55 protein-coding genes and 1 pseudogene (1 of these 56 running past the window's edge) are annotated in these 56,340 nt (G+C 60.6%); 22 read left to right on the top strand and 34 right to left on the bottom strand.

What is annotated here, in order from left to right; translation table 11 throughout:
• Positions 1 to 493, bottom strand: partial view of an RNA ligase family protein gene (locus HYG82_RS31610; RefSeq protein ID WP_179261036.1) — the 5' portion only. 389 nt of this gene lie to the left of the window's left edge; the window shows 493 of its 882 coding nt (coding positions 1-493); it begins with the start codon at positions 491 to 493; its stop codon lies off the left edge, out of view.
• A gap of 682 nt (positions 494 to 1,175) precedes the next feature.
• Here HYG82_RS31610 and HYG82_RS31605 point away from each other — a divergent pair.
• The 3 genes from HYG82_RS31605 to HYG82_RS31595 all read left to right on the top strand — a co-directional run bounded on the left by HYG82_RS31605 (position 1,176) and on the right by HYG82_RS31595 (position 3,141).
• On the top strand, positions 1,176 to 1,571 hold the full coding sequence (locus tag HYG82_RS31605) for a DUF2178 domain-containing protein (protein WP_179261035.1): 396 nt from the start codon (positions 1,176 to 1,178) through the stop codon (positions 1,569 to 1,571).
• 16 nt (positions 1,572 to 1,587) lie between these two features.
• On the top strand, positions 1,588 to 1,794 hold the full coding sequence (locus HYG82_RS31600) for a helix-turn-helix transcriptional regulator (RefSeq protein ID WP_179261034.1): 207 nt from the start codon (positions 1,588 to 1,590) through the stop codon (positions 1,792 to 1,794).
• Between the two features lie 231 nt (positions 1,795 to 2,025).
• Positions 2,026 to 3,141, top strand: a complete 1,116-nt coding sequence (locus tag HYG82_RS31595; RefSeq protein ID WP_179261033.1) for an MBL fold metallo-hydrolase — start codon at positions 2,026 to 2,028, stop codon at positions 3,139 to 3,141.
• A gap of 146 nt (positions 3,142 to 3,287) precedes the next feature.
• Here the strand turns inward: HYG82_RS31595 and HYG82_RS31590 are convergent, their stop codons facing one another.
• From HYG82_RS31590 to HYG82_RS31540, 11 genes are all read right to left on the bottom strand, one after another.
• On the bottom strand, positions 3,288 to 3,989 hold the full coding sequence (locus tag HYG82_RS31590; protein WP_179261032.1) for a DUF2270 domain-containing protein: 702 nt from the start codon (positions 3,987 to 3,989) through the stop codon (positions 3,288 to 3,290).
• 278 nt (positions 3,990 to 4,267) lie between these two features.
• Positions 4,268 to 4,777, bottom strand: a complete 510-nt coding sequence (locus tag HYG82_RS31585; RefSeq protein ID WP_179261031.1) for a metal-dependent hydrolase — start codon at positions 4,775 to 4,777, stop codon at positions 4,268 to 4,270.
• Complete coding sequence (locus HYG82_RS31580; protein ID WP_179261030.1) at positions 4,777 to 5,412, bottom strand: OB-like fold-containing membrane protein; 636 nt, start codon at positions 5,410 to 5,412, stop codon at positions 4,777 to 4,779. The genes HYG82_RS31585 and HYG82_RS31580 overlap by 1 nt, the downstream gene beginning before the upstream one ends.
• A 264-nt stretch (positions 5,413 to 5,676) precedes the next feature.
• A complete protein-coding gene (locus tag HYG82_RS31575; RefSeq protein WP_179261029.1) occupies positions 5,677 to 7,869 on the bottom strand; it encodes a PKD domain-containing protein in 2,193 nt (730 codons plus the stop codon).
• A 328-nt stretch (positions 7,870 to 8,197) separates the two neighbouring features.
• Entirely contained in the window at positions 8,198 to 10,111 is a 1,914-nt protein-coding gene (locus HYG82_RS31570; protein ID WP_179261028.1) for a PKD domain-containing protein, read from the bottom strand.
• A 296-nt stretch (positions 10,112 to 10,407) separates the two neighbouring features.
• Positions 10,408 to 11,307, bottom strand: coding sequence for a phosphogluconate dehydrogenase (NAD(+)-dependent, decarboxylating) (gene gnd, locus HYG82_RS31565; protein WP_179261027.1), 900 nt, complete (start codon positions 11,305 to 11,307; stop codon positions 10,408 to 10,410).
• A gap of 39 nt (positions 11,308 to 11,346) precedes the next feature.
• Complete coding sequence (locus HYG82_RS31560) at positions 11,347 to 13,359, bottom strand: ATP-binding protein (protein ID WP_179261026.1); 2,013 nt, start codon at positions 13,357 to 13,359, stop codon at positions 11,347 to 11,349.
• A gap of 90 nt (positions 13,360 to 13,449) precedes the next feature.
• Entirely contained in the window at positions 13,450 to 13,884 is a 435-nt protein-coding gene (locus HYG82_RS31555; RefSeq protein ID WP_179261025.1) for a hypothetical protein, read from the bottom strand.
• Between the two features lie 95 nt (positions 13,885 to 13,979).
• Positions 13,980 to 14,444: a copper resistance protein CopD gene (locus HYG82_RS31550; protein WP_179261024.1), complete on the bottom strand. Its 465-nt coding sequence runs from the start codon at positions 14,442 to 14,444 to the stop codon at positions 13,980 to 13,982.
• 138 nt (positions 14,445 to 14,582) lie between these two features.
• Complete coding sequence (locus HYG82_RS31545; RefSeq protein WP_179261023.1) at positions 14,583 to 15,137, bottom strand: metal-dependent hydrolase; 555 nt, start codon at positions 15,135 to 15,137, stop codon at positions 14,583 to 14,585.
• Positions 15,138 to 15,206: 69 nt separating this feature from the next.
• Positions 15,207 to 15,689 carry a deoxyuridine 5'-triphosphate nucleotidohydrolase gene (locus HYG82_RS31540; protein WP_179261022.1) on the bottom strand — a complete coding sequence of 161 codons (483 nt, stop codon included), beginning with the start codon at positions 15,687 to 15,689 and terminating at the stop codon, positions 15,207 to 15,209.
• 254 nt (positions 15,690 to 15,943) lie between these two features.
• Between HYG82_RS31540 and HYG82_RS31535 the strand changes: the two genes are divergently transcribed.
• Positions 15,944 to 17,911, top strand: a complete 1,968-nt coding sequence (locus HYG82_RS31535; RefSeq protein ID WP_179261021.1) for an aconitate hydratase — start codon at positions 15,944 to 15,946, stop codon at positions 17,909 to 17,911.
• 184 nt (positions 17,912 to 18,095) lie between these two features.
• On the opposite strand, the gene HYG82_RS31530 is transcribed toward HYG82_RS31535, so the two are convergent.
• A complete protein-coding gene (locus HYG82_RS31530; protein WP_179261020.1) occupies positions 18,096 to 19,853 on the bottom strand; it encodes a histidine kinase N-terminal 7TM domain-containing protein in 1,758 nt (585 codons plus the stop codon).
• 215 nt (positions 19,854 to 20,068) lie between these two features.
• Here HYG82_RS31530 and HYG82_RS31525 point away from each other — a divergent pair, with 215 nt between their 5' ends.
• On the top strand, positions 20,069 to 21,037 hold the full coding sequence (locus HYG82_RS31525) for an LLM class oxidoreductase (protein WP_179261019.1): 969 nt from the start codon (positions 20,069 to 20,071) through the stop codon (positions 21,035 to 21,037).
• Positions 21,038 to 21,098: 61 nt separating this feature from the next.
• Here the strand turns inward: HYG82_RS31525 and HYG82_RS31520 are convergent, their stop codons facing one another.
• Positions 21,099 to 21,533 carry a hypothetical protein gene (locus HYG82_RS31520; protein ID WP_179261018.1) on the bottom strand — a complete coding sequence of 145 codons (435 nt, stop codon included), beginning with the start codon at positions 21,531 to 21,533 and terminating at the stop codon, positions 21,099 to 21,101.
• Positions 21,534 to 21,781: 248 nt separating this feature from the next.
• Here HYG82_RS31520 and HYG82_RS31515 point away from each other — a divergent pair.
• A pseudogene (locus tag HYG82_RS31515) lies at positions 21,782 to 22,210 on the top strand (MBL fold metallo-hydrolase); the annotation flags it as partial.
• Positions 22,211 to 22,268: 58 nt separating this feature from the next.
• On the opposite strand, the gene HYG82_RS31510 reads toward HYG82_RS31515, so the two are convergent.
• The 4 genes from HYG82_RS31510 to HYG82_RS31495 form a co-directional block, all read right to left on the bottom strand.
• Complete coding sequence (locus HYG82_RS31510; protein ID WP_179261017.1) at positions 22,269 to 23,192, bottom strand: hypothetical protein; 924 nt, start codon at positions 23,190 to 23,192, stop codon at positions 22,269 to 22,271.
• Positions 23,193 to 23,452: 260 nt separating this feature from the next.
• Positions 23,453 to 25,816: a PAS domain S-box protein gene (locus HYG82_RS31505; RefSeq protein ID WP_179261016.1), complete on the bottom strand. Its 2,364-nt coding sequence runs from the start codon at positions 25,814 to 25,816 to the stop codon at positions 23,453 to 23,455.
• 139 nt (positions 25,817 to 25,955) lie between these two features.
• Positions 25,956 to 27,425 carry a DUF6517 family protein gene (locus tag HYG82_RS31500; protein ID WP_179261015.1) on the bottom strand — a complete coding sequence of 490 codons (1,470 nt, stop codon included), beginning with the start codon at positions 27,423 to 27,425 and terminating at the stop codon, positions 25,956 to 25,958.
• Positions 27,426 to 27,598: 173 nt separating this feature from the next.
• Positions 27,599 to 28,486, bottom strand: a complete 888-nt coding sequence (locus tag HYG82_RS31495) for a hypothetical protein (RefSeq protein ID WP_179261014.1) — start codon at positions 28,484 to 28,486, stop codon at positions 27,599 to 27,601.
• Between the two features lie 840 nt (positions 28,487 to 29,326).
• Here HYG82_RS31495 and HYG82_RS31490 point away from each other — a divergent pair.
• The 3 genes from HYG82_RS31490 (at position 29,327) to HYG82_RS31485 (ending at position 32,497) form a co-directional block, all read left to right on the top strand.
• Positions 29,327 to 30,559 carry an MBL fold metallo-hydrolase gene (locus HYG82_RS31490; RefSeq protein WP_179261013.1) on the top strand — a complete coding sequence of 411 codons (1,233 nt, stop codon included), beginning with the start codon at positions 29,327 to 29,329 and terminating at the stop codon, positions 30,557 to 30,559.
• 254 nt (positions 30,560 to 30,813) lie between these two features.
• Positions 30,814 to 30,945 carry a hypothetical protein gene (locus HYG82_RS44305; RefSeq protein ID WP_284144993.1) on the top strand — a complete coding sequence of 44 codons (132 nt, stop codon included), beginning with the start codon at positions 30,814 to 30,816 and terminating at the stop codon, positions 30,943 to 30,945.
• 307 nt (positions 30,946 to 31,252) lie between these two features.
• A complete protein-coding gene (locus tag HYG82_RS31485; protein ID WP_179261012.1) occupies positions 31,253 to 32,497 on the top strand; it encodes a hypothetical protein in 1,245 nt (414 codons plus the stop codon).
• A gap of 98 nt (positions 32,498 to 32,595) precedes the next feature.
• Here HYG82_RS31485 and HYG82_RS31480 read toward each other — a convergent pair whose 3' ends face one another.
• Both HYG82_RS31480 and HYG82_RS31475 read right to left on the bottom strand, forming a co-directional pair.
• On the bottom strand, positions 32,596 to 32,940 hold the full coding sequence (locus tag HYG82_RS31480; protein ID WP_179261011.1) for a hypothetical protein: 345 nt from the start codon (positions 32,938 to 32,940) through the stop codon (positions 32,596 to 32,598).
• Between the two features lie 51 nt (positions 32,941 to 32,991).
• A complete protein-coding gene (locus HYG82_RS31475) occupies positions 32,992 to 33,270 on the bottom strand; it encodes a WNWW family protein (RefSeq protein WP_179261010.1) in 279 nt (92 codons plus the stop codon).
• A gap of 156 nt (positions 33,271 to 33,426) precedes the next feature.
• On the opposite strand from HYG82_RS31475, the gene HYG82_RS31470 reads away from it, so the two are divergent.
• Positions 33,427 to 33,828, top strand: a complete 402-nt coding sequence (locus tag HYG82_RS31470) for a 30S ribosomal protein S6e (RefSeq protein ID WP_179261009.1) — start codon at positions 33,427 to 33,429, stop codon at positions 33,826 to 33,828.
• 33 nt (positions 33,829 to 33,861) lie between these two features.
• Positions 33,862 to 34,296 carry a DUF7112 family protein gene (locus HYG82_RS31465; protein WP_179261008.1) on the top strand — a complete coding sequence of 145 codons (435 nt, stop codon included), beginning with the start codon at positions 33,862 to 33,864 and terminating at the stop codon, positions 34,294 to 34,296.
• Between the two features lie 199 nt (positions 34,297 to 34,495).
• Here HYG82_RS31465 and HYG82_RS31460 read toward each other — a convergent pair whose 3' ends face one another.
• The 8 genes from HYG82_RS31460 to HYG82_RS31425 all read right to left on the bottom strand — a co-directional run bounded on the left by HYG82_RS31460 (position 34,496) and on the right by HYG82_RS31425 (position 42,147).
• Entirely contained in the window at positions 34,496 to 34,996 is a 501-nt protein-coding gene (locus HYG82_RS31460) for a PadR family transcriptional regulator (RefSeq protein ID WP_179261007.1), read from the bottom strand.
• Positions 34,997 to 35,336: 340 nt separating this feature from the next.
• A complete protein-coding gene (locus tag HYG82_RS31455; protein ID WP_179261006.1) occupies positions 35,337 to 35,798 on the bottom strand; it encodes a FlaD/FlaE family flagellar protein in 462 nt (153 codons plus the stop codon).
• A 158-nt stretch (positions 35,799 to 35,956) separates the two neighbouring features.
• Entirely contained in the window at positions 35,957 to 37,684 is a 1,728-nt protein-coding gene (gene flaJ, locus HYG82_RS31450) for an archaellar assembly protein FlaJ (RefSeq protein ID WP_179261005.1), read from the bottom strand.
• Positions 37,685 to 37,689: 5 nt separating this feature from the next.
• The gene (locus tag HYG82_RS31445; protein WP_179261004.1) at positions 37,690 to 39,369 is read right to left on the bottom strand and encodes a type II/IV secretion system ATPase subunit; all 1,680 of its coding nucleotides are present in this window, start codon (positions 39,367 to 39,369) and stop codon (positions 37,690 to 37,692) included.
• A complete protein-coding gene (arlH, locus tag HYG82_RS31440; protein WP_179261003.1) occupies positions 39,370 to 40,098 on the bottom strand; it encodes an archaellum protein ArlH in 729 nt (242 codons plus the stop codon).
• Complete coding sequence (gene arlG, locus HYG82_RS31435) at positions 40,095 to 40,559, bottom strand: archaellum stator protein ArlG (protein WP_179261002.1); 465 nt, start codon at positions 40,557 to 40,559, stop codon at positions 40,095 to 40,097. The genes arlH and arlG overlap by 4 nt, the downstream gene beginning before the upstream one ends.
• A 3-nt stretch (positions 40,560 to 40,562) precedes the next feature.
• A complete protein-coding gene (arlF, locus tag HYG82_RS31430) occupies positions 40,563 to 40,994 on the bottom strand; it encodes an archaellum stator protein ArlF (protein ID WP_179261001.1) in 432 nt (143 codons plus the stop codon).
• A 34-nt stretch (positions 40,995 to 41,028) separates the two neighbouring features.
• Positions 41,029 to 42,147 carry a FlaD/FlaE family flagellar protein gene (locus HYG82_RS31425; protein WP_179261000.1) on the bottom strand — a complete coding sequence of 373 codons (1,119 nt, stop codon included), beginning with the start codon at positions 42,145 to 42,147 and terminating at the stop codon, positions 41,029 to 41,031.
• Positions 42,148 to 42,582: 435 nt separating this feature from the next.
• Between HYG82_RS31425 and HYG82_RS31420 the strand changes: the two genes are divergently transcribed.
• The 7 genes from HYG82_RS31420 (at position 42,583) to HYG82_RS31390 (ending at position 47,866) form a co-directional block, all read left to right on the top strand.
• Positions 42,583 to 43,311, top strand: coding sequence for an archaellin/type IV pilin N-terminal domain-containing protein (locus tag HYG82_RS31420; protein WP_179260999.1), 729 nt, complete (start codon positions 42,583 to 42,585; stop codon positions 43,309 to 43,311).
• A 2-nt stretch (positions 43,312 to 43,313) separates the two neighbouring features.
• Positions 43,314 to 44,027, top strand: a complete 714-nt coding sequence (locus HYG82_RS31415; RefSeq protein WP_179260998.1) for an archaellin/type IV pilin N-terminal domain-containing protein — start codon at positions 43,314 to 43,316, stop codon at positions 44,025 to 44,027.
• A 2-nt stretch (positions 44,028 to 44,029) separates the two neighbouring features.
• Entirely contained in the window at positions 44,030 to 44,746 is a 717-nt protein-coding gene (locus tag HYG82_RS31410; protein WP_179260997.1) for an archaellin/type IV pilin N-terminal domain-containing protein, read from the top strand.
• A gap of 2 nt (positions 44,747 to 44,748) precedes the next feature.
• On the top strand, positions 44,749 to 45,501 hold the full coding sequence (locus tag HYG82_RS31405) for an archaellin/type IV pilin N-terminal domain-containing protein (RefSeq protein WP_179260996.1): 753 nt from the start codon (positions 44,749 to 44,751) through the stop codon (positions 45,499 to 45,501).
• Positions 45,502 to 45,528: 27 nt separating this feature from the next.
• Entirely contained in the window at positions 45,529 to 45,981 is a 453-nt protein-coding gene (locus HYG82_RS31400; protein WP_179260995.1) for a DUF7500 family protein, read from the top strand.
• Between the two features lie 622 nt (positions 45,982 to 46,603).
• Complete coding sequence (locus tag HYG82_RS31395) at positions 46,604 to 47,041, top strand: DUF5807 family protein (protein WP_179260994.1); 438 nt, start codon at positions 46,604 to 46,606, stop codon at positions 47,039 to 47,041.
• A gap of 129 nt (positions 47,042 to 47,170) precedes the next feature.
• Positions 47,171 to 47,866, top strand: a complete 696-nt coding sequence (locus HYG82_RS31390) for a hypothetical protein (protein WP_179260993.1) — start codon at positions 47,171 to 47,173, stop codon at positions 47,864 to 47,866.
• Between the two features lie 58 nt (positions 47,867 to 47,924).
• Here the strand turns inward: HYG82_RS31390 and HYG82_RS31385 are convergent, their stop codons facing one another.
• From HYG82_RS31385 to HYG82_RS31375, 3 genes are all read right to left on the bottom strand, one after another.
• Positions 47,925 to 48,395, bottom strand: a complete 471-nt coding sequence (locus tag HYG82_RS31385; protein WP_179260992.1) for a carotenoid biosynthesis protein — start codon at positions 48,393 to 48,395, stop codon at positions 47,925 to 47,927.
• 103 nt (positions 48,396 to 48,498) lie between these two features.
• Positions 48,499 to 49,782 carry a DHH family phosphoesterase gene (locus HYG82_RS31380; RefSeq protein ID WP_179264460.1) on the bottom strand — a complete coding sequence of 428 codons (1,284 nt, stop codon included), beginning with the start codon at positions 49,780 to 49,782 and terminating at the stop codon, positions 48,499 to 48,501.
• Positions 49,783 to 49,908: 126 nt separating this feature from the next.
• The gene (locus HYG82_RS31375) at positions 49,909 to 50,373 is read right to left on the bottom strand and encodes a universal stress protein (RefSeq protein WP_179260991.1); all 465 of its coding nucleotides are present in this window, start codon (positions 50,371 to 50,373) and stop codon (positions 49,909 to 49,911) included.
• A gap of 170 nt (positions 50,374 to 50,543) precedes the next feature.
• On the opposite strand from HYG82_RS31375, the gene HYG82_RS31370 reads away from it, so the two are divergent.
• Positions 50,544 to 51,002, top strand: a complete 459-nt coding sequence (locus HYG82_RS31370) for a universal stress protein (RefSeq protein WP_179260990.1) — start codon at positions 50,544 to 50,546, stop codon at positions 51,000 to 51,002.
• Between the two features lie 328 nt (positions 51,003 to 51,330).
• On the opposite strand, the gene HYG82_RS31365 is transcribed toward HYG82_RS31370, so the two are convergent.
• Both HYG82_RS31365 and HYG82_RS31360 read right to left on the bottom strand, forming a co-directional pair.
• Positions 51,331 to 51,921: a GNAT family N-acetyltransferase gene (locus tag HYG82_RS31365; protein WP_179260989.1), complete on the bottom strand. Its 591-nt coding sequence runs from the start codon at positions 51,919 to 51,921 to the stop codon at positions 51,331 to 51,333.
• A 2-nt stretch (positions 51,922 to 51,923) separates the two neighbouring features.
• On the bottom strand, positions 51,924 to 52,295 hold the full coding sequence (locus HYG82_RS31360; RefSeq protein ID WP_179260988.1) for a universal stress protein: 372 nt from the start codon (positions 52,293 to 52,295) through the stop codon (positions 51,924 to 51,926).
• A gap of 150 nt (positions 52,296 to 52,445) precedes the next feature.
• On the opposite strand from HYG82_RS31360, the gene HYG82_RS31355 reads away from it, so the two are divergent.
• The 3 genes from HYG82_RS31355 to HYG82_RS31345 all read left to right on the top strand — a co-directional run bounded on the left by HYG82_RS31355 (position 52,446) and on the right by HYG82_RS31345 (position 54,809).
• Positions 52,446 to 53,927 carry an ATP-binding protein gene (locus HYG82_RS31355; protein ID WP_179260987.1) on the top strand — a complete coding sequence of 494 codons (1,482 nt, stop codon included), beginning with the start codon at positions 52,446 to 52,448 and terminating at the stop codon, positions 53,925 to 53,927.
• A gap of 328 nt (positions 53,928 to 54,255) precedes the next feature.
• A complete protein-coding gene (locus HYG82_RS31350) occupies positions 54,256 to 54,582 on the top strand; it encodes a HalOD1 output domain-containing protein (RefSeq protein ID WP_179260986.1) in 327 nt (108 codons plus the stop codon).
• Between the two features lie 56 nt (positions 54,583 to 54,638).
• Positions 54,639 to 54,809 carry a UPF0058 family protein gene (locus HYG82_RS31345; protein ID WP_235217879.1) on the top strand — a complete coding sequence of 57 codons (171 nt, stop codon included), beginning with the start codon at positions 54,639 to 54,641 and terminating at the stop codon, positions 54,807 to 54,809.
• A 441-nt stretch (positions 54,810 to 55,250) separates the two neighbouring features.
• Here the strand turns inward: HYG82_RS31345 and HYG82_RS31340 are convergent, their stop codons facing one another.
• On the bottom strand, positions 55,251 to 56,162 hold the full coding sequence (locus HYG82_RS31340; RefSeq protein ID WP_179260984.1) for an HFX_2341 family transcriptional regulator: 912 nt from the start codon (positions 56,160 to 56,162) through the stop codon (positions 55,251 to 55,253).
• Between the last annotated feature and the right edge of the window lie 178 nt (positions 56,163 to 56,340).

Genomic DNA, 56,340 nt, shown 5'->3' with positions numbered 1-56,340 from the left:
TCGACCGGGGGACGGTATACGAGTCGACATCGAAATCCCGCGGACGGCGCTCTCGTTCGAAGACGTTCACTGGCTGGAGTCCCAGGCGCTCGAAGATTGCCTCAACTGCGTCGGGGGGCCGAAATTCGGCCGTATCGACCGACCAGACGTCAAATCCAAGGAACGAGGGTGTCCGCTCCCACTCGTACTCGATTGTGTGGTGATGCATCGCCTCGCCGAAAAAGACGACGTCCTCTACGTCGGTGACGGCGCGTCGAAGCGACTCACGATCGAGATTTTCTCGGACGTGGCGGACGGCGTGCTGGTACGCGTCTGGGACGGCATCGGGATCGTCGTACGTGCGACTGCGATCTCCGAACGTGATGAGACCGGACTGCTGGAGCCGGAACCGGAAATTCTCGCCGTCGACTTTCTCGAGGAGCCACAGGTGCCCCTCGTCGAAGAGTTGGTCGGGAGCGTTCGTAACGTGTGGAATCGATGGAAAATCTTTCATTCGTGGGAGTGTATCGTGTCGGGCGACGGCGGATCTCTCTTCGGGGCTCGAACAGCGTGTCGTATCGGGTACTTGTGCCTCGCCCTTGTAGTTGCTTCCCACTCGTCGTTCACTTCGGAGTGATCGATGCCCCCATACGGGCCGTGAGGGCGTCCGGCAGCCGCAATCCGATCGTCTTCGAGACCAGCGACTGCACGGTCCGTTCTGGGGTCGTTCGTCGTTTCCACGAGAATACGGCGGAGAAGCACTATCTCTCCTATCGATCGGTCTGAAAGCGTTGATTTTCCACTGATTCGCCATCGATCCCGAACACGGCCTTCTGCCGGCCGCTACTCTCGATCCCACTCGACATCTCATCGATGTCCTGTACGAGGTGTCGACCGAGCGCAAGCAACACTGCGATTACGACGGACGACAGAGGAGACGGTGCGTACGAAAGCAACTGGGCGAGCACGCCGGGGAACAATGGCGATGTCGACGGTGCTGCTCATCCGACCATGACTCGAATTTGAGGTGCACAGCAACCAGGAGAGACGGCGCTGAACCAATTCTCAGGAGGCCAAGTCACGCATTGTGAACGGTCCACCGCATCGCGATCAATATCCGAGTGGCTAAGCACAGATCTAATTTAGGACTTTTTGGAAAAGAATTAATACATGATGTAATGCATACTTTACATAGAATGGCGACCACAAAACGGGACGCGTTAGTTGGAGTCGTATCGATCGGTATGATCGTTTCGCTGGCCGCTCTCTATGGGAGAACGGCGCTGTTACAACAGCCGAATGCGTGGCTCACGTTGGGTGGTGGAATGCTGTCTGCCGGTGGATTTGGGTGGTATCTACACGACAAGAGCACCAGTCAGTACGACGAACGAAGCATGCACATCCGTTATCGGTCGGGATACGTCGCTTTCTGGGCGGTGTATTGGCTGTTGACCCTTCTCGCGATTGGCGGCATACAGGAGTCCGGAGAGTATCGACTCCCGATGGATTCCTCCGGGATCGTCGCCTCGCTTTGGGTCTTCGGAACTCTCATACTTGTCGTCTCGAGGCTCTGGTACAAACGAAAATTCTGACCGAGCGTGATAACCTATGCAGAACAACCTCAAGGTGTGGCGGGCCAGGGAAGACCTCACTCAGGAAGCGCTCGCCGACGAAGTGGACGTCACACGACAGACGATTAACTCGATCGAACGAGATAGGTACGATCCGAGCCTCGAATTGGCGTTCAAACTGGCTGCATATTTCGATTGCCGGATCGAGGATATCTTTACGTACCACCCTGACGAAGACACGTAGCCTCCGAGGATCGGTCTGGTTCCGTTCGTTTCGCGTATACTGGTTGCTCCTCTCTGTCTTTTCTCTGCCCGGTGCGGATTTCCCCGGAGAGGGGAATCGTCGGCCAGCTCGATCGACCGGAATGCCAGCCATACATGAACTGAGTTCGAGTTCGATCGCGAAGTGGCGTGTTTCGCTCATTTCCAGAGCGGCGGTAGACTTTTCTGGTACTATCCCATAGTATTGGGTGTAATGAGCAATACTAAACACGCTGATCCGACGATAAGCCCCGAAGAAGTGGCTGCAAGGCGAGACGACGAGGATCTGTTCATTCTCGACGTCCGAAACGAAGGCGACTACGAGGAGTGGCAGGTAGAAAACAGCCACAATCTCCCCATCTACGATGAACTGCTCGATGGGAAGCTCGGCGGCCTCGAGGACGCCCTCGACGATATCCCGACGGACAAAGAGATCGCCATTGTCTGTGTGGCGGGCATCACGTCGGCTCACGCCGCGGAATTCCTCCGAGAACGCGGGTACGATGCCAAATCGATGGACGACGGGATGAACGGCTGGGGACGCGTCCACGTCACCTACGAACTCGAGGACGTCGATGGCGTGACACAGATCGTCCGGCCCGGAACGGGTTGTCTCTCCTATCTCGTCTACGACGGCGACGAAGGCGTCGTCGTCGACCCCAGTCTCTACCTCGACGAGTATCGATCCGTCGCCGACGATCACGATGTCGAGATCGTCGCGGCAGTCGACACGCACGCACACGCGGATCACGTCAGCGGCGGCCGACCTCTCGCCGCCGAACTCGACGTTCCGTACTACCTCCATCCGACCGATGCCGCCGACCTCGACGAGTACGCCGCGATCGAAGACGGTGACACCATCGCCGTCGGTGATCGAGAACTCGAGGTAATGCATACCCCGGGTCACACGCCCGGAAGCGTCTCGCTCACCTGGGACGACGCCCTGCTCTCTGGAGACACACTATTCATCCGCAGCGTTGGTCGGCCCGACCTCGAGGGGAGCGACGAGACGGACGTCCGCGAGGCCGCCGCCGAACTCTTCGACAGCCTCGATCGGCTCACTGGTCTATCGGACGAAACGGTCGTCCTTCCTGGACACATGAGCGACGAAGAGATCCGTCCGCTCGCGACGACGCTCGGCGACCTCGAGGCGGACAACGAACTTGTCGCCGTCGACGACCGTACGGAGTTCGTCGAGACCATCGTCGACGCCCTCTCCGACGAACCGGCGAACTACAACCAGATCAAGGCCATCAACTGGGGGAAAGAACCGCTAACCGACGAGGCGGCAGATCTCGAACTGGGACCGAACAACTGCGCTGCGAGCTAACCGTCCGACAGGACGACACCGGACGTGCGACGGTTGCCACAACGGTGGTACCCGTCTCCCGTGTTAGTTCGACGGTGACGGGCCAGCCTCGAATGTCTGACCGCTCGAGGCGGTCGACATCCGATACGCGCTGTGGTCGATTGTGGCTACTTATTTCGGAGGTCCTCAGTCATCAGTTCCGTTTCGGCGTGCCACGTCTTTCTGTTGAGCGCGATGGCGAACAACGCGATGTAGCTTAAGAAGACCGTGGCCGTGACGACGGTCCCTGGAATGACGCCGATCATCGCACTCGCTGGCCACGAAACGTCCGCAAACGCCGTGATTCGAAGGACCCACGCACCGAGTATGATGGTAACCAGCGGAAGATAGACCCGGCGAAGTCGATGAGCGATGGCTTCCGTCCGCGAAATTTTGAGCCGTGGCTCCCGGTAGTCTTTGCTCAGTTTCGCCCGCCAGTCCTGGTCTTCTAGCCCCTGTGAGGGGTCGAGGCCGTACGCGAAGACGTTCTTCTGTAGCGTCCGCATTCGCGACCGCCAGATATCGTATCCTCGGTATCGTCGCGCCTCGATCGTCATAAAGACACAGAGTACCGTCGATCCGGCCAGCAGTACGTAGTGTGGGTTCGATTCGCTCGAGAACGCCCACGTGAGGAGGGCTGCCAGGATGATGACGGCCCAGTTCGTCGTGCGATCGAGGCGTTCGCGCCAGAAGCGCATTCGGTGGATTTCACCCCGGTACAGGTGGGCCATCGCCCCGCTGGGCCCCATCTCCTCGTCGAGAAGTCCCCGTCCAACTTCGCGATGCTCCTGGTCGGTTGCATCGACCTCGTTGCTCGAACTATCGCTCATCGGTTCGGTATACGAGAGAGGTATTTAACTGGATTTGGGCACTCACCCAGCCTTCCTCTGGTCGCTTATCCAGCCTTCCTTTGATCGTCCGTCCACGTTTCGTATGAATATCGGTGGTCGTCGTCGGTCTGTATCGATGCGAAATTGTCGCCCGTCCGCCGTTTTTCTGGGTGATCGATCGTTCGCGGGAGCTCTTGCCGATTCGATCGTTCGGGGCCGGTATGGCGGAGCCCCGTTTCCGGGCGAAAGAACATTTGCCGTCGGAACACCGTCGGTGCTCACTCTGCGGCAGTCGACCGCGTGGCGAAGCCGTATCGACGCACTCCCCACAGAACGGCGGCGAACGTACCCGACACGATCGCGGGCCAGCGATCGGTGCTGAGATAGAGATCGAGCGCCGGGGGCCGATACGCACTGATCGGGAAGAAGACGGCATATGCCTCGCCGGTGGCCGTGAGCAACGCGACGTCGAGTGCGTGATGGCTCGTTGCACCGATAGCGATCAGTGCGATCGCCTGCCGCCGATATTCGGGTGCAACCAGGAGCGAGCCGAAAAGGACGACGAGGACGGTGCCGACGAGCGTGTGTAGCGGCGCCCACGAGAACGGGATGCCGACGAGGTACTCGACGAACTCGCTCGGGAAAAACAGATCACCCTTCGCCAGGTCCGGCGAGAGCGCACCGCCCATCACGAGGGTGACCTGCGCCGGGCGTATCGTCTCGTATCTGAACGAAAGGAGCGTTCCGATACTGTACCCGATCAGAACGTGCGTCAGGAGATCCGGCATCACCGATCACCTCCGTCGGGGGCCTGGTTGGCGGCTTTGCGTCCCCAGCGGTCCTCGTTCGAGCCGTCGGAAACCGGCGTTTCCCGCGGTGCCATGCTGTTTCCACTATCGCGTTCGCCGCCGTTGCCCCCCGTCGCTGTTCGGGGGACGAGCGCGAACCGATCGCGATCGATCCTCCAGCCTCGGACGAGGCGCACGAGCACCCAGCAACCGGCACCGAACGAGACGAGAACCATGTACAGGGTGTCCCGCAACCGATCGGTGACAGTTCGCTCCGCCACGAGGGTGGATTCGTCCTCGAGCGTCCCGAAGGCCGTCACGCGATCGCCCGTCTCGAGGGGGCCACTCGACTGGATGAGACTTTCGTCCGCATCGACTACCGTGAACCTGCCGTATCCGCTCCGTTGGGTCGCGATTACGACTGGTTCCGTCTCGACGACGATGCCGCCGAGCGCGACAGTTTCGCCGACGTAGGCGTCGCGGTTTTGCGTCACGTCGACTTCGTCCGGATAGCCTCGTTCCAGCGGTTCGGCGCCGACCGCGCCTGTCCAGTACATCAGACCCAGCAGGGCACCGAGGAGGACGACGCCGGCGAGGAAACGGCCGGAGTGGCCGAACGGTTCGCGTGGAGGCATCTATCGGCCACAACTCGAGCACTGACCAAAGACATTATGAAAGGAGACTCGTCTCGATCAACTACTCTGTGCCCCTTCGATGCGTCGATGGTGCCTATCCGTGAGTTCACTCTCGACCCGTCCTGGTAGCTGGCAAATCCGCCGCTGGTTCGAACGCTCGAATTCATAAATGGGTGGTAAACCCCCCTCGTGTGGAACAGAGCGGAGTCTAACGTTGATACAAGACGGGCTGGTCGCGGGGAGCCGTCAATAGGGCGGCTGTGATCAGGAAACGGTGATATCGACCTCGTGGGTTGTTGCAGTCCCCTCGTTATCGGTCGCGGTCAGCGCGACGGTGTACGTCCCCGACGAGTCGTATCGGTGGGCGTTCCACCAGCCAGACGCTGTCGTGCCGTCGCCCAAATCCCACTTCAGATCGGTAATCCAGGTGCTGGTACCGGTCGTCTCCGCGGCGTTGAAACTGACGCGCTCGCCGGCGGACACCGAGGTCGTGCTTGCTCGTATTTCGGCATTCAAACCGTCGGTGGGAGGAGTTTCATTTCCGTTAGACCGGCCGTCTTCGTCGGCCCCGCCATCTCCGCCAGTCTCGCTGGAACCGTCGTCGCTGTCGGAACCGTCATTTCCGCCATCATCGTCGTTCCCGCCGGACCCGACCGTGACTTCGACCTCGTGGGTCGTGGCGACCCCCTCGTTGTCGGTGGCGGTCAGCGCGACGGTGTACGTCCCCGACGAGTCGTATCGGTGGGCGTTCCACCAGCCAGACGCCGTCGTGCCGTCGCCGAGGTCCCAGCTCAACTCGGTGACCCAGGTGCGTTCGTCGGTCGTCTCCACGGCGTTGAAACCGATGCGTTCGCCGACGGATGCCGAGGTCGTACTCGCCCGTATCTCCGCGTTCAGTTCCTCGTCGGAACCGTCGTTCCCGTCGGAGCCGTCGTCGCTCTCGGTCGTCGCCGAGACCGTCCTCGCGACGGATTCGGTCCCGCCGTCGGCGACGGCGGACACGGCAATCTCGTAGTCGGTGTCGGCCTCGAGACTGTCGATCGTCGTCGACGTCTCGGGCGTCTCGTGATCAGCCGACCCATCCACGTACGTGACGTAGTGATCGGCACCGTCGACGCCGTTCCACTGGATCGTGATCGACGAGGGTGACGTCTCCGCAACCTCGAGGTTCGTGGGCGCCTGAGGCCCTGCCTCCCCCGAGACCACGACTGTGACCGCGTCGCTGGCGGTTGCTCCCGCGTCGTCGGTGACCGTCAGCGTCACCTCGTATTCGCCGGCTTCTCCGAAGGTGTGGTCGACGCGTTCGCCCGAACTCGACGTGCCGTCCCCGAACGTCCACTCGTAGCGCTCGATCGTCCCGTCCTCGTCGCTCGAGGCGCTGGCATCGAACGATACCGCTTCGCCGACGGGCGCGTCGGTCGTGCCGGCGTTGATCGAGGCCGTCGGCTCGGCGTTCCCGCCGCCACTGCCGTCGTCGCTACCGCCATCGTCGTTACCGCCGTCGTTGCTGCCACCGCTACCGAGTTTGTCGTAGACGACGTCGAAGTACGACGATTCGGAGTAGGGACCGCTACACTCGTTGCCCCAGTACGGGTCGGCCATGTTCATTCCGCCGTCGGTGCCGTCGCCGTTCCAGGCCCAACCGATGACCGGCCAGCCGAGGGAAGTGGCGTGATCGACGATGGCCGACCAGTCAGCGCCAGTGGTCGTCGCGTAGTTGCCGAACTCGCCGATCATGCAGGGATAGCCGGTCTCGTCCATGACATCGAGGTGCTCCGGTTTCAGCGACTCCCCGGTGGTCGCGTTGTGCCCGCTGGGATAGACGTGCGCCGACAGGATGAGATCGTCGTCGTCGATCTCCTCGACGGCGTCGGCGAGTCGGTGGGTGCCCTGGCCCCACCCGGGGGCATCGCAGACGATCGGTCCGGTGTAGGTAGTCTCGGTGCGAACGGTGTCGATGGCGTCGTTGTACGCCGACGCGTAGTCGCTCGCGGAGACGCTGTGATTGCCCCACTCGTTCATCATGTTGATAGTGAACGAGGAGTCTTGCGAGAGGGTGCCGTAGTGTTCCGCCCAGAAGTCGGCCGCGTTTTGCAGCGCCGACGCTTGCGAGGCCCCGTTGTCGGGGTAGTGGTGGTAGCTGGCGATCACGGTGTACCCGTTCTCGGTTGCTTCGTCGATCCAGCGTTTTGCGTCCTCGACCGTCGTATTGACTTCGCCGAACGAGAACGGCTCGATTTCGATCCGGAGGGTTTCGATGTTCGGGTACTGGTTCATCAGTTCCCAGCCGATATCCTGGTCGCCATCGCAGAAGTACGATGGCTGCAGGTTGACACCGTCGCCGAACGAGGCTCCTGCTGCCATCGCACTCGAACTGCTTCCGATGAGCCCCGCACCGACGACCGTTCCGGCCGCAGACGTCTTCAAGATGTTACGCCGTGTGTGTACAGTCTCCATAGCCACACTCGGACAAAAAACAACAAGAATAATAGTTACTATTACCCCATCATATTTGGGAACAATTGTCTCGCGCGGGAACGGTTACAAACTAACCGTTTACGTGCGCGGATGGACACAGTGAAGTGGTTCCGGAAGGGTTTCCGTCCGTAGAATCGGACAGTTTCCGCTCGCTAAGCGGGGCTGCAATCCGTCTTTGGATGCGAGCACTTCGGTGAGTGTCCCCTCGAGGATTCTACGCCGGTGGCGGTGCGTGCCACGGATTCGTCGATGTCGCAGACGGGCGGTCGATTGTTTGCTCGAGTGCCGTCTTTGTTTCGCGCCCGCTTCAGGAAGATCGAACCGCGGGACTACTTCGTCGGACCCGGAAGACGGCTATCTCGACTTCGTGGGTCGTCGTGGTCCCCTCGTCGTCGGTCGCGGTCAGTGCCACGGTGTACGTGCCGGGCGAGTCGTACGCGTAAGCGGTGTACCAGCCAGACGCAGTCGTGCCGTCGCCGAGGTCCCAGTCGAGTTCGGTGGGCCAGGTGTCGTCGCCGGTCCGATCGACGGCGAAGAAACCGATGTGTTCGCCGACCCACGCCGAGGTCGTGCTCGCTCGTATTTCGGCGACGAGGTCCCCGTCGAAATCTCCGTTTCCGCGGTCCTCATCGTCTTCGTCGGAGCCGTCGTCGCTAGCAGTCGTGGCCGACACCGTCTTCGTCGCGGACTCGGCCCCGCCATTGTCGACGGCGGAAACCCCGATTTCGTAGCCGGTTTCCGTCTCGAGTTCGTCGATCGTCGCCGTCGTTTCGGGCGTTTCGTGATCGACGGACCCGTCGACGGAGACCACGTAGTAGTCGGCGTCGTCGACGCCGTCCCACTCGATCGTAAGCGACGATGTCGTCGTCGCGACGACCGTGAGATTCGCCGGCGCACCGGGAGCCGATTTCGCGGAGTCTGTGACCGTGACCGTGATCGTATCGGTGTCGGTCGCGTTCTCGTCGTCGGTGACTGTAAGCAACACGGTGTATTCGCCGGGTTCCTCGAAGGCGTGGTCGACGCGTTTCCCCGTCGCCGACGTGCCGTCCCCGAACGTCCACTCGTAGCGCTCGATCGTCCCGTCCTCTTCGCTTGAGGCGCTAGCATCGAACGACGGCGTGTCGCCGACGGACACGTCGGTTGCGTCGGCGTCGATAGCGGCCGTCGGTTCGCTGTTCCCACCGTTCTCATCGCCGTCATCGTCATTTCTGCCGGTATCGTTGCCACCGCTACCGAGTTTCTCGTAGATGACGTCGAAGTACGACGACTCGGAGTAGGGGCCGCCACACTCGTCATCCCAGTACGGCTCGACCATGTTCATTCTTTGCTCGTTGGTGTCGCCGTTCCAGGCCCAGCCGATGACCGGCCAGCCGAGGGAAGTGGCGTGATCGACGATGGCTAGCCAGTCAGCATCGGCAGTATCCGAGTACTGAGTCGGCCAATATTTGCCGAATTCACCGATCATGCAGGGATAGCCGGTCTCGTCTATGACGTCGAGATGTTCCGGTCGCAGCCACTCACCGGTCGTCGCATTGTATGCGTTTGGGTACACGTGTACGGAAAGAACGAGATCGTCGTCGTCGATCTCCTCGACAGCGTCGGCGAGCCGATGGGTTCCCTGACCCCACCCGGGGGCATCGCAGACGATCTCTCCGTCGTAGCTCGTCCCACTGCGGACGGTATCGATGGCGTCGTTGTACGCTGAGGCGTACGCACTCGCAGTGACGTTGTGATCGCCCCACTCGTTCATCAGATTGATCGTAAACGCGGAATCCTGCGAGAGAGTGCCGTAGTGTTCCACCCAGAAGTCAGCCGCGTGTTGTAGCGCCGACGCTTGGGAGGACCCGTTGTCGGGATAGTGGTGGTAACTGGCAATCACGTCGTATCCGTTCTCGGTAGCCTCATCGATCCAGCGTTTGGCGTCTTCGACTGTCGTATCGACTTCACTGAACGAGAACGGTTCGATTCTCATCCGAAGGGTTTGAATGTCCGAATACTGGCTCATGAAGTCCCAGCCGATGTCCTGGTTGGCGCTACAGAAGTACGATGGCTGCAGGTTGACCCCGTCACCGAACGAGGTTTCCGACGTCGTCGTCTCCGGCCACCGCCCGACGAGCCCGACACCCATGACCGTACCGAAGCCGAGAGACGCTTTCAGGATATCGCGCCGTGTAATGCAACCCATTCGATGAAAGCCACCCCATGCCCCCGTCGTAACCATTGCAAGCAATTAATATAATTAACATTGTAATAGGTTCTTGAGAACGGTTGTAGCTGGTAGAATTATGAACTGTTGGCAGACCCACTGCTATTGCGAAAACTATCCCCTACCTACCCACTGCGTTCGATCCGCCATAGCATCCCTTCTATGCGAGACACACGACAACCGGCTCTCGACGTGTGAACCACGTTACTATCGGTGTCGAACTCCCATGCTTGCGGCCGGAAGTGTCGAGGGGCCGCCGTCGGGTGGACGATCGAACGGGGAACTCGGGCGGTGAACGGGGTCTCGACTGCTTACTCCCGTCGTGGAACCTCGTGACGACCGAAGCCGTACCGGAGCCGGTTCGCGAGCCGCCGCGAGAACCGTCCATCGTCGGCTCGCGAACCGAACCGTTCGGACAGCGCCGTATAGATCAGCGGAAGTGGGACCTCCTGCTCGAGGCCTTCCTGGACGGTCCAGGTTCCCGTCGAACCGCCCTCGATACGGTCGGCCACGGTTCCCAGATCGGTCCCCTCCTCGCGGAACGCTTCCTCGCAGAGTTCGAGCAACCAGGATCGAATCACCGCGCCGTTGTTCCAGACCGAGGCTACGTTTTCGAGGTCCAGATCGTATCGCCCCTCGTGGAGTAACTCGAACCCTTCCCCATAGGCCTGCATCAGCGCGTACTCGACGCCGTTGTGGATCATTTTGACGTAATGGCCGGAGCCGGCTTCACCCATCCGCTCGTGCCCGTCCGGTCCGGTCGCGACGGCGTCGAAGACCGACTCGAGTTCGTTGTAGGCCCACTGCGGGCCGCCGATCATCAGCGAGAATCCCAGTTCGGCGCCGGCGGGGCCGCCTGAAGTGCCACAGTCGAGATACGTCGCGGGACAGGACTCGGCGCGCCGGACGGTATCCTCAAAGTACGAGTTACCGCCGTCGACGACGATATCGTCGCCGTCCAGGTAAGGCTCGAGTTCCTCGAGGGTGACGTCGACCGCCTCGCCGGCAGGGACCATCAACCAGATGCGCTTGTCCGTACCCAGTCGCTCCGTGAAATCCTCGAGCGAAGCGGCGGGTTCGGCACCAGCCTCTGCAGCCGTCGCGACGGCATCCTCGTCAAGATCGAATGCGACGACGTCATGATCCGCCGCGAGGGTACGCTCGACGACGATCTGTCCCATACGTCCAAGTCCGATCAGCCCCAATTGCATGGGTAGAGATCGGCTGGCCGAAGTGGTAGTGATTGCGATTCAGTAGCGACTGGTTGACTCCGTGTCCTCGGACCCGTCGACCGACGAGGCGTCGGACGGCTCCGGCGGTGCAGCCTCGAGAGAAACCACGACGCGGCTCCCACCGCTCGTCGACTGGGTAAACGAAACGCTGCCGTTGTAGCTGTCGACCATCCAGCGGACCAGCCAGAGGCCGAGTCCGCTGCTGTGAGTAAGCTGGGTTATGTCGCTCTCGCCGGTAACGACGTCGATTTCGGCGGGTGGAATGCCGGGCCCGTCGTCGGCGAACGTCAGTCGCACCCGGTCGTCGTCTGCCGTGACCGTGATTTCGACGGACGGGTTTGGTGTTGCGTGCGTAACCGCATTTTCGAGAAGGTTGTCGACGATGAGTCGAAGCCCCGGATCCGCCCAGGCCCAGCAGGTGTCGTCCGTCGTGACGGAGACTGTGGCGTCGTCGACATCCTCCTCGGCAACGGCATCGTCGACGATCCCGGCGACGTCGACCGGCTCGAGTTCGCCATCCCGTTCGAGTGCGTATTGAATGGCTCGCGTTTTCTCGCTGGTATGGGCGAGATCGGTCGCGGTCTGTCGGAGCGTGCTCGCGGCCGCCGCGAGATCCTGATCCTCGAGTTGTTCACAGAGGAGTTCAGCGTAGCCGATGACGACGGTGAGGTCGTTGCGCAGGTTGTGGCGGAGAACGCGATTGAGGACCTGTACGTACTGTTCACGTTCTCTGCGTCGTGTTATGTCCCTGACGACGCTGACCGTACCGTGGAACTCCTCGTTTTCGATTTCCTCGGCATCACGAGGCAGCAGCGAGCACTCGATCTCGACCGGAAATCGCTCGCCGTCGGCGTCGGTGACGGTGGCTTCGAACGCCCCACTGTCCTGTTGGGGATCCGTGAGCAGGCCTCGGACGTTCTCGACCGCGCGTTCGTCCCAGTCGCCGTCGAAAATGGTCGAAACGTGCTCGCCGACTAGCGCTTCGCGATCGTATCCCAGCCGTTCCGCCAGGGGCTCGGTCACCAACGTCAGGCGAGCGTCTCCGTCGGTCGCGTACATCATCCCTTCGACGGTCTCGAGGAGTTTCTCGTGTCGAATAAGGTCTGCCCGGCTGTCGGCCCGCTCGAGGGCGGCGGCTGCGCTTTCGGTCAGCAATTGGGCGAACTGGACGTGCCCGCCGTCGAAACCACCGTTGCCCGACGAGGCGACGTTGAGGATTCCGTGGTCGGCGATGGGGATTCCCACGGTACCACGGAGCGGTCCGTTGTCGGACGAAACGTCACTCTGGCGATCCTCGATGACGGACGGTTCAGATTTACGAAACGCTTCGCCCATCGCGTTTTCGTGAACGCTGACGCGTTTGTGCTCGTCAAACCGGTCGTCCGCATCGGAAGCGGCCGCCAAGACCAGCTCCTCGGTGTCCGGATCGTAGAGTCGGACAGAAGCGGCGTCGAATTCGAGAACGCGCTCGGCAGCGTCGACGACGACGCTCGCGACAGCCCCGTGTGATTCGCAGGCGAACAACGCTCGCGTCGTTTCGAGCAACTCGGTGATGACGTCCGCACGATGGCGATTACCGCGTGTGACCTCGGATGAACCGTTCTTGACGGCAGAATCGAGTCGCTCGCCCGGCCCGTCCCGTGGTGGCTCGTCGGCGGTCAGATCCTCGGAGTGAGAAACAGCGCCGTCAGCCGAAACGGCCGCGACGCGGTCGGCGAGCGACTCGTTAGCCGTGTTCACAAAATACTCGGTCGCGCCGGCACGCGTCGCTGCTGCCGCGACCGTGCCGTCAGGGGCTGATGCAGCGTAGATAACTGGCACCGCTGGAGCCGCATCGGACGCCGCCGCGACCATTTCGAGAGGGTCCGGTCCCGTTCCATCGACGACGACGCAGCGTACGTCGGTCGTTTCCACGCAGTCGACGACTGCCGTTCGGTCTCGTAGGTGGACGACGTCGAACCTCTCTTCGAAATCCCGCAGTGGTGTCAGCCCGTCGCCGACGTAGACGACCCGCTGACCTGATTGGGTCACTGTCGCCCAAACGGATGAAGGTGGAAGTGATTAATGTTGTGGCAATTTCATCCGGAACGGGCGGGCATTGCTACTCATTTCTGCTCGTTCTTACTGAATTGGTTCCTCGAGACGTGCCCAACCGATCGCGTCGAGAACCACGATTTGGTCGTTGTAACGAACGTAGACACCGTTGTACTCTCCGCAGTCGGCCTCGTAATAGGGAAGTGATTGTCGAACGCGGTCGACGACCGACCATGCACCGTCTCGTTCGAGCGTGATGTGGGCCCACTCTTCGCGTGCGCTTTTGCGAACCGCCCGATCGAGCGCTCGTCGAGCGCCGGGTATTTCGCTCAGTCGTCGGGCAGATGCGTCGACGACTGTCACATCGTCGGGAACGTCTTCCGGGCCGACGATGCGCGCCCCAAGATTCGCCTTCGATCGCGATGTACAGGACCCAGTGTGCTCTGCACGGAGGACGTAGCCGGCCACAGCAGCTGTTCCCACCGCAAGAAGTGAGAGGGCCATATCTTTACCCCTAATCATTAGCCACTACCTTACAGTAACCGACTAAGTATCTTTCGCTAGAATGAATATATCCAATACGTTCGCGTCAGAAAAACTATCTTCCGTGCGTCGTTTCAGAGGAACCGACCAACGTTGGCCGATAGCAGACCCGCAATAATAAGCAAGCTGATCGCCACGAGGGTCGCTACCCTGAACACCGGCAGCGCCTCGCGAGCCGGCTCGCGGATCTTCTTCCCGGCAAGTCCGGCTTCGAACCGTTTCGCACCGATCTCGACGAGCGCGGTTAGTGCCAGCCAGAGTGCGACCATTACCAGTACCAGTCGCCCGTTGAGCGACCCGAAAAGACTCTCGGCCGTGTAGGCGGTGCCGGCCAGATGACTTCCGGAAAGAAAGAGGACGAGCGAACTTACCCGCGAAACCGTCGTGAGCTTGCCCGAGATGGCTTCGAGCGGATGGGTCGTATTGAATTCACCGTCGCGGGCCAGCGGCAGGACGACGACGGCGACGAAAGAGACGCTCCCTGCCCAGAGGGCAGCAAATACGAGGTGTGTCGTTCTGGCGGCGAGAACGTCGACCATAGCAGGGTGGTCGATAAGTGCACGTATCAGCGTTCCGACTTCGGAGCGAGAGACAGTCACAGTCGGGTGAACGTTGACGATCGATACAGCTTTCGTATCCGCCCTATCACTCGAGATTTGGCCTACATATCCGCCCTATCACTCGAGCCAGTCGGGCGTCCACGCAACCAGGCGCCGTCGAGCGAACGTGTAGACCAGAGAAACGACGATACCGCCGGCGATCACTGCGGTGAACCAGCCGTCGAAGACGACCAGTGTCGGAACTGCGAGTGCGACCGCGACGACTGCGTCCTCGGGCGCGCCGTCGTAGCGGACCCAGCGACGGGGGAAGAGCCACCGACCCCGAACGTGGTCGTAGACCGCACGCTCTGTGCGGTCGTTCCACGGGTCCATTTCCGGCCCGCCACCGATCACGTCGCTCGCCGCATGTAGCCAGGCGGCGACCGCGAACGCGGCAAATGCGAGCGACGGACTCGTGGGAACGACTGTCGCCAGAACGACGGCCGGGAGGGCGACTGCAACCCCGGCGACCGGGAAGTGTAGCGTCCGCCGATGCGTAAAGACGAGATCGAAATCTGGGACGAGTCCACCGGCGATCGCGCCGACCGCGAGTGCGACCGCGAACTCGGGAGCCACGTAGGCGATCGGCGCGACGGCAGCGAGCCCGGCGAACACGTGGGTAGTCGCCATCATCGGTCTCTCACTCGAGGATAGGGGCGGGAACGGCAAAACGGTATCCGAATCGGCAGCCGACCGGCTCGATCATTCGAGGTTCTCGCCCTGATAGCTCCCGTCGTAGACGTCTTCGTGTTCGGCCTCGGCGAAGACGAGTTGCGCGATTCGGGCTCCGCGCTCGAGTTCGATATCGTGGTGGACCTGCAACAGGCCCTCTCCGCGACCCTCGTAGCCGGCGTCCCAGACGGCGGTGTTGAGCATACAGGCGTTTCGCATGAGCGACGAACGCGGATAGACGAAGCCGACGTGTCCCTCGGGAATTGCGATCCGTTCCCCGTAGCGGACGACGTAGGCTCCCGTCGGCAGGTAGTACGTGTCGGGATCCGCCTCCTCGAGTTCCTCGAGCGGTCGCGCGATTCGATCCCCGATCTGTTTGCCTTCTCGGCCGATGCGGCCGGGTTCCAGTTGCTCGAAAATAACGTCGGCGGTGAGATCGACCCCGTTCGGCTGGATCTGGGCGTCGGTCGTCGGTGAAACGTGATCGGCGACGAAGGCACCGGAACGGAACATACCGTCTCAAGGCTGCGGTGACGGGAAAAGCGTATCCGTTCACGACCGCTCGACGATTCGGTATCATCCGACACGATTCATCGGACGGCCGCGCTCGCCGCGGACGGGTTCTGAGCGACATCGCGCGGGGTCTGTGGCCAACACTTCGACCGGCAATATTTTCTCGAACCGTTCGGTTTCAGACGGTTTCTGGCGGTCCTGACCCGTAGAAACACGTTGGTTTTATCAGGGCGGGCGGCCGAGTTTTGGGTGCTATGGGACAGACTCTCACCGAAAAGATTCTCGAAGACCACCTCGTCGAAGGCGAACTCGAAACCGGCGAGGAAATCGGGATCGAGATCGACCAGGTACTCACGCAGGATACGACCGGGACGATGGTCTGGCTCCAGTTCGAAGCGATGGGGCTGGACGAAGTCCAGACCGAAATCGCCGCGCAGTATTGCGACCACCAGACCTACCAGTTCGACTTTAAGAACACCGACGACCACCGTTTCCTCCGCTCTGCAGCCGGTAAATATGGCGCTCATTTCTCCCGACCCGGCAACGGTATCTGCCACAACGTCCACCGCGAGAACTTCGCGGCCCCTGGCAAGACGCTGCTGGGATCGGACAGCCACACGCCCACACCGGGTGGCCTCGGCGAACTCGCAATCGGTGCCGGCGGGATCGACGTCACCGTCGCGATGGGCGGCGCACCGTACTACATCGAGATGCCCGAAGTCGTCAACGTCCGCCTCGAGGGTGAACTCCCCGAGTGGGCCACCGCAAAAGACGTCATCCTCGAGATGCTCCGTCGTCTCTCCGTCAAAGGCGGCGTCGGCAAGATCCTCGAGTACACCGGCCCCGGCGTCGAGTCGCTGACCGCGCCCGAGCGGATGACGATCACCAACATGGGGACCGAACTCGGTGCCACGACGTCGATCTTCCCGACCGACGAGCAGACCGAGGACTACCTCGAGCGCGTCGGTCGCGGCGACGAGTACGTCGAACTGCAACCCGACGACGACGCCGAGTACGACGACGAAATCGTCGTCGACCTCTCCGATCTCGAGCCGCTGATCGCCCAGCCCTCGATGCCCGACAAGGTCGTGCCAGTCCGCGAGGTCGCCGGCCAGTCCGTCGAGCAGGTCATCGTCGGCTCCTGTACCAACGGCGGCTACGAGGACATCCTCCCCGTCGCCAAGATGCTCGAGGGGCGTGAAACCTCGATGGAGACCGAGACGATCGTCGCACCCGGCTCCAAGCAGGCCTCCGAGATGCTTGCCCGCGAAGGCTGGGTCGCCGAGATGATGGCCGCCGGCGTCAACTTCTCCGAGGCGACCTGTGGCGCCTGTATCGGCATCGGCCACGTTCCATCCTCCGACTCCGTCTCGCTACGGACGTTCAATCGCAACTTCGAGGGCCGCTCGGGAATCGAAGACGACAACGTCTACCTCTGCTCGCCGGAGGTCGCGGCCGCGGCCGCGCTCAAAGGGGAAATCATCGACCCGCGAGACCTCGCCGACGACCTCGGCGACCTCGAGGCACCCGGCATCGAACTCCCCGACGAGTACACCGGTTCCAAGACGGACCTCATCGGCCCCGACGAGGCAGTCGACGACGAACTCATCAAGGGCCCCAACATCGGCGACGTGCCGCTGAAAGACCAGCTCGGCTCCGATATCGAAGGTGAAGCCCTGCTGAAGATGGAGGACAACATCACGACCGACCACATCATCCCTGCAACCCAGGACATCCTGATGTACCGGTCGAACGTCCCCAAACTGAGCGAATTTACGCTCTCACGTGTCGACGATACCTTCGCCGAGCGCGCGCTCGAGGCCGACGGCGGCTTCCTCGTTGCAGGCGAGAACTACGGCCAGGGCTCCTCGCGCGAACACGCCGCCCTCTGTCCGATGTATCTCGGCATCGAGGGCGTCCTCGCACAGAGCTTCGCACGGATCCACCGCGCGAATCTCTTTAACTTCGGGATCGTCCCGCTGACGATCGACGAAGATACCTACGAGAACATCGATCAGGGCGACGAGATCGAGATCGTCGACGACGTCTACGACGCCGTCACCAGCGGCCAAGAGGAGTTCACCGTCCGCGTCAACGGCGACGAGTACACGGCCGTCCTCGACGCCTCCGAGCGCGAACGCGCCATCCTCGCGGCCGGCGGCAAACTCTCCTGGACGAAAGATCAGGCCGAGGGCGCCGGCGCCGCACCCGCCGACGACTGATCGCCGTCCGGTTTTCGGCCGAACGTCGATTCTTTTTGCGGCCTCGACGTCGCTTACAGTCGAACGCTCGAGCCGCCGGTTTGATTGGTCAAGTCGCCGTGTCAGCCGGTCGGTCAAGTCGCCGTGTCAGCCGGTCGGTCAAGTCGCCGTGTCAGCCGGTCGGTCAAGTCGCCGTGTCAGGAGATCACGTGCCGCGTTCGGAATCGTCCGGGACCAGTTCTGCCTCAATCCCGGTTGCCTGCGGTGACTCCCCGTTCGCGATCGGCGTGGGCCCCATAATCTCGAATCGGGCACCGCCGTCGTCGCTTTCCGCGACGGAGATGTCCCAGCCGTGGGCTTCGACCGCGTTCCCGACGATCGAGAGTCCGAGGCCGGTTCCGTCATCGCTGGTGGTGTGGCCGTGTTCGAAGATCTCGTCGCGCTTCTCGGGCGGGATGCCGGGGCCGTCGTCGGCCACGTAGATGCCGTGTTCGACCAACCCGTTCGTGCTATCTGCATCGCGTTCGATCGTTCCGACGGTGATTGAAACGGTTTCGCCAGCATGGTCGATCGCGTTGCGAATGAGGTTCTCGAAGATCCGAAGCAGCCGCGACCGATCCGCGACCGTCTGCCAGTCGGCTTCGACTGCGATCGTCGCATCGACCGTATCGACGTTCCGCCAGGCCGCGGAGACGACGTCCTCGACGCTGACTGGTTCCGGATCGGTGATGGTCTGGCTCTCGCGAGCGAGCGTTAGCGCATCGTCGACGAGCGTTTCCATCCGATCGAGGGAGGTTTGCATCTCCGCAACGTAGACGGGGTCGTCGTATTCCTCCATGGCGACGTCGGCGTAGCCCTGTGCGACGTTGATCGGGTTCCGGAGATCGTGCGAGAGGAGGCTGGCGAACTCGTCGAGACGCTCGTTCTGGCGCTCGAGTTCCTGTTGGCGTCGCTTCTGGTCGGTGAGGTCGTGTGCGACGAACACGCGGCCGAGTTCCCTGCCACTGTCGTCGAACAGCGGCGTCACTTCGAGGTCGATGATCCGCCGACCGTATTTCGTTGGAATTTCCACACCCTCTTCGCTTTCCGTGGCGGCTTTGAATCGGCTGTACACCTCAGGGTATTCGGAGAACACTTCCGATGCGTGGGTTCCGACAACTTCAGCCCGGTTTAGCCCGTACGAGCGTGCGCCCACGGCGTTAACGTCGATAATTCTGTCCTCCGCATCCAGTACGAAGACGCTATCGCTGATGTTGTTGATCACGGTCTCCCACGCGACCGGTGCCATGTCGACCAACTGATACCGGGCGATGGCGATGGTAAACGAGAGGCCGAGGATAGCGAATCCGATCGGCGTGAAGTCGGTCGCGATTGGTCCGAAGAGGAACAACACGTTTGCGGTCCACGGTGCAACGAGCCCGATCAGGATCAGCATCATCTGTCGTCGATGGGCGCGCCGCTTTTGGATGATGAACCTGATCATCAACACGGCACCGACGACCAGATAGCTATACCAGACTGCGAGGTTGAGCCAGACCTGCAATCCGTAGTCGAGGCGATAGCCGCTCATCGTGTCTGCATTTGCTTGAAGGCCGGTGAGAAAGTATCTGCCTGGATCGACCCAGACCAGAACGAACGCGAGTACGCCGTGAACTACGACGGCAGACACCAACGGTTTGGTCATGTACCGGTCGGTTCCGGTGTATTCGAGCGCGAAGAACAGAAACCCCGGACAGACGACGATAATGCCTGCGAACCACCCTTTTATTCCCAGCAGAACGAGTTCGCTACTGCTTGCAAGCGACGCAAAGAGGGCCGAGACGATCCAGACGATCGTGCTGAGCAGAATCAAAAAAAGGGGCGTTCCACCCTTGCGACCCCGTAGCTGCCACGCGTAGACCGTCGGTATCACTGTGATACCGAGAGAGAGGATCAACAGCAGGTCGAACGCGCCCGGCGCCATCGATTGTGATACAGATCAGACCCTGAAAAAGCCACTGGCGGTTCTCCACTTCGTCTCACTCCGCTCTCGCTGCTCAATCGGGTCACTTCCTTGCTCAATCGGGTCACCCCCAGAAAAGCGCTCGCGGCGGGCCGCACCTCCCCTCGGTGACGGAACCCGGACGGGCGATCGCGAGGAACAAGACCAAACGGATGCGGTGAAAAACGGGTACCGAGATGGAACGACCGGCAGCACCCGGACCCGATGACTCGGATTATCGCGAGCGGGAATCCGACCACGAAAATCGAGGCTATCGGCGACTGTTTGCGGACGACGGTCTCACCTTCGGGACTGGCTTTCCATTGACCGGCACCAGTCAGCAACGCCCAGAAATCGATGACGAACTTCGACTGGCAAAACACGCCGAGTCACTCGGCTTCGACGGCCTCTGGGCGCGGGATGTTCCGACATACTGGCCGAAGTTCCGCGACGCAGGGCAGACGTTCGACACCTGGCCGTGGCTCTCACACGTCGCGGCCCACACCGAAGATATCGCCCTCGGCACAGCGAGCATCGTCCTCACCCTTCGGCACCCGCTGCACGTCGCCAAATCCGCGGCGACGGTCGATCAGCTCTCGGACGGCCGGCTAGTTCTCGGCGTCGCTTCCGGTGACCGCGATCCGGAGTATCCCGCGTTCGGCGTCGACCGCGACGAACGCGGAGAGCTCTTTCGGGAGAGCGTCGACACCCTCCGGACGGTCTGGCGCGAGGAGTATCCCGAACACGAGGGACGATGGGGCTCGTTGGACGGCGACCTCGACGTGGTTCCGAAGCCGACTGCGGGGACGATCCCCCTCTTGCCGACCGGTCACGCGCGCCAATCTCGGGAGTGGATCGCCGACCACGGTGACGGCTGGCTGTTCTATCAGCTGCCGGAACGGACCCTCGAGAGCTATATCGCGGACTGGCGCGAGGCTGCGGGTGAGAAACCGTTCGCCATCGCTGTCCAGGTCGAACTGGCCGCCGATCCGTCGGCCGAGCCCGAACATCTCCATCTCGGATTCCGGGCCGGTACCGAGTGGTTCCGGGAGTACTTCGGCCGACTCGAGGAACTGGGACTCGATCACGTGATCGTCGGATTCCGAAACGACGACTGCGAAGCGGCGCTCTCAACGTTCGCCGACGAGATAATCGGCGAACTGTAGCGCACTTGCCGTCGATCGCGGCGCCACGATGTCTGGTTGCGAGAGCCGATCGCTGCTCGAGTTACTCGTCTCGCTCTGCACGCTCCCGCAACTGTCGCTTTTGACGGCGCTCGGTCACGTGATCGACACCGTCTGCCAGCTCGTCTCTAACGCTCTCTTCGAACGCGTCGACTTCGTCCAGAAACTCCGAGGAAAACTCCTCGACGAGTTCGAACGTCCACTGATCGCTTATCGCACCGGCCGGAAGGAGATCGTCTCGGAGCTCGTTCGCCCATCCCTCGTGGTCGGCCGTTCGGAGGTGGTCCTCTGCGTCGCTCATGTGGTCCATCGCGTGGCCGAGTTCGTGGTGGAACTCGAGGAGGGTGCCGTACGCTCGATGCATGTGCTCGATGCTCAACTGGAGGTTGTGAAGAGCCGTACGCTCGCTATCGCTCAACTCGAGATCGTCCGACTCTACGTCCGCGTCAGGCCCGACGTTCGAATCGATGTCAGTCATGCGGTCGATCACCACGTCCCGTGGCAAAACCGTACGCGTTGAACCTGCCGGACTTCCCGCGCGCGTCGCCGAACCCACCGATGTGTGCGGCCGGTTCAGACGCTCGCTCGCCGGGCAGGCGGCGTATTCCTCTCCCGACGTGCTCGCTTACTTCCGGGGTGGTCCCTTCGGAACCACCCTCGCGCAGTTCCGTCGCGAACGCCTCGCAGCGATCGCCGTGATTGACGAGTATTTCGGTGGCGATTCTCGATCCAGATGCTGTCGTCGCCAGCCATGGCCACCTTGACTACGTCGAGTCGATCCCACTTCTTCTATTCGGTGACTACCGTCCTCCGATCCATTGGACATTGGACTCCTCTCTACGCGCGACCTAGCGCTAACACTCGTTCGCGACACGCCAAACTGCATGCGTATACCTCCGATTGTCCATTCACCGAAGAAGAGGTGCGACGCGTCACGCAGAAATCCGAACCCCACGGATACGAAGAACCGTTCGAAGCGGCCGGTCATGAGGCGACGTTCTATTACGCGGGCCACATCCCAGGGGACGCCCGCGTCCTCGTTGTCGACGGCGAAACGCGACTGCTCTATACCGGGGACTTTCATACAGCAGACAACGACTGGTGGCCGAAACGACTGCTCGGCTCGACGCGGACGCAGTGAACTGCGAGAGCTCGTAATCGGTCGTCGATAATCGCGTTCGACGTCTCGCGCGATTTCGGATCAGTAACAGCTTCACGATCGGAAACTCTGGTCATCGGATACAGCCTCGGACGCCTTCTCGAAGCCATCCGCGACAGCGGCGACGGCTCGGGCTCGCGCCTCGAGGTCGGCTCCGTCTAGAATGACCCCTTTTCGATCGGTGCCCACGGTTTCGGGCCCGCCGGGGATACGCTCCCTGAACTCGGTCTCGATGGCACCAACCAGCGACCCGGCGAGACCACCGCTATCCTTGATCGTCTCCAGGAACACATCCGCTGACTTGCCAGCGTGCACGCCCTCAAGGGTGTCGGTCTCCGCGAGCGCGTTCTGGACGCGGGGTGTGACCGCTTCCCGAGCGAACCTTTCGGATTCCCCCAGGACAGCGATGTCACCGACGGTCTTCATTTGGTTGGAGAGGTCGGCGGGCACGTCTTCCATTCCGGTCGTCGGTGGGCTGCCGGCCGTCACGATGAGTCCGCGGTCGGTCGACTCCACGAGGTCGGTTTCGACAACGGTGAACCTCGCCGTATTGGAGCCTGATTCCCCATCTCCGCCCACGTTGCGGGCGACGGTTCTGGCGCGGACTTCGCGGCCGTCGACGGTGCCGACGAGATCTGGTTTGCTCATAATCTCCAGCCCAACTGGTAGTATCGACCAAAGTGCGGAGTTGCGGGCAAGAGCCGGTTTGGCGATGCCAGCTCCGTTGGGGGAGAGACCGGCCTCCTTGCCGGCTTTTATCCAGGATCTCGTCTCCAGCTGAAGGATGACGAAAACCCCGAGGGCAATCAGCGCCACCGCTACGCCGATCATCTGGAGTGGTCCGTCGATCGGTAGCGCCTCCGGGGAGAGAAACGGCTGGGCGTTCCCGGAGATGGTGAGGATGATGAAGCCGAAAACCACAATTCCCCAAGCTATTGCTGCGATCCGGTACAGATCGCTCTTGCGTATCAATGCCATGCACAACCTTCGATGGTGACTGCAGGGTTGATCGGTCCGGTCACGTGGATGATGAACGGTGTCCGCCCGCCAAACCTCGGTACATCTGTCTCCTCCGGTATCATGAATTTGTCCAGACAATCGGTCGGGATTCCATAAATCGGGTCGCTACGTGTCTAGGGCAGGTCCGGGTGTGAGGAGCACTCGTCTCACCGATCATAGATGAATCATGGAATTCCGGGTGCGGTACATCCACAGTCTGTGTTTCGCTTGGGAGTATGTCAGGTCGCGTCAAACAGCGTCGAGATGATGACTGCCTCGGCCTTTCGGAGGTGTCCGTGAAGCGTCGCCGACGCGAGATCCAACGATTCCGCGATCTCTTCGGCCGTACTCGTTCGCGGCCAGGCGAAGTACCCCGAACGATAGGCCGCCTCCAGTACCTCTCGTTGACGGTCAGTCAACTCGCCGAGCACCCCGTCGGGCCGACTAACGGTAGAGACATCGTGGTCCAGGTCGCGTTGAGCGACGAAGTCGATGTCCGCGTGTTCGGCCTGTATGTGATCGACGATCTCGCGAACGTCGGCGTCAACAGGAACCTCGACGACGAATCGAATACCGTCCGGACTAACGGTGGCGGCGCTGAGGGAGCCGCCCACACCAGTGACGGTGTGAACCACTGACGAGTTGGTGACTGTCAGTTCGATGCGATCTTCGCCTCCGGCCACGCTAATGTCTCTGGCTCGCTTCACTCTCGGGTCCTCGGTGGCGATCGCAACAACGTCGTCCACCGATGTGCCATGGATTTCGAAGTAGAGCACCCACCGTTGACCCGAAGCGACGTATCCATCCAGTTCGAGTTCACAATCGAGAGTAGCAGCGATGTTGGCAAACACGGAATCGGCGTCCGCTGTCTGGAATTCGAGTTCACGGACGGCGTCCGTAAACAACAATTTGCGGTTCTTGACGGCATTGATTATGTACCCAATGGTGCGACCGAGCACGTCGAATCCGTCCTGTTCACGGTCGTTGAAGGCGTTTTCTCGCTCTGTGTGGATTAGTAGGACCCCATAGACTGTGCCATTGTGGTGAAGCGGGATCGCCGCGGAAGACTCGAATCCGCATTCGCTGGCGATGGCTTTCCAGGCGGTACATTCGGAATTGTCCCGGTCGGCGACCTGCACGTTCCCGGTTTCTATCGCCCGGTGCCCGGGATTTCCTTCGACCACGTCTCCATTCGTTTCGGTCGTGATTGCATCAAGAAGCCCGCGGTCATCTCCGGCGGACGTACGTGGGACGATTTGATCTCCGTCGATAGCCAGCTCGCCCACCCACGCGAACTGGTAGAGGTCAGAATTTGCTAGCTGTGTACAGACTGTCCGTTCGATGACATCGACATCGGCCGTCTGGATCAAGTCGCGAGTCGTTTCGAGAAGGATACGATTGACGCGATCCAGCGTCGCCAGTTCGTCACGTTGGCGCTCCAGTCGTCGTTCGCGTTCGAGCCACTCGGTCACGTCACGAGCGATCCCACAGCGGAACACCTCCCCGGTCTCCGGGTCCTCAAATGTTGTTCCCCTGAACTCGTGGTTGATGGTCTCGCCGTCCCGGGTGCGGATGGGAAGCTTCACTCTTTTGTCTTCGATGGCCTCTATCGCCTCCATCAGACCGGGCACGTGTTCCTGGTGCTCTTCGGGGATGAAGTGCATCGGATGCATCGACTCGATCTCCTGGTTACTGTATCCGGTGGTCTCCACCAACGTCTCGTTCCAGAGGTACGACTGTCCGTCCTCATCGAGCACGTAAACGATGTCGTCGACAGCATCGATGACGGTTTCGAGAAAGCGCCGTTCCCGCCTGATATTGGCCTGAGCACGCTTGTACGGTGTAATATCGTTCAATACGACGCACGCCCCCTGTTCGCCTTCGTATGTTATGGGGGAGGCTGCGATTTCCGCGACTCGGTCGCCGTCGTCAAGTCCCACCAGTCGGTACGTCGTGGGTTCGGTGGGCGTTCGATCCTCGAGGACACGCCGAATCCGCTGGCGGGCCTGCTCGCGATCCGCCGGATGAACGAACTGTTCCGGATCGTGGCCCAGGACGTCGGCACGATCCTCTCCCCCGAGAAAGGCGATGGCTGTCCGATTGGCGTAGACGAGTCCTCGTTCGTCGGTGAAGACGGCAAGCGGCACGGGTGCCCGTTCGACCAGCGATTCGAACTGGCGTTCGCTTTCGTCGAACGCCGGGGGCTCTGTTGTGCCGATGGTTGCGGTGCGGTCGTCCCAGTCGCTTCGATCACGGACGACCCATACGAGTCGATCGGTACTCTGACCGGTTCCGCCCGCGCGTATCGACAGCAGGTGCGGAACCCTGGAGCCGTCCGTCCGCACTCCGGCCACTTCGCCACGCCAGTCTTTCTCCTCGCGAACCGCCGGAAACACCTCACGTTCGATGCGCTCGCGTTCCGCCTGCGGATACAGCTCGGTCCAAGCGGTTCCGACGACGTCGTCGGCGTCGTCGTAGCCGAAGGCTGTAGCTAGCGCGTCGTTGGCTTTGACGAACGTCCCCCGATCCAGAATTCCGACCCCGTCGACCGACGCAGCGATCAGGTCCTCTTCGCCCACCGACGAACCTGCCACTTCGTCCATGGATTGTCGTCTAGATGGAATATAATTAAACTTCGGGCCATACCAGCAGCTAAGCCGACACACCTCGTGGAGAACAACTCGCCTTTCTGGCTCACAGAGACCGTTCCACGAGATCACCGCAGTCGTGATCGCCAGCGTCCTACGCGTCCGACTGGAGCGATTCGAAACTCGCCGCGCTCAATTCACGGCCGCCAGCGAGCCAGTTCGTCGTCGGAACCTCGGTCCCACCATCGGCCTCGAGCCAGTCCGAAGCCGGAACCTCGGCGGACAGCGGTCGCCGTTGGACCCCGACGGCGACGACCAGGTCGTCGGCCACGACACGTGCCAGGTTGGCGACGACACCCCAGGGGCCGTTCGAGCCCCTGACGACGCCAGCGAAGGTTCCCTGGTCGGCATCCTCGCCGAGCAGCGTGAACGGCGATTGACCGCCGACCGCCACCGCCTCCGGCCCCTGGAGCCACTCGACCTCGTCGGCGTCGGTGATGCCCGCCTCCCCCAGCAGTCCGCGGGCTTCGTCGCTGGTGAGCAGCGTCTCAATATCCATCCCGTCGATCGGGTTGAGCGACTGCCCCGCCACCTCCGCCGCGGGCGTCGAGAGGACACCGATCCCATAGGTCGCGCCTCCGGTCGGGGCCACGACTTGGTTGAACAACTCCCCAGCGGGCAGTGGATAGTACGCACCATTGGTCCCGTTCTTTGGGTTGAAGACGGTGCCCTCGGTGTCGGAAAGCACTTCCGCTCCCGACACAGCGAGCACGCTGTCACCCGTTTCGAACACCTCGCCTTCGTCGAGGGGACGCCCGGGACGGTCATCGTAATTCGAGCCGATAAAGTCGAACAGCGCCCCGGTCTCCGGGTCACGAGTTGTCAGCATGACTTGCAGAGACTCGGGGTCGTCCGGCACCCACTCATTGCCGGGCACCCACTCCGACCCCGGAAACCACTCGTTGCCGGGCACCCACTCCGACCCCGGAAACCACTCGTTGCCGGGCACCCACTCCGACCCCGGAAACCACTCGTTGCCGGGCACCCACTCCGACCCCGGGAAGGCAGTACCGGGCACGAGAGCCACCGTCTCCTCGAGGGATACCTCACCGTCGGTTCGAGCACCGGCCGGGACCACGAGACTCCAGCCGCGGCCCGGTATCGTCGGTTCCTCTTCGAACATCGGCAGCGTGAGTTCGTCGATACCGAGATCACGCCCGCTGACGACCACCGCCGACCCGGGCCCCTCGGTGCCGTTGACGCCGCCGAGGAACTGGCCGAGCATCCAGGGCTGGACCGCATCAGTGAGGGCTGGAAAGTCGTCCGGGTGGGCGTACGCCTGCTCTCGCGTGTACGCCACCGTGTGGCTGGTAATGATGACCTCGCCGTCGATCTGCTCGACCTCGAGGGTGATCGTCGAGGCATCCCGGCCGCTCTCACCGAGGACGATTTCCTGGCGGCCGTCTTCTGGCAGCCCCACGGGCGTCGCCTCGAACTCGTGTTCGGTCAGTTCATCGGTACAGCCGGCGAGCGCCGCGGCGGACGTCGCGGCTGCTGCGAGGACGGTTCGTCTAGAAAGCGTCCGTTCCCCGTCTGCACCGACGCGGTGTCTTTCTCTCGGCATATCGATGGGACTGCCATGGACGACCGAGAAGTATAACGCTATGTACGTAGCGTCATACGGGGTTCGACGAGGAGGCCCTCTTCTCGACCCCGATACACGATGGGCATGTCCAGCATTCTTTCCGCTGCTGTCACGCGGTTCGTTCCCTAACTACTATCCGAGGAGCGTCACGTTCAGAATCCGGACTCGGCCCCGGAAGCGTCCTCGAAGGCGTCAGCGATGGCGACGGTCCCCTCGGCGAATCGACGGAGTTCGTCGCCGTCTTGTATCGCCGCCTTCGTCTCGACGGTGACCGTCGCGGCGTCGCCCGGGACGAGCTCGACGAGATTGTCCACTGGATGCTCGGCGAGCGAGCTCCCGACGCCCTCCATCTGATCGTTGCGGGCCTCGGCCCACTCGGCGACCATGCCGGAGGCGTCGCCGGCGGAGACGATTTGCAGGTCCCTGATCGCGTGCAACGCCCGCCCCGACAGGCCGTCGACGACGGCCTCTACGACCGCCGACGACGTCCCCACCAGGACGAGGTCCTCGGTCTCAGCGGCGACGAGCCCTGCGGCGGACGCGGTCTCGTACAGGTCGTCGAAGTCGAGGGTTCCGACCCCGTTATGGGCGCGGACGCGTTCGCCGGCGGTGCCGACGACCAGCCCCTCGTCGGCGGGGCCGGCTAGCTCTGCATCGGCGAACGTGAACGTGACCAACCGCCCTCCGCCCTCCTCACTCCCTGACACCTGGTGCTTTTCGAAGCGGGCAGTGACGGTTCGGCCGTCGACGGTGCCCGTCAGTTTCGGCGGGCTCCCGCTGCCGGTCGGCTGGAGACCCGCCTGCTGGCCCACCTCTCGCCACTGGTCGGCCTCGTGTTGGTACTGGAGGTTGCCGATGACGCGCCACCCGGCGATAGTGATGATCATAGCGCCGACGAAGGCCCCCATCGACCCACCTGGGACCTCCGAGAAGGACAGGGTGGACCCGGCGTAGCCCGCGTCGACGTATATCCACGTACCGAACAGCAGTATCATCCACACGACCGCTGCTGTCTTGAGAAACGCTCCCTTCAGGTCCATGGACCATCACCTCGTTCGTCGTGGAGGGCGTGTGTCGACGTGATTTGGTCGTCGAATATTGCACCGTCGAGGCGGGTTGGAATCACTGACGTGGGCACGTTCGACTTCGGACCGCCGTTCGACCGTGTTCGGTGCGCCGACGTGCGGCCGGGCGGGTGGGTGGCTTGACTCCCTGGCAGTGGCGGGCGACGTCCCGCCGTACCCGTCGGTTGGCGTGTCGATACCCGTGCCACCGTCGCCAGAGAGTGCCGAACACGGTTCGCCTGCTGTCGCGGCCGCGTCGCCTGCGACTGCGAGCACCCGAAGCCTTTCGACTGCCCGCCGGCGGCGATTCGATAGTTGTCTATCATCAAGTGACATGTTCCAGGATGGGTGCTGTCCTTTAACAGCCTTGACGCGAGACTGTTAGTGTGCGAACGTGGCCGTCCCGATCTGGAGGTGGGCAGTCACACCGGCCACCAACTGTGCGAGCGGCCGTATTGAGTCAGCGAAATGCATGTCGCCAACTGGTCCCCGACGTCACGGTCCGCTATCGACGTCGGAGCAGGTGTACCGAACGGGACAGTCCCGTTGCCGGAATCGAAACGAGCGCATCCCGTCCACTGCATCCCCCTCTGAGTCGCCCACGCTACTCCAGACAGAAGCCGAGTAATTCGAATACTCTACGTGTCCCTGTGGATGGAAGATGTTTCGTCCTCTGTTGCGAGGCGAGAATATTGCCCTTGATTACTGCCACCTGAACCGTCCCTTTTGAATTACACCTGATCGGTATTGGCTCCCTCTACAGGTAGCTTTGGGTAAATCGACGAAGAAAAGCGGCTGGCGAGTATACGTCCGGTAATGGATATTCAGTTTCTCGGCGGAGCACGCGAGATTGGCCGAAGCGCCATTCTCGTGGACGATTCTCTTCTACTCGATTTCGGGATGTTGACGGACAATCCACCTCAGTTTCCGATCGAAACACCGAACCCCGATGCAGTGGTCGTTTCACACGGGCATCTCGATCACGTCGGTACAATACCGTCTCTCCTTTCTGGCGAATCTCGTCCTCCGATTCACTGGACTCCCCCAACCTACGAGTTGACTCTTACTCTCGCACAGGATACACTCAAACTGCACGGAGGCTCGTACAACTGTCCGTTCACTGAAACCGATCTCAAGCGCGTCACACAGGTATCGAAAACCCACGGGTATCAGGAACCCTTCGAGGCGGCTGGCTATGACGTGACGTTCTACAATGCCGGACATATCCCGGGAAGCGCTCACGTGCTCGTTGACGATGGGGAGACACGGCTGCTCTATACGGGAGACTTCCACACTGACGACCAACGGTTGGTTTCAGGGTCGACCGCACGACCCGAGACTGACGTCGTCATTTGCGAGAGCACCTACTCCGATGTTGAGCATGAGGACCGATCCGTAGTTGAGGAGCGATTCGCTGAGAGCGTCGAGACGACACTTTGGGAGGGCGGCACGGTCGTCGTCCCCGCATTCGCGATCGGGCGAACGCAAGAGATGATGCTCATCTGTGACGCCTACGGCATCCCCTGTTACGTCGACGGGATGGGGAAGCGGGTGACCGAGATGCTTCAGCAGCATCCCGAGTTCGTCCGCGACGCAGATGCGTTTCGACGAGCAAAATCCCACGCGCGGTTCGTCACCGGACGTAACGGTCAGCGAAAGCGGATAACTGAACAGAAGGCAGCGATCATCACAACCAGCGGAATGCTGTCTGGTGGCCCTGCGATGACCTATATCCCCGAAATTCGAGCGAATCCGATGAACAAGATCACAATGACTGGCTATCAGGTCGACGGGACACCCGGTCACGATTTACTCGAGACAGGTAGTGCTGAACTTGAAGGCCGCGTACTGCCCGTCAGCGCGCAGGTAGAGCAGTACGACTTTTCAGCACACGCTGACCGTAGTGGTCTGTTTGAGTTTCTCGATTCGTACGAAAACACTCCTATTTTGGTAAACCACGGCGACCGATGCGAACCGTTCGCTACTGTACTTCAAGAAGCCGGCTTTGAGGCTACCGCACCCACGATCGGCTCTGTACAGTCCATTTGAGTAATCAGGCTGAACAAAATCCTCCGAGTGAGAAGCCGACTACAATCTACGGTAAGCTACTCGGGGAGGAGGTCTACTATCTCGGTGAAGCTACTCGGGGAGGAGGTCTACTATCTCGGTGAAGCTACTCGGGGAGGAGGTCTACTATCTCGGTGAAGCTACTCGGGGAGGAGGTCTACTATCTCGGTGAAGCTACTCGGGGAGGAGGTCTACTATCTCGGTGAAGCTACTCGGGGAGGAGGTCTACTATCTCGGTGAAGCTACTCGGGGAGGAAGTCTACTATCTCGGTGATCGCTGCGAAGCGTTCGCTGCGGAACTCGATAGCGGTGGCTACGACGCAGTGGCGCCGGCAGTAGGGGCAGTAGGCGACGAAATCACGATTTAGCGTTCCGGAACGTGAACGCGGCCGACGAAGAATTGTCAATGAACACCTACTCGGCACGAACCGTCAGAGTCGTCGGTGTGCTCGAGCGATACTGCAGACGAAGATGACGCGATTGCAGAGACGACTCGGCGGACCCTCGCACCTCGGTTACGTACCGAACTTCGTGGACGGGAAACCAGATACGTGAGTCGAGCAACCGTCGCCGGACGAGAAAAGAGTGGAATCCTCCTTCGACCCGCGTGCTGGCCGCGTTCTGGCACATCCCGAAGCCGAATCTTCATATTCCAGCTGCCGAAAGGGAGGGGACATGACAAGCGCGGCGCGCTCACTGACTGAACCGCGCGTTCTCGCACACACGAAGCGCCGCCTCTTCCCGGCGGATGCTGACGGCGGCTACGTCGTCGTTGACACACAATTCTCTTCCGATAGATGGCTCGCTAACGAGACTATCGACCCTGGGGTCAAGGAGGCACTCGCTCCGTTCAATCACGTACGCATCGGGTCGGGATATCCGGATCTCGTCGGCGTCCGCGTACTCGGCGATGACCTCCTTGCCGTCGATCGGCTGGGAGACGAACCGCCGCTCGTAGCGGTCGAAGCGAAGGGGTATACTGACGGTGGTGGCGTCGACATCGAGCGTGGCATCGTGCAGGCGTACGACCGTCTGAACGAAGCGAATGCCGTGTACGTGGCAGCACCGGCTGGTGCTATCTCTAACGGTGCTCGAACGCTCGCATGCGAACTCAACGTCGGCGTCCTCGGTGTCGACAGCGGTGGGGCAGTCGAACCGGTCGAAGTTCCCCGCATCGTCGGCAACCGAACGACGACCGAGACTAACGCGATTCGATTTCAGGCGAGCGCACAGGGCGTCGCGAACAAATCGTTCAGCCTCAACCACCCGAAGAACTACCTCGCGTATCCCTTAGCAGTGTTCCATTCCGATGATACGGAACGCGTCCTTTCCGAACGGGTCGTTGGTGCCGTCGCTGGAGCCCGGACAGGGGCTGCGTTTCTAAATCTCATCGACGAGCAACCCGACCGCGTTCGGCTGACACCGCTCGGGAGAGAGGTCGTCAGGTTCGGCCGGAGAGAGTACGGGTCAGCTGACGCAGCCTTACAGGTATTCGACGAGTGGAAGCAGTCCCGAAAGCGGTTCGCTGATCTCGCGCCAAAATGGGGCATGCTAACTCGCCGCGTGGTATACGCGTATCCGGCGACGCAACTCCTCGTCGAGGAACTCCAGCATATGCACGAGGACGGAATCGCTGAACCGACGCTCCCTCTGCTCGTCGAGTACCTCCACGAGCTCCATCCCTCCTTGACGGTCGAGTTGTTCGTACGCGGCGATGAGGAGGTCCGTAGTCGCGTACTAGATGTCGACGGTAAACTTCTGCGAGACGAACTCATGGACGGGGACGTATATCACTCGCCGACGGTCTTCCAGCTCAAGGCGATGCTGTACCACGCCGGAATTTTGACGTCACGCGGCGCTGAACCATCGAACCTCGATCCGGGAGCTGACGTCTGGAAACTCCGTGAAGCGATTCTCTAGCGAGTATATCAGTGCCTCCGTTAGTTCGGGCCGTCGAGCGCTCGTTGCACACCGACTCAGGAAACGTATCGGTGGCTCACGGTGGCGCTGGCGGAGAATCAGGAACTATTCGAACGGAAATCGTCCGCGCCGGGCGTTCTGGTTGCCGTCCGCTCCGTGAGCCCGATGAGATAGACGTCGAGCAGACTGATCAGCAAAATCGCGAGCGGAACCGCCACGTCGGTGTAGCTCACGGTTCCCACCTGCAGGGCCGTCACGACGAACGGTTCGTCGAAAGCGAGCGCACCGCCGATCGACCGTGCGCTCAGGAATGCGATCGCGAGTCCGTAGCAAACAAACCAGATCCAGCCCCGCTTCCACCGTCCGAGGTAACAGTGGCCAAGACCTGCAACGAGCGCCGACAGCGGATATGCCGGCCAGATCGGACGTGATAGTTCACTCATTGCCGCCTCTGTGTTGTGGGAGTCATCGGTGTTCCCTCTTGTATCTATCGGTCATTTCCGGTACTGTCGAATTCCAAATCGGCCGTAGCCACCATACGCCGTCTCGAGCGACCCGATCCACCAGTTCCACCGTTCCGGAGGAGTTCCGTCGGGTGCATCGGACAGTTCGTCTACGACGAGGTCGTTCGTCAGTGTCGCCCCCACGTCGGCCTCGTACTGGCCGGAATCAGCCAGGTCGACGGCCTGCCGAACGACGACGCGGGACTGCCCCGTCGTCCCCCCGAACTCGTCGCGCAGGCGTATCTCGAGTCGGCCGGGATCGATGAACACGAGTTACTGTAGGGGTTCGATCTACTTGACTGTTCGAGCAGGCGATGCGCTACGTATGCTTACTGACGTCTCGAATCGCATCCAAAAAGCCGAGATCGATCGCTGCAAACGTTCGGGATCGATGTTCTTTTGAGCCGCGGCCGTCTTCCGTCGGACATGGCAAGTTTCACTGTCGTTGTTGGCGACCCCGAATCCGGGTCGTCTTACCAGCTCGAGGCGGAAGATCAGGACGCAAACCGGTTCATCGGGAAATCGATCGGCGAGGAAGTCGACGGCGGTGCGGTCGGCCTCGACGGCTACACGCTCGAGATCACCGGCGGTTCCGACGATGCCGGGCGCCCGCTCAACGGCGAGGTCGCCGGTTCGAGCCTGAAAGAGGTGCTTATGAAAGAGCGCCAGACCGGTTACAAGCCCGAGCGCGACGGTGAACGCCGCCGAATTACGGTGCGCGGACGCGAGGTCTCCGACGCAGTCGCACAGGTCAACGCGTCGATCACCGATCGTGGCAGCACCGAAGTCGACGAACTGCTCAGCGAAAGCGACGGCGACGACGAGTAACAAGCGGCGACTGATCTCTACATTTGTCCTTTCATGGCAGACAGAATTGCGAGCGATCATCCGTCGGTTCAGACGATTCGCTCGACGTGTACGGAGACGGCAACTGGCGTCAAACTCGAGGTGCCCGCAGACGAACGGGATTCGTTTCCGGTCGACGAGGTCGTCCGGGTTGTCCTCGACGGTGACGAACTATTCGCACGAATCGAGCGGGCGCTGACGGGCGACGAACTGTCGATTCCGGGCGTCTACGAGATGCCGGACGGAGCCCGTAATCCGAGCGACGCGACCGATCGGCTCACCTCGTGGATCGACGATCACGATGTCCCTGCGAACGGCTCTGTGCTGATCGATATCGTCGAGCCAGAGTTTCTATACGGCTGTCGTGCGCCCGGCGAAACGGCCTACTACGACGCGAGGGAACCGCCAAACGACAGTTTGAGCGAGATCGCGAAGGACCTAGAGGAGTAACAGCCCCAAAAGCGACCTCACCCGTGGGCGGATCCAGATCGGTTTTGAGTTGGGTAATCGCTACCCGGATTGGGCACGACGACTGAACTGAGCGGTTGTCCCATGGAACGCACGCGAGACTGAGGAACGCACGCGAGACTGGGGATATGGTCCTCCGTGTTGAAATCGGGAAGCGTCGACAAAGATCCGAGAGAACCAGTTACAGTCGCGGAAGAAACGCGTACAGCAACAAGCCGAAGGCCAGGTGTTGTACCATCGTTCGCTCGACGGACGCCCGGACGTACTCCTCGTCGGCGATGGAGTACTCCTTGGTTCGGACCTTGGCGTGCATCGAAAGGACGCCGTTTTCCTCGAGGGTGTGCAGACTCGGGTAGACGGTACCCGGACTGAGTTGCGCCCCGAAGAGGTGTGTCAGGTCCGATAGGAGTTCCTTCCCGTGGGTTTCTTCATGAAGCGCGATGAGCATCAGGAGAATTTCGTCTAAGTTCTCCTTGATGATGGCTTCGTCGAACTGGACCTCGTCGGTCGGGAGCGCGCTGTTTACTTGCTCCATCAGTTCGTCGAGTTCGCGCTCGACGTCCTTGGTCGAATCGTCGGTCGATCCGAGCGAGATGTCGTACGATTCCGACTGGTTTCCTGCAGTCGCCGCCCTCGACAGTTCGTCGAGCACGGATTCAGTATTGGGTGTGTCCTCACGCATTAACTACCACCTAATTGGGGTTCGTGATGTGGCACGTTTCACAACCGTCGACCACGCACTGTCGCCGGCTGATCGAAAACAGCCCCACTCACGAGTACTGACTTACTGACACTGGCAGCTATTAATAGACAGGGAAATGAAAGGTACGCCGGAAACATAAATAAAGATATCGTGAATAACATAATAACTGTCTCTTTCGTATTCTGTTCGTGATCGGCGTCATCTATCTATGGAAGTTACCAAACGTAATCATCGATCGATTAAAATGTGGTAATTGTATTAAAATGGGTGGGTTATGGGGTGTATTGATAAGTGTTGTGGCCTCCTTCCGAGTAGATGATCAATGAATGGACGGCCCGTCGCGAATGAGACTCACCATTTCGCTCGGTTCGTCAGCATCGTCGTCGTCATCATCAATCCGGCGTTCGACGCGTCGTTCTGCCATCCGAGCGATCATCACGTGTTCCTCGAGGTCATCATCTCGAATCTTCGAAATGTACGCGAGGCTCTGGGCGTGTGCGCTAAAGAGGGTCCCGCTTAGCGATTCGAGAGGGTACTCGAGGGTCGTCGGTTCGTCGTAGCGCTTGTTGTGGATTTCGCCGAGTGAGAGGCCGCGCAAGTACGACGTCATCTGTTCGCGAACGAGCGGGCTAATCCAGCCGATGTCCTCGTAGTAGCGAAGGCAGTTTAGCGCGCCCGTCGTCCCGAATGTTTCGCCGAGAAAGCGTGCCCACTGTATCGTGGCGTCGGTTCGCCCGGTCGATTGTTCGAGCGACTCGAGATAGGGTTGTGAATCTAACATGGGTGGCCGGCGTCGCCGGTCTACTGCGGATACAGTTGTGCAACACCCATGAAGATTCACGTCATTTCGAGCGGTGAGTTACGATTGGAAACTAAAACGGACTGCGTTCGAGCCGAGAGACAGAGGAGTGTGCGATCTGAAACGAACGAGAAGCGCGTTCAGACGCTGATGACAGCGTTGACGACGAACTCCGTGACGACCGCAATCACGGCACCGAGCCAGGTCATGAAGACGAAATGCACCAGACTGCTGATGATGTGGCCTCGGTCGGTGATTCGGATCATCACCGCAGAGAGGGCTGCGTTGATGAGAATTGTCAGAATCAGCAAGTACCTGATGGTTAGAATGTCGTACTGCTCGGTGCTGAGCAGACTTCCGGCGACGTCACCTCGTTCCTGAAGGTTCATATTGCTCGTAATGCCCATCATTATTTCGACGACCTCGAGGCCGACGAAAAACGAGAAGACGGCCGCGGCGGTGATGCCGTAGAGAACGCCGATCAGGGTCATCGCGGCCTGTTCACGTTTTTCACGAACTTTGAGTACTTCGTTCTGGTTTTCGCTGATCACCTGGCCGAGGACCTGCGGGTCACCCCCCATCTGGCGGCCGACGACGTACATGTCGCCGAATTTCTGGATGAGATAGGAACCCGTTTCGGCGGCGAACAGCCGCCAGGAACGGACATCGTCGATTCGCATATTGAGTCGCTTGTAGAGTGCGTCGACGTTATCCGTCAACGCCCCGAAGTCCTTTCGACGCAGGCTCTCGAGGACGCTCCCGGTCGATGTCTGTTTGACGCTTTCGACGGCGCCGAGTGCGCGAATGAAACTGGGAAATTCCCCGTCGCGGACCTTCACTTTCTGTTCTTCCTGGCGCATCCGCCAGCCGGGAAGGAGCAGCGGAGTCACCGGTATCGCGGCCATCAGCGGTAACGGAACGCGAGCCGCTACCGCCGGAATGATACCGATCGCGGCGAGCACCATGACGGCCGCGAGGAGGATGCTACACCCGACGCCGATCGCGAGTGCCCGCGGAATCCGAGTCAGCGGACCGACCCCTTCGGTCTCCTCGATGTACCAGATGGGATCGTACGGCGAAACGACGTGAATCGCGTAGACGAAACCCGCTTGAACGATCGAGAACATGACGATAGTCCCGGCGATCAGCAGCGTCGGACTGATCCCGATCAGAATCGGAAGCACGATTGCGAACACGAGGATAAACGCAACCGATAGCATCATCGACATGTACAACTCTTTCATCACGTCGAGTTTCGCTAGGTCCGCTTCGTACCGGGTGACGAACTGCTGGATTATCGTATCCTGTTCGTCCATCAGAAACTCGCTGATTTGCTGACCGCCGCCCACCGTATATGCGAGCCGCTCCAGAAAGTCATTCAGAAGGGGACTCGTCGTCTGCTTGGCGCGCAGTCGGCACGCGTCGTCGAGACTCTGATTCCAGGTGTCGACCATCGCGACGAGGTGCCCCATCTCTTCGGCCAGCGCGTCGTACTCGTCTTCCTCTGCCAGCGTTCGAAAAATCTCGACGCGGTTGATGTTCGTCATCGAGAGGACGGTGATGTGGGTCAAGAACAGGTGAAACCGCTGGCGAACCTGATTGCGCTTTCGATCCTGCGCCAGCTTCGGATAGATGACCGCGACGACCACCGCCAACATCCCCAGAAGGACGACCGGCAGTGCGACCATCAGAGAGAGGCCAAGAACGATGGCTGCTACGCCCGTTCCGATGAAGAACACGAAAGAGGGCGCGATAATCAACAGGAGGTACCGCGACGCGGACATTTCCATGTTCGCGTACGCCCTGTTCAGCGACTCGAGTGCAGTTCGAGCGCTCATATCCGGCGCGGATTGGGAATCGGTCGACATCGTCGTTAGGCGAACTGGTTGATCCCGGAGATCTGGATGGGAAGCCCCTCGAGACCGTCGCGCTGGAAGTCGGCGATCGCTTGATTTGCCTCGTGGTACCCCAGCACGTCGGCATCGATGAGTTGGCGAATTATTTCCGCCCGTCGGTCCAGTTCGTCGTAGATCTCGCGCGTATCCTGATACCCGAGCAGGGTTGCGATCTGCTCCTCGAGAACGTAGGAGTTGTTGCGACCCGTAAAGGCGACGTTGTCGTCGCGGGGGTCCCACTTGAACGCCTGCCGGGTGACGACGCCACCTTCGTAGTCCGAGTAGCCTTCGATCTCCTGGACCGAGGTGACCCGGCGGAGGACGTCGTCGCCCTGCTTGACGCGGTTCTGGAACAGGGCGACGTCGCAGTTGTCCATAAACGTCTCGGGGACGTTGATCGGGGCCCCGGTAAAGCGTTGAATCATCGAGACGATGTCGCTGGCGTGGAAGGTCAGCATGACCGGGTGGCCGGTTTGGGCCGCCTGAAACGCCATCTGTCCTTCGGCACCGCGGACCTCGCCGACGATGATGTAGTCCGGTCGTGAGCGGAGGGCGGCCGCGACCAGGTCGAACATGTCCACGTCGGCCGATTCATCACCTGACCCCTCACGGGTGAGAAGTTGTTGCCACGTATCGTGGGGCGGGACGACCTCAGCGGTGTCCTCAGCCGTGTAGATCTTCGCATCCCGCGGGATGAACGACAGCGCTGCGTTCAGCGTTGTCGTCTTCCCCGAAGCCGTCTCGCCGACGACGAAGACCGTCTGTTCGTTCTCAAGACAGAGCCAGAGGTAGGCCGCAAGTTCGGGGCTCAGGGTTCCCCACTTCGTGATCTGGAACACCGACAGTGGGATTTCTTCGCCCTGCCGGATCGTCAGCGATGGCCCCTGAACGGAGACGTCGTCGGAATAGATGATGTTGATACGCGATCCGTCGGGCAGCGTCGCGTCGATCACCGGATCGGAGTCGCTGACCGGGTGATTCATCCGTTCGCCCATATTCCGTAGCCACTGTTCGAACTCCTCGGGCGTCCCGAAGTCGACCGTCGCGGAGATCATGCCGTACGTGCCGTGATCGAGGTAACACTGCTTCGGTCCGATGACGTGGATGTCCTCGTTCGCCGTGTCGACCATCACGGGCTCCAGCGGGCCGAGTCCGACGATGTCACGCTGGAGCTGATATCGCAACCGGTCGAACTGATTTCGAGAGAGGGAGATCTTGCTCGTTCCGAGCGATTTGAGCCGCCCGATCGACTGCCCCGTGATTCCCGACGTAATCTCGACGACTTCGTCCAGAAGTTCGTCCAGATGCTCTTCGAACTCCTCGTTGTTGCCCGGTGCCGGGCGCGTAACGCTCTTGTCCAGAATTCGGTGGCGGATCCGATTGTACAGCGCCTTATCCTCGTCCTCGAGTGTCGGTTCGACGCAGTAATACGTGGTATCGATCCCGAGGTCTCCGTGAACGTGACAGAAAATCGGGTATTTGGCCTCGTAGATGACGTTCGGCCGATCGGATTCCCACTCGCCCGACGGTTCGTCGATGAGTTTCGGATACTCACCGTACTCATCGTAAAACCAGTCGAGGTGCTCTCGAAGGTGCGGGTACTCCGTTGCCAGTGCGTCGAGTTCGTCCTCGAGTCGAGCCGAGCCGAAGTCTGCCATTTATGCCACCGTCCTGCTGACGATCGAGACTCCCCGGCCTTGCTGGACGCTGAAGCCGATGGAGTCGTCGACCGGATTTTTCATGTTCTGAAACCGTCGAACAAGGACTTTTCGTCTGATTTCCTGCCCGACGGTGTCCGTTTCTATCTCGAAGTAGATGTCGGCCACGTTCCGCAGCGGACGCAACGCGTCGTCCGCGACGCTGGCCGGATCGACCGTCAACACGACGGACGAGTCCTGCATCGTTACCTGTCGCAAGAACGTGACGAGCCGCTGTATGACGTGGTCTTCGTCACCGTCCTCGATGACCGCCTCGTAGTTCGGATCGTTCCGCAGAAGGGCCGAGAGCGTGTCGACGAACACGACGTCGGCTTTCCAGAGCGTTTCTGCGCTCGCGAGTCGTGCCAGAAGCTGGCGCTCTCGCCCCTCGTTGTGGGTGTCGATGTTCGCGTGCAAGAACAACAGCTGTTCGCTCAGGAGGAGATCGACCACGTCGTAGGACAACGAGTTCATCTGTTGGACGAACTCCCAGGACTCGAGCTCCGTCGAGACGTACGTGACGTAGGAACCCTCGGTCGCTATCCCGTACGAGAATCGCTGGGAGAGCGTGCTCTTGCCCGCACCGTCTTGCCCTTCGATAAGCACGATGCTCCCTTCGGGGATGCCACCGCCGATGGCGTTGTTCACACGATCTCGTCCGCTCAATCCGATGGAATAGTAGTCGGTCATGGGGCGTAGAATTCGAACACCTCCTCCGCATCGTTGACGATCACGACGACTCTGTGTTCATCCGGCGTCGAAATCGATCGATCGATCTCGAGTTCGGCGACCGTTCCGTCTCGCCAGGAGCCGCCGCCGTCTCGAACCGTCACCGCGAATTCACTGCTCGAGACGTACGAGCCGTTGACCAGCACGTCGAGTTCGCCGCTTTTCGCCGGTAACGTTTTTTTGCCGGTGTTTTTCACGAGAAGCGTGATGTTCTCCGCGCCGCTCGAATTGTATACCGCTTGGCTACCCGAATCACTGATAATCTCGATGTCGGTGTCGATTTTGTCGGTGACGTCGTCGCTTTGCGTGTCAACCGAGTTGCTGAGCTCGTTGACGTTCGTCACCAGCGTCCCGGCGACGCCTGCGGCGACCAGCATCGCGGCGATGAACAGGATCAGCGTCGATACTGAGTCACCGGCCATCGATCACACCTCCGTCACTGTTTCGGCGATCCCATATTCGGTCACGAGCTTCACCCTGTTCGGGCGAGCAGTCGAAACGTTCACAGCAAGCGTCTCGCCGGGTTGCCATAGCTCCCGTTCGGCCCGTCCTTCGACTGACGCCTCGTATGACTCCTCGTAAACGCCGTCGACCAGCAGATCCGTCTCGGGGACCGACAGGGCAGTCGAGCCCGTGTTGTTTACGCTCATAGTGAAATTTCCGTTTCCGCTCTCGTTGTAGCTCCACGACGCGACTTCGATCGCCGTATTCCGCATCGCGAGCGCCCGGTCGTCGTGCTCTTCCATTGCCGCCATCCGTTCTTCCTGGGCCGTCTGAAACACCGGATAGGCGATCCCAGCGGCGACGAGTACGCCGACGAAAATGATCGCCGTCGCGCCACTGGTACTGAATCCCACGTTCGATCACCATCCGTCGTCTGCCCGGGTCACGCTAGGCCCCCGATTCCACGTCCGGTTCGACTTCTCGTTTCGTCTCGTGAATCTCTTGCAGTTTCATGATGTACGTGTAACTGTCAGCGTGATCCTCGGCGGTTAGCTCGTCCGGCGTCGACCCCGGATCGACGTGTATGTCGAGATCCGGCCCGCTGAGCATCGCCTCGAGATGCTCTCTTACCTCCCCGTCGATCCATCCGATCTCGGCGTAATACGAGATCGCCCGCAACGTCGCGGCTGGCCCGGCCGTTCGAACCAGTTCGGTAAGCCATTCGAGAACGATGATGTCCGTCGCGTACGTGTCCGGGAGCGTCTCGAGGGTGACGTCGGAATCGCCTCCATCGCTCTCCTCGCCCGGGTCGTCGTCAGCGTCCGGTTCGTCGACGCTGTCGGTTGCTTGCACTTCGACGCGGGTGTCGTCGTCAGCACGGCTGGTATCGCCGTCCTCTTCGTCGAACGTGATCGTTTTGCCTCCATCGGCCTCTGCGTTATCTGACTGGGCTGTCGCGTCCTCGATGACCCCCTTCAGGTCGTCGAACGACACCGTCTCCTCGCGGTTGGAGGGATCACCTCCACTCTCGGGTCCGATTCCCGACTCGCGCGGTCCATCGTTTGTCGACTCGTCCTCGCCGAAAACGCCGAATCCGTTTCGCTCTTCGCCTTCTCCCGTAAACGGGTTCACGTCGTCGGTCAACATATCGTACACGCCGAGCAACTGACGAACCGTATCGTTCATCTCCTCGACCTGCTCTGCGACTTGCTCCTGGGAATCGCGGACCGATCCCAGTTTCGAACTCTTGGATTCGAGTTCGTCCTCGAGCTCCTCGATCCGGTAATAGAGGTCGTCGATGTCCTCTTCGTCGCCGGTCGATCCGCGACCGAACAGACCGCCGGCCCCGTCGGAATCGGACTCGGAGCGGCGCTCGTCTCCCGACGAGCCATCCGTCTGCTCGGGAGCATCGTCGTCGACTTGTGAGTCGGCCGTCGCCGCAGCGGAGGCGTCACCTCCGTCGCCTTGCTGTTGGCGGCGCTGTTCACGCTCGCGGCCTCGGCGACCGCCGCTGTTACTCAGGAAGTCTTCGATGAGGTTCCGTAGCGTGTCGAGTCCGAAATCCATCTTATCCCCGCACGCGTGACACCCGGCTCGACGTTGATCGCCGGTGGCGGAGGCGCCAGTCCCCATCGGACGGTACGGTCATAGTACTCCACAGTAACGGGGTCGGTCCTAAAGGTCTACGCTCGAGTACGTCCGCCGAATCGGACCGTGTTTCGAGTCGTGAGTCGAGTCTCGATACATCTCCTGAAGTGATACTGAGCTTGATACTCCGACTAGTCCTTGTGCCGGCCGGGGTACATCCCCAGAATCTGTGATGCCACTGATCTCGTCACACGTCGGCCCTCGACGGGACGCCACCGGTGTCTCGTCGCCACGCCCACGGAGGGAGCGACGGGCACGGCCCGTCGAGCCGGCGGATTGCGTCTTCGCTGACGGCTCGCGTCGCGACGACGCTGGCGCGATGCGGACGAGGACGGCATACAGGGTGTACACACAATGTTCGAAGTAATAACAGACAACGACGATCGCGGGCAGGTCGGGATCGGGACGCTCATCGTGTTCATCGCGATGGTCCTGGTCGCGGCGATTGCAGCAGGGGTACTGATCAACACGGCAGGTGTTTTGCAAAGCCAGGCGTCCGACACCGGCTCGGAGACTCAGGAAGCCGTTGCAAACCAGATCGAAGTCGTGCACGCCAGTGGCGGAGTGAACGAAAGTACGGAGGATGGCTACGTCGATTCGGTCAACCTGACGGTGATGAAATCGGCCGGGTCGAACTCGATCGACCTGTCATCGATGACGATCCAGTACACCAGTGATACCACCGACAAGACGTTAACTCATGGAGGAAACGATGCTGCCATCGGAATTACCGAAAATTCCTATACTGATGCAACTCCAACAACCTACACGTTTGGTGTCGTTAGTGGTGACGCAAACTCCACTAAGTTCGCAACGACCAACATTGCAGGTGAGGCCGGCGGTGACTCGGAACTCATCAGCACCGACGATCGCGTGAAAATCACCCTCCACCTCGCTGCGATCGAAGCTGGCACCCACAACGAGAGTTCCAGTGGACAGGCTCTTGGCAATGCACTCAAAGGTGAAGGCCTCGATGGCGGCGACAGTGCGACGATAAAGCTTGTCGACCAGTCCGGTGCGCAGTTCAGCTACGGCCTGACGGTGCCCTCGACCTTTGGTGACAAGGAAGTCGTGGAGGTCTAACGATGTTTGAGGCAATCGAAGATCCTGACAAACGCGGGCAGGTTGGAATCGGGACGCTCATCGTGTTCATCGCAATGGTGCTGGTCGCGGCGATTGCGGCCGGGGTCCTGATCAACACTGCGGGCGTCCTGCAAAGCCAGGCGTCCGACACCGGCTCGGAGACTCAGGAAGCCGTTGCAAACCAGATCGAAGTCGTGCACGCCAGTGGCGGAGTGAACGAAAGTACGGAGGATGGCTACGTCGATTCGGTCAACCTGACGGTGATGAAATCGGCCGGGTCGAACTCGATCGACCTGTCATCGATGACGATCCAGTACACCAGTGATACCACCGACAAGACGTTGACTCATGGTGGAACCGATACAGCGATCGGAATCGAGACGGTGACTGCTGGTGGGAGTGATTATGGCGTTGTCAGTGGGTCCGCTACCTCAGCCGAATTTGCGACGCGTGATATTGCCGGTGACGATGGGGGCGACACTGAACTCATCAGCACCGATGACCGCGTGAAAATCACCCTTCACATCGCTGCGATCGAAGCTGGCACCCACAACGAGAGTTCCACTGGTCTTGATCTCGCGAACGCTCTCGAGGGCGAAGGCCTCGAGGGCGGCGACAGTGCGACGATAAAGCTCGTCGACCAGTCCGGTGCGCAGTTCAGCTACGGTGTGACGGTGCCCTCGACCTTTGGTGACAAGGAGGTCGTGGAGGTCTAACGATGTTCGAAGAAATTACAAATTCTGACAGGCGCGGACAGGTTGGAATCGGGACGCTCATCGTGTTCATCGCGATGGTACTGGTCGCGGCGATTGCGGCTGGGGTCCTGATCAACACTGCGGGTGTCCTGCAAAGCCAGGCGTCTGATACCGGCTCCGAAACACAAGAGGCAGTGGCGAATCAGATCGAAGTCGTGCATGCGAGTGGGAGCGTTAACGCCACGACGGCGGATGGTCGCGTCGATTCGATCAACCTGTCGGTGATGAAATCGGCTGGTTCAAACTCGATCGATCTGTCGTCGATGACGATCCAGTATACGAGCGACTCGACGGATAAGACCTTGACGCACGGTGGAACCAATACCTCGATAGCATTTCTAACCAGAAATGGAGCACCTGGTGGCCCCTATGGCATTGTCTCTGGGGACGCAAACTCCACCAAGTTCGCAACGGCCAACATTGCCGGTGATGCAGGCGGCGACACCGAACTCATCAGTACTGAAGACCGCGTGAAAATCACACTTCACGTCGCCGCGATCGAAGCCGGAACACATAATGTATCTGGCACAGGGGGCGATCTGGCAAAAACCCTGAATGGAGAAGGCCTCGAGGGCGGCGACAGTGCGACGATAAAGCTCGTCGACCAGTCCGGTGCGCAGTTCAGCTACGGCGTGTCAGTGCCCTCGACCTTCGGTGACAAGGAGGTCGTGGAGGTCTAACGATGTCCGAGGCCACAATAGACTCCGAGGAGCGCGGGCAGGTTGGAATCGGGACGCTCATCGTGTTCATCGCGATGGTCCTGGTCGCGGCAATCGCGGCCGGTGTCTTGATCAATACTGCCGGTGTCCTACAGAGTCAGGCCTCGGACACTGGATCCGAAACGCAACAAGCGGTCGCAAACCAGATTGAAGTCGTACACGCAAGCGGGAACATCACTCAGGATGGAGACTACGTCGATCGACTGAACTTGACAATCAAGAAATCGGCTGGCTCACAGGCCATCGATGTGAGTTCGATGACCGTTCAGTATACGAGTGACAGTGTCGATAGAACGCTAACATATCGCGGGTCCGACACCACCTATCAGGAGGCGACTGACGCTGATATCTCGACAAATGCATCCGGTGCCGAAGCCGAACTCGATCATTACGTGGGCGGATACACTGCTTCAGCTGGTGACTATACGGACTTCGATTCCATTTCGGACCCCACCCAGATGGGCCTCTACGCAGCGGATAGCGATCACTTCACGACGTTCGCCGTCAACAATGGCAAAGCCTTCTTGACGGACAATGAAGAGCGTATCACGCTTACCATCAACACCACGGTCATCGAAGACCCTAACGGACTCGACGATGGACTCAAAGGTGGTGAGGGTGCGACGATAAAGCTCATCGATCTGTCCGGTGCGCAGTTCAGCTACGGTGTCGAAGTACCCTCGACGTTTGGGAACAAGCAAGTCGTCGAGGTCTAAATCCCCCTACACAACCACACACGATAAATGACCCCCGATCCGCTCGAGCAAGATGACGGCGTACTCGCCCCCGACGAGTTGCGGTTAGACGACGATCACGTCGACGAGTTGGGCGAGAACCGGTATCTCGTTCGATCCGAGGGGGCCGGTTCGAAACGCGTTGCGAGACCGCCAGCCACCGAGGCTGTAGACACGCCGCCAGCGGGCGACTTGCCCGCTGGAGACGGCCATACCGAGAGTGACCATCACGCACGCACACCTCACGCACACTCGAGTGAACTCGCCGATGCGTCCGAACCGCACGGTGTCGATATCACGCTGAAGACCGACCGGGAGATCGCACATCATCGCGCGACGTCGCACGACGTCCGCGAGGTGTTCGTCGACCTCTTGACCTGGTACGCCGGCCAGCTCGACGACGATCTGTCGCCGAGCGAAGCACTGCAGGTAATGCTGGCGGCGTCCGATCTCGAGGTCTGACTGGAACCCGTCACACACTACAGGGAATACGACGGCGGCTCGATTTTTTGCGCCAGTAGCTATAGTAGATGTTGAAACTCAATGTACCTCCCGCTTGCGAATTCGCGGCCAGCGAGGATTCGTTGGCCGCAGCAATGCGAGCGGTGAGTAACTCGTTTCAACGACTACTATGACGCTGACGGAAAGCGCAGGCGCCGCGACTTCTTTCACACCCTCTCGAGGTATCGTCGTCGAACGCGAAAAGACGCGCTTCGCGGGGTCGGTCCGACTGGAACGACAAACGAGTGTACGGTCGGTAGTGTCCCGACGGGCAACCCACTATGGGTTCGCGAACACATGTGGTCGTCGTGCGCTTTCACGGTGGACAACGAGTGGAACGCGGTGTTGACCGTTCATTCCCGTGACGTCAAGCAGGGAGGAAGCCGCTCCGAGTCTATGTTTTCAGAATCTCCCTATACTTCTACTTGACGTAGAAAACTAAAAGTTACAATTCAGATGAAGAAAACCAATGCATGTCTCCTGTACCGAAAGTGCCAACAGCCGGGGCTATCCGTCTCGACTCGTCGGACTGAATCGAACGTAAAAACCGCCCTTTTTCCACCTCGAGCGCGAATCTGCCGATATGAGTGACCCACGTGAAGCGTTTTTGGCGGGCGAACAGCCTGATGACGTCGCGCTATTTCTGGCTGATTCGTACGTTTCCGACGCGCGCTTAGAGCAGTTCGGTGATCGCGTCGACGACGGCGTTTTGATCGTCGTCGACGGTGAACGCGGTCGGAACGCCTTTCGGGCGGCGACCGGCACCGGCGCGATGGAATTCGCCAAATCTGCGATGAACCTCGAGGGGAGCATCGACGACGATCTCACCGACGGACAGTGTCCCGAAGCATCGTCGGACGACGGACACGCGGTCCAGTTCGTCTTCGCGTTTGCCGAAGAACAGAACGAAGACGTCGGCAGCATCTACGCCGAGGGTGACGTCATCCACGCCTACGCCCAGTGTACGTGCGGAACGGCGTATTCGGATCGATGGAACGCGACCGACACGGCGGCGCGGTAATGCGTAGGGGAAGCACGGTTAGATGGCCGTTTCGCTCGGAGGACGGTCGTCGTCGGTCGCGCTGGCGTAAATTCCGCCGGCAAGCGACGCCCGTTAGCCTTTGTCGTCGGGTGACGTACAGAAACAAAGATGAGTTCGACCGAAGCCCCATACGAGACCGGCGGCGGGTTCGGTCTCTCGAGCCGGGAAGCGCGCGTGATCGGCGGTGCGAGCGTCCTGATGGTGATCAACGTCCTGTTGATGTACGTTCTCGTCGTAACGCCGCTTGCATCCATCAACGAGTATCTGTTTGCGTTGCCTATCGTCGGGGCGATCGTCTACGGGGCGGCTATCGTCGGCGGCCAACTGATCGCCGAACGAGGCGTCGAGGGCGGTGATACGGGGATCGCGTTCGTCGGGATGGTAATCCTGCAACTGGCCTTCGGAATTTTCGGCGCTGGAGTCCTTCGCTTTGCTCCTCGAGACGCCCACCTGACGATCCTCGTCGTGACGGCGGTCGTCGTCGCCGTGCTCACCGCCGCAATCGGGGCCTACGTCTACGCGCGGTCGAAGTCGTTCGAGCACTGGGGATCGTACGCTAACTACGCGTTTATCGGCGGCATCATCGGAATCGCAGTCGGGACGTTCGTCGCGCCGGTCTTGCTACTCGGCTTCGTACTCGTCTTTCTCGGCTTTCTGCTCCGATTGGGGTGGGAAATCTGGAAGGTCCGCGACCAACGGAACGCGTCGGTTACGCTACAGACGATCGGGGTATACATCGCCGTCGCTGGCGTCTTCGTCCACGTCCTCCAGCTCGTGATGCGGTATTTTGCGTCGCGACAGTGATCGGTCGGCTCGGACGGGTGTCTGGGGTAGATCTCCGACGCAACGATCGACTGACTGGTCAGGCGACGGTGACGGCGAGCGCCGCTGTGAGACAACTGATCGTGAACCAGCCGACGAAGTTCCACCAGGGAACACCGCGATACCGAGGGCCGGGGAGATCGTCCGTGTACGTCCAGTATCCGTTCGCGACGCCCTGGTGGTCGGTAAGCACGTCGTAGGTAGTCGCGAGCACGCCGGCGGTGACGACAGCCATCCAGCCGTCGGTAACAAGGAGGCTAATGCGAAAGGCGACGTAAATCGTCCCCGTCCACCCGAACAGCACATAGACCGGGACGCCGATGACTGTGGGTCCGATATGGTGGTCCAGCCACCCGAGATTGATGGCAGTCGCCTCGCCGACGAACGCAATGAGCACGCCCCCACCGAAAAACGCGAGCGTGGTGGCTGTCGGCCACGTAAACGCCGCGTGGGTCATCGAGAGGACGCCGATTGCAACGGCTGATCCGGCGAAGAGACGGTCCTGCGACATATGTATCGATTCCAGTCCATAGAGTAAAACGCTCTGATATATCTGTGGTGCGTTGGTAACGGTACTCCGACCGGCGTTCGAGTCGCGATCGAATCACGGGTCGTCAGTCGTCGCTCGTTTCCGAGTCACCGTCGGGTTGCTCGCTTTCGACGATCTCCCGGAAGGCGTCGAGAATCACCCGTTTCGTCACCGCACCGCGGGTCGTCCAGTGATTCGCGTAGTCGAGCATGTCGTCGTAGATGTCGGGTTTGCAGCCCGCAGCCTTGGGGTGGCCGCCGCCGTTGACCTTCCCCGCGACCTCGTGGCAGCGTTCGAACGCGTCCGTTCCTCGGATCGAGGCCGATCCGGCGGGTTTGACGATGACCGAGGCGTCGGCTCCCTGTTCTCGCATGGCCTCTGCGACCTCGTTTTGGGAACACCTGCCGTACGTGATTCCAACCGTGTACCCGCCGATATCGCGGAGTTCCGCCCGTCCAACGGCCTGTTCGATCAGCGCTTCTTTTTCGATTCGGCGCTCGGAGATGAACTCCTCGACCCATTCGGGCAGGTCGACACCGTACTCCCGGACGATTTCGACGTACTCGGCGGGGTCGGTCCAGTACGCGTAGTCCGCGAGGTCGTCGCTGCGCGGATCCTCTCGTAACCAGAGGTCGTGATCTCGCGTGACCGCCGCCAGCTCCTCGTACATCGGACCGAAATCGTATTCGAGCGAGCGACAGACGACGTCCGCGCTGCACTCCTCGTCTGAGTCGCCAACGACGAGGTCGACGCCGACGTCGCGAACTGCGCGCGCCACGTCATCATCCCACTGGTGGTGGTCGTACCAGGCGATTCGGTCTGCGGTCCCGAGCGCGGCTGCGAGTTCGTCTTCGACGTACTCGTATCTGTCCGGCGCGAGGTCACAGACGTAGACGTCGAGTCCCTCGTCACCGTACTCGGCGACGCGAGCCAGTGCATCCTCGACGTCGTGAGGGCTAGCTGGAACGAGCGCGACGGTGTGCGGCGTTGGCTCGGGCTCCTCGAGCGCCGGCTCGGAGTCGCCGGTGCCGATGTGGGCCTGGTCATCGTCCTCATCGTCGGCGTCGTCCACCGCATCGGCCGCCACCGCCGGTCGGTCGTCATCACCGTTACTCCGCTTTCCGTCGTCCTCGTCGGGCGCGGGTACGTACTGGACGTCGCCGTAGGCTTCCCGAATGAGCGCGACGCAGGCCAATCCGTCGGCATCGGGGTCCGCGATGACGGCGACTTCGGCCCCTTCGAGCGCGGCTTCGGTCTGTTGGTCCTCGAGGTCTGCTTCGAGCGTGTCGGGCAAGAAGAAGCCAGTTCCCGGCACCACCGATTTGCGGGCGAGCGGCAGGTCGCCGCTATCGATGAGTTCGTCGTACATGTCTTCTGGTGTGTGACCGGTAGGGAAGTAACCGCCGGTCTCGGGAGCCGACCGCTCTGTTTCGAACATCGAGAGAGCGCTGTCGGTGTGCCGACAGTGCGTAATGCCAGTACTGCCAGCGCGGAGTCAGGCTTCGGCACCGGATTCAGTACCGTCGTCAGGCTCTGCTGGATCGAGTTGTCGAACCGTTAGGACGGGGACTGGAGAGGTACGGACGATCCGTTCGGCGACGCTGCCAAGCAGGAGACGGTTTTCGCCGTGGCGACCACGGGTTCCGGTCGCGATTACGTCGGCGTCGACCTCGCGAGCATAATCGCAGATTTCCACGGCCGGATGTCCGTCACGGATCGCCGTCTTTACGTCTCGATCCGCGCGACCTTCGACGGTAGCGAGTGCGGCGTCGGCGGTTGTCTCGAGGGCAGTCTCGAGTTCGTTCCGAAGCTGCTTCGGGGAGGCATCGACCTCTCCGGCGTCGATCACCGAGAGCGCGTGGACCTCGGCGTTGAACCGGTCTGCGAGATCGAGCGCGACGTCGACGGCCCGTTTCACGCTGTCGGAGCCGTCGGTGGCAACCACGACCGTATCGAACATAGCCGTGGATTACGCTCGTAACCGTTTAAATATCCCCGTTCGTCTCCGAACGCCGAGCAGCAAATGACGGGCACCAGCGGACGACCTGCAAGCTGCGATCGTAGATGCAACCCGACGTATACGCACCGCAGTGGGGTGGATTTTTTGTGACGGGCCACCCACTGCGGCGTATGGACGTCAGCGAGCCGTTTGCCGTCGACACCGTTCTCGCACCGGTCGATGGCAGCGCGGAGTCAGCCACCGCCGTCGAGTATGCTATCGCCGTCGCCGACCGGTACGATGCCACCGTTCACGCGCTGTTCATCCTCGGACGCGGCGTCGTTTACGGATTGGACGCCGGCACGGTCGACGAAACCGCCGTCGCAGAGAACACCCAGGGCTTTTTCGATGACATCGACGAAATCGCCGGCGACGCCGACGTCCCGCTCGTCACCTCCGTCGACGACGGGTTCTCGCGGACACGAAAAACCCGTCATCCCGGAAACGTCGTCCTCGACACCGCCGATGCGATCGATGCCGACTTCATCGTCCTCCCTCGAGAACCGATCACCGGGACTGAAGCGGAAGTCCTCGAGCAAGCGGCCGAGTACGTCCTGTCGTACGCGAGTCAGCCCGTCCTCTCAGTTTGACGGCTGCCGACCATCGATCGGTTACGACGGTGCCGTCTCGGGTACGTCCGACAGCGCACTCGGCGGAGACGGAACTGCGACGCAATGCTCGAGTCGCGTCCCGTTTACAACGACTGTACAGATGAGTAGCCAGTAGACTGCCGCGATGATGAGACGAGATCGACGATCGTGCCTGCGGGAACTGTACTCCTGGGAGGGACTGTTCACGGCGATGCGTTCGGAGGGATTCCGGGATCGAAACGCTTCGACGTCGGTTTCGAACGGGCACCGTCGGAACGAAGCGAGTCGGACGCGATCCGGTATCTCGGAGAAAGGGATACGCACTGGGTCAGCGTTCGCCGTCGTCCTCGGCAGCATCGAGCAGGATAGCCATCTCCTGTTCGAAGCTTTCGGTTCCAGTCGACTCGAAGCCGACTCGCCTGTAGAGAGCGATTGCCGGATTGTTCCACCGTTCGACGGTTAACCAGATATGGGTGAGGCCGATATCGCTCGCGTGACCGAGCAGGTTTTCGAGTAACGTCGTGCCGATTCCGGCCCGCTGGTACGCCTGTAGGACGAAGATGGCGAGCTCCCACTCTACGTCCCCCACGTCTTCGATCGCCGATGGATCGTCGGTATCGGGAACGAGCATCGCGTGAGCGACCACATCGTCATCGTGGCGGGCGACGACGTTGATGCTGTCATCACCGATCGTCTCGAGCCAGTTGCGAATACGTGCTTCACCGGTCGGTGGAATCCCCTGTGCCCGATCCGTTGGATCGAACTTGGCGTACATCTGGATGACGTCATCGAGCACCTCTCCGGTGAAATTCGGTGGTGACCTGATCTCGATCGAGCGCCCCTCTCGATCATCGACCGTCGTCGGCGGCGACGGGAAGGGGCCTGACGGTTCGTCGGGATACTGACGCGAGCCCATCATTGTTATCGCACCAATTTGACCGTCGTCGGCGCGTTCAACAGAACGAACTCAGTGATCGGGCCGAGTTGGATTTTCCCCATTGGACTCAGCGTTCCGCCGCCGATTACCAGCTGATCGAATTCGCCCTGTTCGGCGTAATTGACGAGCGCGCTTCCGGGGTCTCCTTCGAGCGTCTCGACGGTCACGTCGTCGAGGCCCGCCGCCTCTAGCCGGTCGACGGTCTGTCGATACATTTCGTCTTGCGAGCGTTTCGCCTCTGGTTTGTCGACGACGACGACGGTGAGCTCGTCGCCGACCTCGAGGGTGCGCTCGATGGTCCGCCTGAGCGTCTTTATCGACTCGTCGCTACCGCCGAGACCCAGCAACACGTTCATACCCCTGATTGTGAGCCGACAGACGAAAACGATTGTGCCGATTCGGTGTCATTCGATATCGCGGGGCGCGCTACCCGTCGTGTTGAGACTGAGTCGCAGACGGTGCGCAGGACGACGCTGTTAAGAGCGTGTGGTGAATACGATGACGGAATGAGTGATGGTGCGCTCGATGTCGTGGAGTTCCTGCTCACGACGAGCGTGTATTCGGACGACAGGACGCTCGACGAAAACGATCTCCCGCCGTCGTACCGCAGGGTCTACTGGACCGGCGGCGTCGACGACGAGGACAACAGCGAGAGCGAGGTGACAAGCGATACCAGTCGAAAACCCGCTGGTATCAGTCGTCCGCTGTCAGCGACGACCAGTAACGCCCGCGACGCCACCGGCGTCGACCGCCCGTGGGAAGCCGTCGCCGACCTGATGTTTACGGAGCGAGACGAGTTCTCCGGCACGATCAGCCTCGCCCAGCAAGAGATGGCCGAAGAATGGTACGTCGAACGGGCCGACGACGATCGGCTACTCGAGAATCCGACGCTGGCGAAACACTTCGAGCGCCACGAGGAGTACGATGTCGACGTCACCCACGAGGCTGCCCGCGAGCAGAACCGCCCGATTCAAGCCGATCGCGTCTGGATAGATGGCCTCCTCGACGAGTACTTCGACCAGGACGAGGACGAAGAGATGCTCGACCTCGTGGAAGTACGCGCACCGGAGGAAGTCGAAATCACGCTCGACGATCTCGTTCTCACCCGGGATCAGGAGAACGAACTCGACAAGATCTCGAAGGCGATCGAACACCGCGAGTATCTCGCGAACATCGGCCTGCGCGAGATCGGGAAATTGCTGTTCGTCGGCCCACCGGGGACCGGCAAGACCTCGACCGCACAGGCGCTCGCCCAGGACATGGACCTCCCATTTGTCGAGGTCAAACTCTCGATGATCACGTCGCAGTACCTGGGCGAGACGGCGAAAAACGTCGACAAGACGTTCGAGGTCGCGAAACGGCTCTCACCGTGTATTCTCTTTATCGACGAGTTCGACTTCGTCGCCAAGACCCGCCGCAGCGACGAACACGCAGCCCTCAAACGCGCGGTCAACACGCTGCTCAAGAGCATCGACAACGTTTCGCTCATCGAAGACGACGTGTTGCTCATCGGAGCGACCAACCACCCGGATCAGCTCGACGATGCCGCCTGGCGGCGGTTCGACGAGATCATCAACTTCCCCAAGCCGGATTACGACATGCGGGCGGACATCCTCACGGTCATCACCCAGCAAATGGACATCGACGAGTTCGATCCACACCTCGTTGCGGAGGTCACCGAAGGACTGACGGGCAGCGATCTTCGGATGGTACTCCGCGAGGCCGTCCTCGAAGCGCTGACCGAAGACCGAACGGAACTGACCCAGGATGATCTACTCAATGCTGTCGAGGAGTTCGAAGAACGGGATACGTTAAAGAATATGGATATGATGGGCGGCAACCACGACGCGCTTGTTGCGGGCGGCGACCTCGGCAAGGCGAGCGACGGTGGTGAGCCCAACGGTGCAGGTCATTCCTCGTCAGATCACGGATCCGACGGCGGCGACTCGGCGAGCGATCACGGTCACGATCACGATCACGACCACTAACACTCGATTCGATTTTTCTATCGAGTGCGAACGCCTCTCTTCTGACATGATCGCATCGTTGACGGCCCGCTCGAGTAATCCAACCGATCAAACGCAGAACGCCGTCGGTGCAAACCGCCGCTACAGCCTCCGTAGTCCGTCGATGAACGCAAAGAGCGTATGGAGATGTATGAAAACGGATCAGTGGTATCCGTTCACTTCTCGTGTGCTGTATCGCTCGATCCCACGAACAACAGTATGAAATTCGTTTGCTGTTCTTGCCCACAATAATTACTTTACCAAACCATCGGGGGTAGGAAGTTATGTGTTAACGATTATCATTCCCGCTATGGCGTACGATGGCTTCGACGTGACGGCTGACGGGAGAGTAGAGATATGGACGGAGTACGATGACGAAAGTGCCGTGATAGAGGTACTTGCACAGGTACTGGCTGTGCTCGAAAACACGGAGATAACTGATATCGAACCGTTGTACGAGTCCGTTGAACCGGAGGCGGTATTTCGGCTTCTACAGCATGCAGCCGAACGGGATTGCCGCGTCGGTGTGGAATTCACGTACGATGAATTCACCGTCACCGTCAGCGGGTGTGGATGCATCCACGTCCACGACGGGTCACCACGGCTCATCCATTCACAGGAGGGGTACGGCCGATGAGAAAACAAGCGCTCGTCCATATACACGCGTTAATATCGGAAATACGCGCGTTCATTATGGAACGCGAATCCGTCCCCATGGGCGCGTTTGCGACCTACGATCAGATCGGCATCTTGCCCACGGAGATCCATTACAACAAACGAAAGCACAAAGAGAGTATATTTACGCTTCTCGAAGACATTCTCATGTCTCTCGAGCGGCTTTCAACTCGAAACCTCATCAGATAGCCTCTTTCGGCCGGCATTCCGTCGCTATCGATTGCCATCGTCTTCGTTTCGGCCACGTTCGGGTCCTCGATACCGCTTTCATTCCGCGTCGTTCCGGTTCCGAAGCTGTGGTTCCGCGGTCCCTTTGATATCGTGTCCCCGATTCGCGTCGAACACGTCCACAAACGAGGAGAACCTGACGAATCGATGGCGATCACCCGGCAACTGATCGACTCGTAGCCGGAGCCGAGAGCAACGGTTCGTCTCCGACGTACTCCCTCCCGTCGTTCGCGGGACTACCGTCGTTCGAGGCACGTCGGTACTATACGCACTCGTTGCGACGTCAAACCCGATTCGGAGTGCGCTCGTCGACGCTCGCGGCTCTCGATCGGAGCCGGTAAACGGCCGGATCGAATCTCGAGCAAAAACAGCGGAGGCAGGTCAGGGCCGCGCCACTGGCACTCAGTCGTCGATGTCGTCGTTGGAGTGAGCGCGCACCCACAGTTCGCCGATTCGTGACAATCGCGTCCGGTACGATTTGCCGTGTTCCTCGCGTTCGATGTAACCTTTCCCACCCGGTCCCAGGCGGTCGACGTTGTAGATCACTTTCGAGCGGAAACTGTCGGTGTACTCCTCGTTGAGTTCGCGGGCCAACGACTCCGCGAGTTCCGAGACCGAATCGAACTCTCCATCTTCACCGAGCTTGTACAGGATGAGCTCCTCGAACGGCTTGACGTTCGAAAAAGAGGCGACCGGCAACTCGACGATGTGTTTGCCGGCGATCTCCTTCGCGCCGATGGTCGTCCCGCGTTCGTCGAATTCGTCGAGTAGGTGGCGGGCACTTTCCAGGCGGGTCTCGATTCGGTCGCCCTCGATATCGGGCGCCGTCTCTGCTTCGAGAAATTCCTCGAGCAGTGCGATCTGTTCGCGCAGTTCTTCGGCGAGTTCTGTCTCGAGGTACTTTTCGGGGGCAGTGTAGTAGGTATGTATCCCCTCTCGATCCTCCTGGCGCTCGACCATCAGCGAGTGGGCGGCGTTCGCGAAGGCGAAACTCACGGTCCGAGGCATTGCAGCGACGTTAACCCAGACCTCGTTTCCTCGGTCGAGTTCCGCCGTAATAAGGTCGTAAGCCTGTTCGAAGGCCTCGTCGTAGTTGTACACATCCTCAAGAATAAATCGGTTCGTCTGCGCGCCGAGCAGGTTTTTGAAATCCGTTTCGAGCTTCTTCGAGAGGTGCCGGGAGTATTCGACGTTGGCCTCGCTGCCGACGGCTCCCTCGAGAAGGATGACGCTGTCGACGTCGATCTGATCACGGACGAGCGGCGCGATCAGCCGGTCGTAGTCGAAGCCGACCGGAACGATGTGCGTTTGCATATACTGTAGAGGTGACCGGACGGTATAAAAACCACCAGACTCCCGAACGCGTCCGACGAAAACCTGCTGCGGGCTTTTTCAGTCGAGTACCGATCTGCCAACTGCTGTTCGACGCAACGGTGTGTCACAAAAACAGAGGAGCGTTTCTCTCGTGTCTTTCCCGGTGTCAGCCGAGGCG

Origin of the sequence: Natrinema halophilum, assembly GCF_013402815.2 — an archaeon.
GTDB lineage: Archaea > Halobacteriota > Halobacteria > Halobacteriales > Natrialbaceae > Natrinema > Natrinema halophilum.
The sequence above is the reverse complement of the archived record's forward strand: the minus strand, read 5'-3'. Positions and strand labels throughout refer to the sequence as shown.

Excerpts from the sequence above, each read along its gene's own strand:
- HYG82_RS31605 (WP_179261035.1), top strand. The coding sequence starts at position 1,176 with ATGGCGACCACAAAACGGGACGCGTTAGTTGGAGTCGTATCGATCGGT.
- HYG82_RS31600 (WP_179261034.1), top strand. The coding sequence starts at position 1,588 with ATGCAGAACAACCTCAAGGTGTGGCGGGCCAGGGAAGACCTCACTCAG.
- HYG82_RS31595 (WP_179261033.1), top strand. The coding sequence starts at position 2,026 with ATGAGCAATACTAAACACGCTGATCCGACGATAAGCCCCGAAGAAGTG.
- HYG82_RS31590 (WP_179261032.1), bottom strand. The coding sequence starts at position 3,989 with ATGAGCGATAGTTCGAGCAACGAGGTCGATGCAACCGACCAGGAGCAT.
- HYG82_RS31585 (WP_179261031.1), bottom strand. The coding sequence starts at position 4,777 with ATGCCGGATCTCCTGACGCACGTTCTGATCGGGTACAGTATCGGAACG.
- HYG82_RS31580 (WP_179261030.1), bottom strand. The coding sequence starts at position 5,412 with ATGCCTCCACGCGAACCGTTCGGCCACTCCGGCCGTTTCCTCGCCGGC.
- HYG82_RS31575 (WP_179261029.1), bottom strand. The coding sequence starts at position 7,869 with ATGGAGACTGTACACACACGGCGTAACATCTTGAAGACGTCTGCGGCC.
- HYG82_RS31570 (WP_179261028.1), bottom strand. The coding sequence starts at position 10,111 with ATGGTTACGACGGGGGCATGGGGTGGCTTTCATCGAATGGGTTGCATT.
- gnd (WP_179261027.1), bottom strand. The coding sequence starts at position 11,307 with ATGCAATTGGGGCTGATCGGACTTGGACGTATGGGACAGATCGTCGTC.
- HYG82_RS31555 (WP_179261025.1), bottom strand. The coding sequence starts at position 13,884 with ATGATTAGGGGTAAAGATATGGCCCTCTCACTTCTTGCGGTGGGAACA.
- HYG82_RS31550 (WP_179261024.1), bottom strand. The coding sequence starts at position 14,444 with ATGGTCGACGTTCTCGCCGCCAGAACGACACACCTCGTATTTGCTGCC.
- HYG82_RS31545 (WP_179261023.1), bottom strand. The coding sequence starts at position 15,137 with ATGATGGCGACTACCCACGTGTTCGCCGGGCTCGCTGCCGTCGCGCCG.
- HYG82_RS31540 (WP_179261022.1), bottom strand. The coding sequence starts at position 15,689 with ATGTTCCGTTCCGGTGCCTTCGTCGCCGATCACGTTTCACCGACGACC.
- HYG82_RS31535 (WP_179261021.1), top strand. The coding sequence starts at position 15,944 with ATGGGACAGACTCTCACCGAAAAGATTCTCGAAGACCACCTCGTCGAA.
- HYG82_RS31530 (WP_179261020.1), bottom strand. The coding sequence starts at position 19,853 with ATGGCGCCGGGCGCGTTCGACCTGCTGTTGATCCTCTCTCTCGGTATC.
- HYG82_RS31525 (WP_179261019.1), top strand. The coding sequence starts at position 20,069 with ATGGAACGACCGGCAGCACCCGGACCCGATGACTCGGATTATCGCGAG.
- HYG82_RS31520 (WP_179261018.1), bottom strand. The coding sequence starts at position 21,533 with ATGACTGACATCGATTCGAACGTCGGGCCTGACGCGGACGTAGAGTCG.
- HYG82_RS31510 (WP_179261017.1), bottom strand. The coding sequence starts at position 23,192 with ATGGCATTGATACGCAAGAGCGATCTGTACCGGATCGCAGCAATAGCT.
- HYG82_RS31505 (WP_179261016.1), bottom strand. The coding sequence starts at position 25,816 with ATGGACGAAGTGGCAGGTTCGTCGGTGGGCGAAGAGGACCTGATCGCT.
- HYG82_RS31500 (WP_179261015.1), bottom strand. The coding sequence starts at position 27,425 with ATGCCGAGAGAAAGACACCGCGTCGGTGCAGACGGGGAACGGACGCTT.
- HYG82_RS31495 (WP_179261014.1), bottom strand. The coding sequence starts at position 28,486 with ATGGACCTGAAGGGAGCGTTTCTCAAGACAGCAGCGGTCGTGTGGATG.
- HYG82_RS31490 (WP_179261013.1), top strand. The coding sequence starts at position 29,327 with ATGGATATTCAGTTTCTCGGCGGAGCACGCGAGATTGGCCGAAGCGCC.
- HYG82_RS31485 (WP_179261012.1), top strand. The coding sequence starts at position 31,253 with ATGACAAGCGCGGCGCGCTCACTGACTGAACCGCGCGTTCTCGCACAC.
- HYG82_RS31480 (WP_179261011.1), bottom strand. The coding sequence starts at position 32,940 with ATGAGTGAACTATCACGTCCGATCTGGCCGGCATATCCGCTGTCGGCG.
- HYG82_RS31470 (WP_179261009.1), top strand. The coding sequence starts at position 33,427 with ATGGCAAGTTTCACTGTCGTTGTTGGCGACCCCGAATCCGGGTCGTCT.
- HYG82_RS31465 (WP_179261008.1), top strand. The coding sequence starts at position 33,862 with ATGGCAGACAGAATTGCGAGCGATCATCCGTCGGTTCAGACGATTCGC.
- HYG82_RS31460 (WP_179261007.1), bottom strand. The coding sequence starts at position 34,996 with ATGCGTGAGGACACACCCAATACTGAATCCGTGCTCGACGAACTGTCG.
- HYG82_RS31455 (WP_179261006.1), bottom strand. The coding sequence starts at position 35,798 with ATGTTAGATTCACAACCCTATCTCGAGTCGCTCGAACAATCGACCGGG.
- flaJ (WP_179261005.1), bottom strand. The coding sequence starts at position 37,684 with ATGTCGACCGATTCCCAATCCGCGCCGGATATGAGCGCTCGAACTGCA.
- HYG82_RS31445 (WP_179261004.1), bottom strand. The coding sequence starts at position 39,369 with ATGGCAGACTTCGGCTCGGCTCGACTCGAGGACGAACTCGACGCACTG.
- arlH (WP_179261003.1), bottom strand. The coding sequence starts at position 40,098 with ATGACCGACTACTATTCCATCGGATTGAGCGGACGAGATCGTGTGAAC.
- arlG (WP_179261002.1), bottom strand. The coding sequence starts at position 40,559 with ATGGCCGGTGACTCAGTATCGACGCTGATCCTGTTCATCGCCGCGATG.
- HYG82_RS31425 (WP_179261000.1), bottom strand. The coding sequence starts at position 42,147 with ATGGATTTCGGACTCGACACGCTACGGAACCTCATCGAAGACTTCCTG.
- HYG82_RS31420 (WP_179260999.1), top strand. The coding sequence starts at position 42,583 with ATGTTCGAAGTAATAACAGACAACGACGATCGCGGGCAGGTCGGGATC.
- HYG82_RS31415 (WP_179260998.1), top strand. The coding sequence starts at position 43,314 with ATGTTTGAGGCAATCGAAGATCCTGACAAACGCGGGCAGGTTGGAATC.
- HYG82_RS31410 (WP_179260997.1), top strand. The coding sequence starts at position 44,030 with ATGTTCGAAGAAATTACAAATTCTGACAGGCGCGGACAGGTTGGAATC.
- HYG82_RS31405 (WP_179260996.1), top strand. The coding sequence starts at position 44,749 with ATGTCCGAGGCCACAATAGACTCCGAGGAGCGCGGGCAGGTTGGAATC.
- HYG82_RS31400 (WP_179260995.1), top strand. The coding sequence starts at position 45,529 with ATGACCCCCGATCCGCTCGAGCAAGATGACGGCGTACTCGCCCCCGAC.
- HYG82_RS31395 (WP_179260994.1), top strand. The coding sequence starts at position 46,604 with ATGAGTGACCCACGTGAAGCGTTTTTGGCGGGCGAACAGCCTGATGAC.
- HYG82_RS31390 (WP_179260993.1), top strand. The coding sequence starts at position 47,171 with ATGAGTTCGACCGAAGCCCCATACGAGACCGGCGGCGGGTTCGGTCTC.
- HYG82_RS31385 (WP_179260992.1), bottom strand. The coding sequence starts at position 48,395 with ATGTCGCAGGACCGTCTCTTCGCCGGATCAGCCGTTGCAATCGGCGTC.
- HYG82_RS31380 (WP_179264460.1), bottom strand. The coding sequence starts at position 49,782 with ATGTACGACGAACTCATCGATAGCGGCGACCTGCCGCTCGCCCGCAAA.
- HYG82_RS31375 (WP_179260991.1), bottom strand. The coding sequence starts at position 50,373 with ATGTTCGATACGGTCGTGGTTGCCACCGACGGCTCCGACAGCGTGAAA.
- HYG82_RS31370 (WP_179260990.1), top strand. The coding sequence starts at position 50,544 with ATGGACGTCAGCGAGCCGTTTGCCGTCGACACCGTTCTCGCACCGGTC.
- HYG82_RS31365 (WP_179260989.1), bottom strand. The coding sequence starts at position 51,921 with ATGATGGGCTCGCGTCAGTATCCCGACGAACCGTCAGGCCCCTTCCCG.
- HYG82_RS31360 (WP_179260988.1), bottom strand. The coding sequence starts at position 52,295 with ATGAACGTGTTGCTGGGTCTCGGCGGTAGCGACGAGTCGATAAAGACG.
- HYG82_RS31355 (WP_179260987.1), top strand. The coding sequence starts at position 52,446 with ATGAGTGATGGTGCGCTCGATGTCGTGGAGTTCCTGCTCACGACGAGC.
- HYG82_RS31350 (WP_179260986.1), top strand. The coding sequence starts at position 54,256 with ATGGCGTACGATGGCTTCGACGTGACGGCTGACGGGAGAGTAGAGATA.
- HYG82_RS31345 (WP_235217879.1), top strand. The coding sequence starts at position 54,639 with ATGGAACGCGAATCCGTCCCCATGGGCGCGTTTGCGACCTACGATCAG.
- HYG82_RS31340 (WP_179260984.1), bottom strand. The coding sequence starts at position 56,162 with ATGCAAACGCACATCGTTCCGGTCGGCTTCGACTACGACCGGCTGATC.